This window comes from Amycolatopsis bullii (assembly GCF_014654205.1).
GTDB lineage: Bacteria > Actinomycetota > Actinomycetes > Mycobacteriales > Pseudonocardiaceae > Amycolatopsis > Amycolatopsis plumensis.
In genome coordinates this window covers 1-56,616 of the sequence record NZ_BNAW01000022.1, presented here as the reverse complement: position 1 = coordinate 56,616, position 56,616 = coordinate 1, and the positions used below count along the sequence as shown (strand labels likewise).

Here is a 56,616-nt window from a genome sequence, read left to right as displayed (position 1 = left end):
CGGCCCGGCCACCGGGTAGGCGGTGTGCACGTGCCCGTCGTCCTCGACCAAGACGATCAAGTGGACGTTGAACCGTTCGCCGGCACAGCGCCACCGGCCGTTGCGCTGCTGCCGCCGAGCCTCGCTGGGGTCGTTGGCGACGTCCTTGACCACGGAGATGATCTGCTCGTCGGTCCAGCCGGCCGGGAACTCGCTGGTCGCCCTGCGCCCGACGCCCGGTGCGTGCCCGCCGCCCACTCGCTGCTCCCTTCGTCGCAACGAGAGTAGGTCAAACGGCAGCGGCGAGCAGAACGATGCCGACGACCTGGAGGTCGAGACCGCGGAAGAGCTGGCGGACGAGGTTGGCGGGCATCGGGCCCATCGGGGTGTCGGTGAACCCGGGATTCGCGTAGTCAACGGCGGTGCGGGTGACCGTGCGCAGGATCGAGAGCACCGACAGCGGCACGGCGAGCCACGCGCCCACGGCGAACGACGTCCCACCCGCGAGGGTGACCACGAGGAGCGCTGTCGCCCAAAGAAAACCCACTCCGGCGAGCACCAGGCCGTGGGCCAGGACGAGCGTGCGGTCCCCCGAGCCGAGCCACCGGCGACGGCCCGGGTTGCGCCAGAGCTCGCCGAGGCCGCCGGCGAACGGCGTCAGCGCGACGTACGCGCCGACGCCGACCAGGACCGCGCCCGGCACCGTGGGTACGGCGATGTGGGCGACGACGACCGCGAGACCGACCAGCAGCGCCGCGCCCGCGTACCGCGACCGGCCGAGCGTGCCCGCCCAGGCCAGCCGCAACGGCGTCGGGCGGCGCAGCGAAATCCCGCCGACCGGCGTGGACGGCGGGAGCAGCATCATCGGGTCGAGGAAGGTGACGGCGACCGATCGCAGCACCCGGCCGTCCCACCCGGCGAGCAGCGCCGCCCGGCCCGCGCGCGACACCGGTTCGCCGCCGAAGGCCAGCGGGAGCGCCGCGACCAGCACGCCGGCCGCCATGAACTGGACGGTGGCGGGCCCGAGGCCGAGCGCGGCGAACCCCAGGCCGAGGACCGCGAGCACCAGCGGGCCCAGCGCGTCGAACCGCAGTGACGTGCGCCGAGCCGAAGCGAAGGCCGCCGCCCCGGTCGCGACGACGATCGCGACCGCCGCGCGCCACTGCTCCAGCCCGGCGCCGCCGACGGCGAGCAGCAGCGCGGCGAGGTAGCCGGTCACCGCGACCACGCCCGTCCACGCGCCGAGCAGCCGCAGCGTGACGACGCGGCCGCGGTCCACCGGGGCGAAGTCGAGCCAGGTCAGCTCCGCCGGCTCGACCCAGGCGAAGCCGCGGCGCAGCAGCCCGCGCCAGCCGACCGCGCAGCAGAGCGTCAGCAGCCCGAGCACGGCCGGGAAGGCCGGAGTGGACGAGCCGTAGAGCGCGGGCCGCCAGCCGTCGACGTGGAAGAAGGCGGTGAACAGGAACCCGAAGCCGAACAGGAGCACGAAGGTCGCGGTGTCGCCGCTGAAGATCCCGCCGAACCGCTTGCGGCCCGGGATCCGCATCCGCCTCGGCGTCCGTGTCGTCAAAGCGGTCACCACAGTTCGAGCACGCTGTCGGCGGCTTCCAGCAGCGGCGGGTGGTGGGTGGCCACCACGACCGCCGCGCCGGCCGCCGTCGACCGGGCGATCAGCTCGACCAGCCACTCCTTGCCCGCGGTGTCCAGCGCGCGTTCCGGCTCGTCGAGCAGGAGCACCCGGTGCGGGCGCGCGGTGACGCCGAGCAGCAGCAGGCGTCGGCGCTGGCCGGCGGAGAAGTGCCCGGACGTCACGCGCATGCGTTCGCCGAGACCCGCGTCGCGCAGCAGTTCCTCGTGGTCGCCCAGGTCGGCGCCGAACGAACCGGCGAGGAGTTCCAGGTGCTGCACCGGGGTCAACTCGGCGAAGAAGTCGGAGTCGTCGAAGAGCACCGACACCTTGCGCCGGAACTCGACGTCCCGCTCGTCCGGCGCCGTGCCGTCGACCAGCACGCGGCCCCGCTGCGGCTTCTGCATGCCGTAGAAGCAGCGCAGCAGGGTCGACTTGCCGACTCCGTTGGGCCCGACGATCGCGGCGCACTCGCCGGGGTCGACGGAGAAGTCCAGGTCGTCGAACAGCCACAGCTCGCCGGCCCGGACGCCGAGCGCCTTCGCGTCGATCACCGGAGGTGCTCGAGGACCGGGGCGAACTCGTCGAGGAACGGCTCCAGGATCGTGAAGTAGCTGAACCCGAACCGCTCGCGGTGGCCCCGCAGCTGGTCGGCCACCTGCGCGGCCGTGCCGACGAGGGCGACCGGGAGCTCGCCGATCTCCGCGGCGCTCAGTCGGCCGCCCACGAGCTGCTCCAGCTCGGCCAGGCCGGCCGCGCGGTCGTTCGTGATCTTCACGAACTGGCAGAGCAGGTTGAACTCGACCGAAGACGCGCGGTCGCCGAGCTTGGCCCGCACGAACGCCACGCGCTCGTCGACCTCTTCGGGGGCCGCCGCGGCCAGGGGCGCACCGTCGGGGGTCTTGGTGGTCCCGGTGAAGCCGATGATGTCGGCGTGCTCGGCGGCCAGCGTCAGTACCCGGTCGCCGCGGCCGCCGAGCAGCAGCGGCGGCCCTTCGGGACGTGTGGGCGCGGGCTTGTGCTCCGGATCGGCGTACAGCCGCTTGAGCTCGGTGATCGTCCGCTCGAGGTGGTCGACGCGCTCGCGGGCGGACGGGAACGGCATCCCGGCGGCCTCGAACTCCTCCTTGACGTAGCCGGCGCCGAGGCCCAGCTCCAGCCGCCCGCCGGTGAACTGGTCGGTGCCCGTGACGTCCCGGGCGAGCAGCACCGGGTTGTAGAAGGGCGTGTTGAGCACGAAGGTGTTCAGCTGGACGCGCGAGGTGACCTCGCCGGCCAGCACGAGCGCCGGGAAGGGCGGCGCCATGCCCAGGTGGTCGGCCGCGGACAGGACGTCGTAGCCGAGTTCCTCGGCCCGGCGGCACTTTTCGGTCCAGGCGGCGCGGCTGTCCGGCACGACCATGTTGATCCCGAAGCGAAAATCCCCAGTCATGCCGACCAAGGTACTCACCGGAGCTTTTCGATCACCGGGGCGAGCCTGGTCAGGTCGTCTTCGAGCACCGTGAAGTAGCTCGCGCCGAGGGTTTCGCGGGTGCGCAGCAGTTGCTCGGCCACGGCTTCCGCCGAGCCGGCGAGGACCGTGGCCAGCGCGCCGAGTTCCTCGACGCCGAGGTGCGGCACGAGTTCGTGGGCCTCCTCCAGGGCCGCCCGGCGGTCGTCGGTGATCCGGACGAAGTGGACCATCAGGTTCACCTCGGCGTCCCGGCCGTCGAGCACCTGCTTCACGAAACCGGCGCGGTCGGCCAGCGCGGCGGAACCGGCCAGGGCCAGCCGCCCCTCGGCCGCGCCGGGCGCGGTGCCGGTGAGGGCGATGGTGTCGGCGTGCGCGGCGGCGAAGGTCAGCATCCGGTCACCGCGGCCGCCGAGCAGCAGCGGCGGCCGCGGCCGGCCGGTGAACGCGCGCTCGACCTCGGTGACCACGTCGACGAGCCGCTGGAACCGGCGGCCGGGCGTGCCCCAGTCGATCCCGGCGGCGTCGAACTCCGCCTGGACGTACCCGGCGCCGATGCCGATCTCCACGCGGCCGCCGGTGAACTCGTCGAGCGCGGCGAGGTCGCGGGCCAGGAGCACCGGGTTGTGGAAGCTCGCGTTGAGGACGTAGGTGTTGAGCCGAATCCGCTCGGTGGCCTCGGCGGCGAGCAGCAGCGCGGGGATCGGCGCGACCCGGCCGAGGTGGTCGACCACGCCGACGACGTCGTAGCCGAGGTCCTCGGCCTGGCGGCACTTCGCCATCCACTCGGCCCGTGAGCCGGGCACGTACATGGCGACGCCGAACCGGAACGGTCTCATGCCCGCGAAGCTACCGGGAAAAGAGTCGTGAGTGAGAAACAGCGTCAGAACACTGTTTCTCACCCACGACCAGGTGCGGCAGACCGCTCAGGCGAGGCGCTGGGCCAGCGCGTCGAGCTCGTCACGCAGCGACGTGGGGACCTTGTCGCCGATCTTCTCGAACCACTCCTCGATCAGCGGCAGCTCTTCGCGCCACTCCTCGGGCTTGACGTCCAGGGCGGCCTGGATGTCCTCGAGCGGCTCGGTCAGGCCCTCGGTGTCGAGGTCCTCGGCGCGCGGCACGAAGCCGACCGGCGTCTCGACGGCGTTGCCCTTGCCCTCGACGCGCTCGATGACCCACTTCAGGATCCGCGAGTTCTCGCCGAAGCCCGGCCACAGGAAGCGGCCGTCGTCGCCACGGCGGAACCAGTTGACGTAGAAGATCTTCGGCAGCTTGTTCGCGTCGGCGTTCTTGCCCAGGTTCAGCCAGTGCTTGAAGTAGTCACCGGCGTGGTAGCCGAGGAACGGCAGCATCGCCATCGGGTCGCGGCGGACGTTGCCGACCGCGCCGGCCGCCGCGGCGGTGGTCTCCGAGGACATGGTGGCGCCCATGAACACGCCGTGCTGCCAGTCGCGGGCCTCGTTGACCAGCGGGACCGTCGTCTTGCGGCGGCCACCGAACAGGATCGCCGAGATCGGCACGCCCTTCGGGTCGTCCCACTCCGGCGCGAGGATCGGGCACTGCGACATTGGCGTGCAGTAGCGCGAGTTCGGGTGGGCGGCCTTCTCGTCCGAGTCCGGCGTCCAGTCCTGGTGCTTCCACGAAGTGGCGTGCTCGGGCTGGTTCTCCATGCCCTCCCACCAGATGTCGCCGTCGTCGGTCAGGGCGACGTTCGTGAAGACCGTGTTGCCCTTCTCGATCGTGCGCATGGCGTTCGGGTTGGTGTGCCAGTCCGTGCCCGGCGCGACGCCGAAGAATCCGAACTCGGGGTTCACCGCGTACAGGCGGCCGTCCTCGCCGAAGCGCATCCAGGCGATGTCGTCGCCCAGGGTCTCGGCGCGCCAGCCCGGGATGGTCGGCTGCAGCATGGCGAGGTTGGTCTTGCCGCAGGCGCTCGGGAACGCGGCCGCGACGTAGTGGACCTTGTCCTCGGGCGAGATCAGCTTGAGGATCAGCATGTGCTCGGCGAGCCAGCCCTCGTCACGCGCCATCACCGAGGCGATGCGCAGCGAGTAGCACTTCTTGCCCAGCAAGGAGTTGCCGCCGTACCCCGAGCCGTAGCTCCAGATCGCGCGCTCCTCGGGGAAGTGCGAAATGTACTTCGTTTCGTTGCAGGGCCAGGAAACGTCCTGCTCGCCCGGTTCGAGCGGCTTGCCCACCGAGTGCAGCGCGGGCACGAATTCGCGCTCGCTGCCGTCCGGGGCAATGAACTTCTCGAGCGCGGCCTTGCCGGCGCGGGTCATCACGCGCATCGAAGCGACGACGTAGGCGAAATCCGTGATTTCGATACCCAGCTTGGGATTGTCGTCGCCGAGCGGGCCCATGCAGAACGGGATGACGTACATCGTGCGGCCGCGCATCGAGCCGCGGAACAGCTCGGTCATGGTGGCCTTCATCTCGGCCGGGTCCTTCCAGTTGTTGGTCGGACCGGCGTCCTCCGGACGCTCCGAGCAGATGAAGGTCCGGTCTTCGACGCGGGCGACGTCGTTCGGGTCGGAAGTGGCCCAGAAGGAGTTCGGCTTGGACTTGAGCTGCACGAACGTGCCGGCCTCGACCAGTTCCTGGTTGATCCGGGCGGCTTCTTCGTCTGACCCGTCGACCCACACCACGCGGTCCGGGGTGGTCAGTTCGGCGACCTCCCGGACGAAGGACAGCACGCCGGTGTGCGTCGTCGGCGCGGTGTCCAGTCCGGGGATGGCGACTGCGGTCATCTCTACTCCTGACTTCCGACGACAAATGCGCCCGCACCGGAACGACGTTGTCCCGGTGCGGGCGTCATTGCCGGCGACCGAATGGCTTCGCGCACCGGCTGGCGAACCGGTGTGCGCGATTTGGGATTCCTTGAGAGTAGCCGCATGACCGGCGAGTAACCGAGAGCTGACGTGTAGGTTCTCTCACAAGAACGATAAGGGAATCGATTCAGATGTCACTTGATCGGTGCATTCGCGGAAAATCTTCCGGTGGTGCGCGACACAGCCGTGACCTGGTCGTTTTCATTGAAGACATGAAGAAAGCCCGAGGCCGGAGCCTCGGGCTTTCAAACTATGACCTGGGTCACTTTCAGTTCGGCGAAATCCACTGCCCGGTGCCGGAGTCGATGCGCGCGACGCCTTCCAGCGTCTGCGTGCCGGCCTCGCCCCAAGCGGCGTCGGCGGCCGGATCGCCTTCGGCTCCCGAGTCCATCAGTCCACTGGAGACTTCGGTCCACTGGCCGGGGCCGGAGTGCTCGAACGTCGTGGTCGTGCCGTCGGACTCGGTCTGCACCGCGATGTCCGCTTCGCCGTCGCCGTCCTTGTCGGTGAAGGCGATGGTGCCGCCGCTCTTCGTCTCGACGATGACGGTGTCGTTGTGGCCGTCGTGGTCGGTGTCGATGGTCGCGACCCCCGCGTCGACCTCGCCCTCCGGCAGGTCGGCGTGGATGTGCCCGCCCGAGCTGTCGTCACGGCCGGTGCCGGAGTCGTCGTGGCCGCCGGAGCCGCCATCGTGGACCCACTGGCCGCTGGCCTCGTCGTAGACCGCCTGCTCGACGACCTTCCCGTTCTCGTCCAGCACGGCGTAGTGGTCGGCCTCGCCGTCGTGGTTCGTGTCGATGAAGGCCTGGGCCGAGCCGTCTTCGTGCTCGATGATCGCGGTGTCGTTCACCCCGTCTTCGTTCACGTCGTAGTTGACCTCGGCCTGGTACTCCTGGCCGTCGACGTGGACGGTCATCGCGTCCGGGCTGCTCGCGTCGGTGTCGCTGCCGCCGCTCTCGTCGACCCACATGGGACTTCCCCCTTCGAACCGGGTAACACGCTCCGACCTGCTGTCTGAGGGTATGACTCACCGTAGGCCCGTTCGGTTCCGCTTCACAACCGGACCGGTGCTCAGGCGGTTTTGTCCCGCAACGCCCGGATCCGCGTCAGGAAGGCTTCGGCCCGCTCACGGCCGTCGCTGACCTCCTTGAGCCGCTTCGACACGATCGCGATCTTCTTGGCCCGCTCCTGCGCGCCCATCTTGATCGTCTTGTCGACTTCCTTGAGTTCCGCCTCGATCGCGTCGATGCGCCGGCCCAGTGCCTCGTCCAGGGCCATCGACAGCTGCTGCTCCGCCTCGATGAGCTGCTCGGCGACGAGCTGGTCGAGCGTCGAGCGCGCGTCCGCGATGGCCTCGACCAGCCACTGCTTCATGTGCTGCTTGTCGGCCGCGTGCTTGCGCGTGCGGGCCATCCACCAGCCGGCGCCCAGGCCGATGATGATCGTCGCGGGCAGCACGACCGGGTTGAGGATCGCCACGCCGGCCAGCGGCAGCGCAGCCACCTTGCCGGCCCCGACACCGCCGGAAATGCCCATGAAGACCAGCAGCTTGTCCTCGGCCGTCGGCGGCTTCTTGTCCGGCGGGCGCAGCACCACCGGCGGGCCGCCCGCCCGGGCGAACTGCGCGCGGATGACGTCCAGCTCTTCCGGCGAGAACAGCTCCGAGAGCGAGACGTTGGTGACCTGGTTCAGGCGCTGCGCGAGCAGCATCGAGATCCGCTGCGACGTCGTCTGCAGCGCGATGTCGACCTGCTGGGGCAGCGCGGCCAGCTCGTCGCGCTTGGCCGCGTCGATCAGCTGGCGGAAGTGGGTCTGCGCGTCCCGCATCTGCCGGCTGCTCTCGTGGCCGACCTCGACGCGAGTGCGCTGGACCTCGCCGCGCAGCTTCAGCTGCCAGCCGCGGGTCGAGCTCCGGCGTTCGGCCTGCAGCTTGTCGCGGCGGTCCCGCAGCTGCTCGGCCTCGGCCTCGCCCGCGGACAGCGCCCGGCTCTCGGCCTGCAGCTTCGCCTTGAGCTCGCCCAGCGCACTGGACAGCGCGCGCAGCGTGTTCGCCTCGCCGAGCATCGCCGAGCGGCCGACGAGCAGCTCCTGCAACGCCGTCTGGATCGCCGCGACCCCGGACTTCTCCCGCAGCATCGCGGCCATCTGCTCGTTGGGCGCTTTCGCCGCGGTCTCGAACAGCCGCGCCGACACCGGGTGGAACACCGCGTCGGCGAAGCGGGGCGCGTGCTCGCGCAGCAGCTGCTTGTCGGCCTCCATGACCTCGCGCCAGCCGCGGAACATGTCCACCTTGGTCAGCGCGAAGACGACGGTCTCGACGCGCTCGCCGACATCACGCAGGAACTGCAGCTCGGTCGAGGTGAACGGCGCCGAGGCGTCGACCACGAACAGCAGCGCGGTGGCCCCCGCGGCGGCTTCCTTGGCGAGCTCGCCGTGCATCGAGTCGAGGCCGCCGACGCCCGGCGTGTCGACCAGGGAAAGCCGTTCGAGCAGCGGGACCGGTCCGGCGACCTCGACGTACCGCGGCGGGATCTGCCCGGGCGGCAGCTCGTGCGCGGCGGAGACCCAGTGGATCAGCTGGCCGAGGTCGATCGGCACCGGGGCGAGCTGACCGGGGTAGCAGGCGTGCGCGCCCCAGGTGTCCGCGTGGTCGAACACCAGGTAGGTCGCGGTGGCCACGTCGGCGTCCACAGGCGACAGTCCCGGCATCGCGAGCAGCGCGTTGACCAGCGAGCTCTTCCCCCGGTTCGTCTCGCCGACGACCACGACGGCCGGCTTCTTCGGCCGGGCCTTCCGGATGTCCTCGACCCACTTGGCGGCGGCCGGATCGGCTTCGCGGACGACGGTCAGCAGCTGGTCTCGGGTCGCGGCGACCTGCGTGGGCAGGCTCGGCGCGGTCGGTGCGCTCACGGGTTCTTCTTCGCGTAGACGGTGACGATCGGGGCGCGCAGCAGGCGGTCGTGGTCGGCGAAGCCGGTGACCTCGGTTTCCGCGACGATGCCGTCGAGCGCCGGGTCTTCGGTCGGGACCGCGCCGCCCGCTTCGTGCCGGGCCGGGTCGAAGCGCTCGCCGTCGGGCCGCAGGGCCTGGACGCCGATCGCGGCGAGGCCTTCCTCGAGGCGTTCGACGACGCCGCCGCTGCGGGCGCGGTCCAGCGCGTACAGGCACATCTGGATCAGCGCCTGGCGATCCGCGAGTGCCCGCTCAAGATCGGTGACCTGCTGCTGCAAGGGGTGCACATCGGTGTCCGACGCGGGCGAGCCGCCGTCGGTTCCCTCCTTGCGAAACCACGCCATGCCGACAGTTTGGCGGACTCAGCCGCCCGACGGGGGTGAAACCGGGCGAAGGAACCGGATCAGGATCGTCCGGAGGATCGCCTGTTCCGCGGGCAGATCGAGGCCGGGGTCGAGGCTGGCCCGGGAGATCATCGCGTCGATCAGCCCGGCGACCCAGCCCGCGGCCGCGCGCGGTTCCACCCCCGGGTCGATCAGTCCGGCGTCGACGGCCCGCCCGAGCAGAACCGCCAGGCCGTCGCGCAGTGCGCTGTCGTTGCGGTGGACGAGCTGGGCGAACTCGTCGTCGCGGGCGGCCTGGGCGGCGGCTTCCAGCACGATCCGGACGACCCCCGGCTGGGCGATCTGCCCGGCCAGCTCCGCGACGACGTCGAGCAGGGCGGCGAGCGGGTCGTCGGCCTTCGCGGCGGCTTCGAGGCGTTCGGCCGTCTCGGCGGCGTCGTCGGTGAAGATCGCCGTGAAGACCGCGCGCTTGCTGGGGAAGTAGTGGAAGAGGCTGCCGGAGCTGATGCCCGCGGCGCGGCAGATGTCCGCCGTCGTCGTCCGCTCGAAGCCCTTCTCGGCGAAGCACCCGGCGGCGGCGTCGACGATCGCGCGGCGCTTGGCCGCGTGCTTGGCCGGGTCGACGGTCCTCATCGTTCGACCGGCGGTTCGTCGTGCCAGGGGTAGCCGTGCTCGGCGAAGGCCGGCGCCAGTTCGTGGTTGCGCAGGTCCGTCTTCTCCCGGGCGATCTCCCGGCCGTCGGTGGTGCGCAGGACGAGGTCCTTGCCGTCGAGGTAGACGGCTTCGAGGTCGGCCTCGATGCGGCGGGTCTTGTCGCCGCGGACCAGGGTGACCCGGGTCGGCGAGACCGTGACGACCAGCCGCTCGTGGGCCCAGATCGCGGCGAACACCAGGCCGAGCACGAGCCCGCCGGCGACCGCGGCCAGCGTCGCCCACGGCTGCGGCAGCTTCGTGAGCACCTTGAACACGCCCTGGAACGGGAAGGCGGGCAGGTCGCTCACCCAGGCGGCGACGGCCCAGACCCCCACGCCGAGCGCGCCCCCGATGAGCGGGCAGCCGACCCAGGACCCGGTGCGCAGCCACGACGGCTCGTCGACGGTCGTCTCCATGCGGCCCATTATTAGACCGCGTGCTCGGTTTATGAAATCCGGGGGGTCAGACGAGCTCGTCGATGACCTCGCGGAGGACCGCTTCCAGGCCCGGCCCGTTTTCGGCGAGGCGGGAGGAGACGAGCAGCTGGTCTTCGGCCGTGCGCAGCCAGATCGAACCGGCGACCGAGATCTCGATGACGTTCAGGCGGAAGGGGTAGGCGCGGCGGCCGTGCCGGACCTCGGCCTCGCGCACCAGCTGGCCGAGCCGCTCGCCGGCCACGATCTGGCGGCGGTAGAAGCCGGGTGCCCAGGGGGTGTTGCCTGCCGGCTCGCCGCCCCCGCGCAGGGCGGGGCCGCGGGCGTTGGCGAAGTGGCGGGCCGCGGCCGGGCCGAAGAACTCGAGCGCCTGCCGCATCGCCGATCCCTGCGCGAACGCGGGCCTGCCGTAGCGGGAGCGCGGGTTGCGCGGGTCCGGGTCCTCGCGGTTGCGGAGGAAGGCCAGCAGGTCGACCCACCAGTCGGCCCACTGCGCCTGGACGGCGGCCCGGTCGAGGCCGGCCGGGACGTGCACCGGGACCTGCGGCTCCACTGGCGGCAGCACCTGTCCTTCGGAAACGGACAGTGCCAGGGCGTCACGGATGTACAGCGCGACGTCGACCTCGGTCTCGCTGCTCCAGCCGGCTCGCCAGGATGTCGTGTTTTCTAGGCGCACGACTCAACAGTACGCGGGGAACCGGTCCTACCAGGGAAAGTTGGCAAGCAGAGACAAACTCACGCTTCCCTGAGCTGTTGCCAGATCAAGAAGTACGCCCGGTGCACCACGTGGGCGACGCGGCTCTGCGCCGGCGTCGCGCCGAAGGACGCGAAGGACCGCCACCAGCCCGCGCGCTCGAGGGCGTGCGCGGCCAGTTCCGGCCGCGGGGCGCCGGGCTTGCCGAGCTGGGCGCCGATGTCGGCGTTGCTGCCCACCCGCAGCACCTCTTCGGACAGGTCCTCCGGCATGTCGACCGCGCCGGAGGCGACCAGCGTCAGCGCTTCCAGCAGCCGCAGCTGGTGGGCTTCGGGCTTGGCGAGCAGCACCTCGATGGCGTCGTGGACGCGCTGGCGCTCGGCCGGGTCGGCCGACGCGTGCGCGAGCGCCGTCACCGAGGCCAGTGCCGCGGCCGCCTTGATGCCGTCGGCACGGGCCGCGAAGACCACCGCCAGCCGCTGCCGGACCGCTTCCAGGCCGGACGCGTCGAGCAGGGACCGCCGCAACGCGCCCGCCGTGATCTCCGGCTCCTTGCGGATGGCCTCGACGGCGTGCGAAACGCCGAACAGGTCGAGCTTCTCCAGCAGCCGCAGCCGGGTGCCCGCCGGGACGTCGCAGTCCCAGCTCGTGAAGATGTCGGCCGAGATCAGCATGGTCTGCAGGACATCGTCGTCGAGCTCGGCGAGCTGCCGCAGGGCCTCGGCGTCGGCGGAGGTGAACCCGCCGGACTCGGCGGATTCGGCGATCAGGCCGATCACCGGCAGCACGTCGGCGACCCGCGGCTTCAACGTCGACGCCTGCTTCTCCGCGAGCAGCGTGGCGGCCCGCCAGATGTCGCCGCCGGAACCTTCGACGGACTCGGGCGCGATCGTGTCGGCCTTGTTGAGCACGGCGATCGCGTTGACCGGGCCCGCCTCGCGGCTCGCGGTGGCCGCGGTGAAGGCGGCGAGGGCCTGCTGGTCGTCCGCGCGGACGCCCTGGGTGACGACGTACAGGACGGCCTCGGCGCCGGCGACGGCGTTGCGCGAGGTGTCGTCGAGTTCGTCCGAGCCCTCCGTGTCCTCTCCCTCGGGGTCCTCCTTGCGGTGCTTCGCCGCGCCCAGCAGCTGCTCGGTGCGGGACACCGAAGCGGCGTCGAGCGAGCCGAGGCCCGGGGTGTCGATCACCGTCATGCCCTGGAGGACGGCGTTGGTCAGGTACGCCTCGATGTGCGACACCTGCTCGATGTCGACGCCCAGCTCGGCGGGGATCATGCCGTCGGAGGCGAACGGGAGCACCTGCTTGCGGCCGTCGGTGAAGACGATCTCGACGCGGTCGACCGTGCCGTACTGGAACCGGGTCACCAGCCGCGTGCACTCACCGATGTCGGTCGGCGCGACCCGGCGCCCGATCAGCGCGTTGACCAGCGTCGACTTGCCCGACTTGATCCGGCCGGCCACGGCCACCTGCAGGGGCGCGCCGAGCCGGCGCAGCACCTCGGCGAACCCCGCGGCGGTGCGCGCGGAGACCTGCGGCTGCAGGCGGTGGCACAGGTTGGCCACCGACATCGACAGCGGACCCGCGAGCCGGCCCTGCTCCGGTGACGTCACGGCCCCCAGCCCTCCCCGTCGTAGGCGACCACCCGGTGAATCGTGCCATGCGGGTCATCCCCAGGTCGCACCGAAGGTGGTACCGGCGGCCGACGCGCGGTTCCCGCGGCGCCACCTAGTGTTGCCTGGTGCGACGGCTGAGCCTGTGGATGCGTGCCCACCCCATGGCGGGCGACTCGGTGCTCGCCGTCCTGCTCGGCCTGTTCGACCTGCTGCTGTTCGCCGCCGACGGGCTCGCCGAGCTCCCGGACGTGCCGCCCTGGTACGTCGCCGTGCCGGTGAACATCGCGATGGTGACGCCGCTGGTGTTCCGGCGAAAGTCGCCGCTGTGGTCGGCGTACGTCGTGCTGGTGGTGAGCGTCGTGCACGCGTCGCTCATGCTCGGCATCGGCAGCGTCGCCGGGCTGGCCATGAGCATCTACTCGGTCGTCGTCTACGCCGGGCGGCGGCAGGGGCTGGTGTACGTCGGCGCGGTCGTGGCCGCGTCGGTCCTGCAGGCCGTGCTGGACCGGCCGGACGAGCTCGTCATCTCCGCGTTGTTCCTCGCGTTCGGGATCGCCCTGTGCTGGACCCTCGGCGAGTTCGTCGGGGCCCGGCGCGCCTACGACGTCGAAGTGGAGGCCCGGTTGCACCTGCTCGAGACCGAACGCGACCAGGCCACCCGGATCGCGGTGGCCGAAGAGCGCGGGCGGATCGCGCGTGAGCTGCACGACGTCGTCGCGCACGCGGTGAGCGTCATGGTCGTGCAGGCCGACGGCGCGTCGTACGCGATCCAGAGCAACCCCGAGCTCGCTCACCGGGCCCTGCAAACGATTTCCGAGACCGGCCGCGGCGCGCTCGGCGAACTGCGGCGCCTGCTGGACGTGCTCCGCAGCGACGACGCGGACGGCGAGCCCCGGGTGCCGCAGCCGGACGCGCACGCCCTCGCCGACCTGGCCGACCGGATGCGCACCGCCGGGGTGCCGGTGGACCTGGAGCTCGGCGAGCTCGGCGACCTGCCGGCCGGCGTCTCGCTCGGCATCTACCGGATCGTGCAGGAGTCGCTGACCAACACGCTCAAGCACGCCGGGCGCGGCGCGACCGCTTCGGTGCGGGTGCACCGCACCGGCGACCTGGTCGAGGTGCTGGTGTCCGACGACGGCGCCGGCCGCGTCCCGCAGCTGGTGCCGGCCGGGCGGCGCGATCCCCGGCTGCCGGGCGGGAACGGCTTGATCGGCATGCGCGAGCGCGCGCACGTGTACGGCGGGAAGTTGGACGTGGGCCCGGCTCCGGGCGGTGGATGGCAGGTCCGGGCGACCCTGCCGGTTAGGTTGGACAAGTGATCCGGGTGGTGGTCGTCGACGACCAGGAACTGATGCGCGTCGGGTTCCGGATGGTGCTGGGTGCCCAAGCCGACATCGACGTCGTCGGCGAGGCGGGCGACGGCGCGCAGGCGATCGAGCTGGCTTCGCGGCTGCGGCCCGACGTCGTGCTGATGGACGTCCGGATGCCGGTGCTCGACGGCGTCGAGGCGACGAAGCGGATCGTCGCCGACGGCACCGCGCGGGTGCTGGTGATGACGACGTTCGACCTCGACGAGTACGTCTACGCGGCACTCCAGGGCGGGGCGAGCGGGTTCCTGCTCAAGGACACCCAGCCCGACCACCTGGTGTCGGCGCTGCGCGCGGTCGCTTCGGGTGACGCGGTGGTTTCGCCGTCGGTGACCCGCCGGCTCCTGGACCGCTTCGTCGGCACCGGCGGCCCGCCGATGCGGGACACCGCCGAGCTGGACGTCCTCACCGACCGCGAGCGCGAGGTGCTCGTGCTGATCGCCAAGGGCATGTCGAACCTGGAGATCGCCGAGACGCTGTTCCTGTCCGAGGCGACGGTGAAGACGCACGTCGGCCGGATCCTGGCGAAGCTGGAGCTGCGGGACCGGGTGCAGGCGGTGGTGCTGGCCTACGAAACCGGCCTCGCCCGCCCCGGCCTCGGCTGAATCCTCAGCGCAACTTTCATAGGGAAAGTGCCGCGCGAACGCTCGCGACCACGCGCTTCGGCTCGCCGTACAACTCCACCTTGGTGACGATCAGGAAGCGCCAGCCCTCGGCCTCGATCGCGGTGCGGCGCTGCGCGTCGAGCTGCGGCTGGATGCCTTCGAGATGCCACTCGCCGTCGTATTCGATCGCCAGCTTCTGCGCGGGGAACCCCAAGTCGAGACGGCCGAGGAAGTGACCTCTTCTGCTCACGACGTCGACCTGAACCTCCGGCTTGAGGCCGGCGACGGTGAGCCACACTCGCAGCTCCGACTCGGGAACACTCTCCGAACGCGCGTCCGCCAGCTCGACCGCCTTCCTGGCCCGCACCATTCCGTTGTCGCGGCGTGATCCGAGGTAGTTGTGCAGCTCGGCCAGGTTCACCAAGCCGCTGCGGAGGAGAACGTCGAGGTAGCCGACGACCCGGGGAAGCGAACGGTGGAGCTTGGTGTTCGTGAGGGTGTCCAAGGCGAGCCGCAGGGGTGTGGCGAGCCGGACGCCTTCCCACGGCTCACTGTCGATGTCTCTCCGGCAGGTTCGCCGGATGTGCAGCCCCGCCTGTCGCGCGAACCCCACGTTTTCCGGCACGACGAATTCGACCGGGTCGTGCGAACCGACCAGTTCCAAGCCCTTGACGGCCGCAGCCGAACACCCCGACAGGACGGCGTCACCCGGTGCGAGCAAAGCAGCGGCCCGGCATCGCATCGCATGCGTCACTTCGGTCGTCGAGGCGACGTAGACGTTCCGGAACAACCGGGTGAACAGAGGCGATCGCAAGGCACACGACGTCAACGCACCTTCGGCCACGGCGTGGGTCCCGATGAAGGGCTCGGCGAAGTCGATCAGGTCACTGTTGCGGAGGCTGAACATCTGCCCAGGCTGCGGCGGACCACCGACAGCCAGGCCGCCTCAAGATCAACTGGGCCACAGTTGTCCCCATCCCCCGAATTCCCTCCCCAACCCGTCACTTTCCCTATGAAAGTTGCACCTACGGACGTCCGGCGCGGCACTTTCATAGGGAAAGTGACGCTCAGCGGAAGTCGTCCGGTGGGGTGGTCGCCGGGTCCTTGCCCGCGTGGCGGACTTCGGTGAGCCAGCGGCCGAAGTCCGGGCGGTCGCCGTCGATGTCCGTGTAGCCGTACTCCTTCATCAGGGTCCAGGACGCCAGGGTCTGGCCGGCGAAGCGGGCGACCTCCGGGTCCTGCGCCAGGGCCGCAACGCCGCGGGCCAGGAGGTACGGCGTCTCGGAGATCTTGAAGTCGACCGGCGCGAGCTTGCCGACCGCGTCGCGCCAGTTGTCCTCGGTGACCTCGAAGTGGTCGAGCATCGACTCGGAACGGAGGAAGCCCGGCGTCACCGCGAGGCCGACGCAGTCGTACTTCTTCAGCTCCACACCGAGAGCCCGGCCGAGCGCGCGGATGCCGCACTTGGCCAGGTAGTAGGGGAAGCCCGCGCCGACGTAGTCGTCGTTGTCGCCGTCGGTCACCTCGAGGACCAGGCCGCGGCGGGCGACCACCAGCGGCAGGAGCTTGTGCAACGCGATGAGGTGCGTGTCGAGCGCGTTGTGCGTCAGGGTCAGTGCGTCCTCCAGCGGTGTCTCCCAGTAGGGCGCGTCGAAGTGGAAGTACATGTCGCCGCCCCAGACGTCGTCGACCAGGATGTCGATTCCGTCCACTTCGGACTCAATGCGGGCCTTCAGCGCGTCCACATCGGACACCGAGGTGAAGTCGCAGCGGACCACCACCGCCTTGCCGCCCGCCGCTTCGACCAGCTCGCCCGTCTCTTCGATCGTCTCCGGTCGCTTCATCGGTGACGTCGTTTCGCGCGTCGTGCGGCCGGTGACGTACACCGTCGCGCCCGCGCGGCCCAGCTCCACCGCGATCGCCCGGCCACAGCCCCGGGTCGCCCCGGTGACCACGGCAACCTTGCCTTCCAAGCTCATGAATCCTCCCGTCCCCGCCACGCGGTCAGCACCGCGTCGACGTCCTCCGCCAGCCGGTCGGCCAGCCGCCCGTGCGGCCGGATCGACCAGTCGAGCGACACCCCGTTGATCACGTCCAGCACGACCCGGGCCGCCCGCGGCACGCTCGGCGCGCGCGGCAGCGAAGGAGCCGCCGCCCGCACGAGCCGCCGCAGTTCTTCTTCGACCGCCGTGAAGTGCTCGCCCAGCAACGACCGCAGCACCGGGTCGCCGATGTCCACACCGAGCTGGCCCAGGTGGTTCGCCGCCTCTTCGGCGTCCCCGAGCACCGCGTAGACCGACACCGCCGCGGCGCGCAGGCCGCCGACCGGGTCGTCCGCCCGCTCGGCGCACTCCCGCATCTGCTCGACCGCCCGCCGCGTGGCCCGCCGGCTCATCGCCTGCAGCAGGCCGCTCTTCGAGCCGAACCGCTGCGCGACCGTGCCGACCGAAACCCCGGCCTCCGCCGCCACCTGCGCGAGCGTGAAACCGGGGCCGCAGCGGCCGATCACGGTCTCCGCCGCGGCCAGCAGCCGCTCGTCGGTGATGCTCCTCGGCCGGGCCACGCAGTTATTGAACCACAGTTCATTAATGACGTCGAATCAGGGTCGACTCAGGGTCATCACGGATCGCGCATCGGCCGAAGAGCCAGCAAGGTACTACTCAGGTAGGGGGAGCGGTTCGGCCTTCAGGGTGACGCGCAACCGTCCCCGACCCGCGACGATGAACGCGTCGTAAGCGAGGGGCGGAAGAGGAGCAGCCATGATCGAGGCAACGAGCCTCACCAAACGGTACGGAAAGACGCTGGCGGTGAACAACCTGTCGTTCTCCGTGTCCGCGGGACAGGTCACCGGCTTCCTCGGTCCGAACGGAGCCGGCAAGTCCACCACCATGCGGATGATCCTGGGCCTGGACAACCCGACGGGCGGCCAGGTCACCATCGGGGGCAAGAAGTACCACGACCTCAAGGAGCCGCTGCGCACCGTCGGCGCGCTGCTCGACGCGAAGTGGGTGCACCCGAACCGTTCGGCGCGCGCCCACCTGCTCTGGATGGCGAAGTCCAACCGCATCCCGGCGAGCCGCGTCGACGAAGTCCTCGAGACGGTCGGCCTGACCAGCGTCGCGAACAAGCGCGCCGGCGGGTTCTCGCTCGGCATGTCGCAGCGTCTCGGCATCGCGGCCGCCCTGCTCGGCGACCCCGAGGTGCTGCTGTTCGACGAGCCGGTGAACGGCCTCGACCCCGAGGGCATCCTCTGGATCCGGAAGTTCATGCACCGGCTGGCCGACGAAGGCCGCACGGTTTTCGTGTCGAGCCACCTGCTTTCGGAGATGGCGCTGACCGCGAGCAACCTCGTGGTGATCGGCCGGGGGCAGCTGATTTCGCAGTCGTCCACCCAAGACTTCGTCTCCCGCGCGGCCGAGAACACGGTGAAGGTGCGCTCTCCGCAGCTGGCCGAGCTCCAGGACGCTCTGCAGCGCGCCAGCGCCGGGGTCGCCGCCGAGGCCGGCGCGCTCGTGGTGTCCGGGATGGACAGCGACAAGATCGGCGAGATCGCCGCCGCCAACCGGATCGTGCTGCACGAGCTGAGCCCGCAGACCGGCTCGCTCGAGCAGGCCTTCATGCAGATCACCGGCGACTCCGTCGAGTACCACACCGGCCTCGACGCCGAGGCGCAGCACGTGCTCGAGTCCGCCAAGTAACCGGGGAAACCAAGATCATGAACCTGCTCGCGGTCGAACGCATCAAACTGTTCAGCACCCGCTCGCCCTGGTGGTGCGCGCTCATCACCCTGGCACTGGCCATCGGGTTCGCCGCCATCTTCTCCGGCGCGTCGCCCGCCGACGAGCCGGTCACCGTGGCCGCCACCCAGTTCGGCGGTTCCCAGTTCGGCATCGCCGTCGTCATGGTGCTCGCCGCGCTCGCGGTGACCACCGAATACCGCTTCAACACCATCCGGACGACCTTCCAGGCGGTGCCGCACCGCTCGCCGGCGCTGGTCGCCAAGGCGATCGTCGTCGCGCTGATGGCGCTGGTCATCGGGGAGATCGCCGCGTTCGGCGCCCTCGGCCTCAGCATGCTGATGCGGCCGAACGACGGCATCGGCCTGCACACCACGCAGGACTGGATGAACGTCGCCGGGCTCGGGCCGGTGTTCGCGGTCGCCGCCGTGCTGGCCGTCGCGCTCGGGATCCTCATCCGGCACAGCGCCGGCGCCATCGCCCTGCTGCTCATCTACTACTTGGCCGTCGAAGAGCTGGTGCAGCTCATCCCGAAGATCGGGCACCACATCCACGAGTGGCTGCCGTTCAACGTGGCGAACAAGTTCCTGCGCGGCTCCGCCGCCGGGGGCGACGGCCCGCCGCCGTCGGACTCGCCGCTGAGCCCGGGCTGGGCGCTGGCGTACTTCGCCGGCATCGCCATCGTGTTCCTGCTCATCGCGCTCGGGGTCGCGAAGAAGCGGGACGCCTAGGGGGTAACAGGGGAAAGGGGAAACACCGGATCCGGGTCGCGCTGTCGGGGGGCGACCCGGATCCGGTGTTTCGCAGTAGGCTCGCCTGGACGGACGGGGAGCTCATGATCGAAGCGACAGCACTGACCAAGCGGTACGGCGCCACCACCGCGGTCAGCGAACTGACGTTCACCGCCCGGTCGGGGCGCGTCACCGGTTTCCTCGGCCCCAACGGCGCCGGCAAGTCCACGACGATGCGGCTGATCCTCGGCCTCGACCGCCCCGACGCGGGCCGGGTGCTCGTCGACGGCGTCCCGTACCGCGAGCTGAAAGATCCACTGAGGACGGTCGGGGCGATGCTGGACGCCACCTGGCGCCACCCCGGCCGCAGCGGGCGCGACCACCTGCGCTGGCTGGCCGCGACCAACGGCATCCCGGACAAGCGCGTCGAAGAGGTGCTCGCCCTGGTCGGGCTGACCAGCGTCGGCAAGACGCGTGTCCTGCAGTACTCGCTCGGCATGCAGCAGCGCCTCGGGATCGCCGCCGCCCTGCTCGGCGACCCGCGCGTGCTGCTGTTCGACGAGCCGGTGAACGGCCTCGACCCCGAGGGCATGGCGTGGATCCGGCAGCTGCTGCACGCGCTGGCCGCCGAAGGCCGGACCGTGTTCGTGTCCAGCCACCTGCTGCCGGAAATGGCGCAAACCGCGCAGGACCTCGTGGTGATCGGCCGCGGCCGGCTGATCTACCAGGGCACCATGGACGACTTCATCGCACAGACGAGTGAACACGGCGTCCGCGTCCGCACCCCGCACGCCGAGCAGCTGCGCGCGGCACTGACCGGGCAGGCCGAGTTCACCGAAGCCGACGGCGCCTTCGTGGTGTCCGGATTGGACAGTGACCGGATCGGGCAGCTCGCCTTCGACGCCGGCGCGACGCTGCACGAGCTGAGCCCGATCACCGGCTCGCTCGAGCAGGCCTATCTCGACCTCACCCGCGACGCCGTCGAGTTCGCGGTGCCGTCTGTGTCGTCTGTGCCGTCTGTGCCGTCTTCGGAGGCCGCCCGATGATCACCAACCTCCTGCGCGCCGAGCGCATCAAGCTCTTCAGCACCCGCGCGCCGGTGTGGTGCCTGACCATCGCGATCGTCGCGCCGATCGCGCTGACCGCGCTGTTCTTCGCGCTGGCCGGCCCGGAACTCCCGCCGACCGTCGGCAACAGCCAGCTCGTGAGCGGCAACGGCCGGACCGTGCTGCTCGTCCTGGCGGTGCTCGCGACGGCGTCGGAGTTCAATTGGGGCACCATGCGGCTGACCTTCCAGGCGGTGCCGAGCCGGGTGCCCGCGCTGCTGGCCAAGGTCGTGGTCGTCGGCGCGGTGGGCGCGGTGCTCGGGCTGGTCATCGGCTTCGGTTCGTGGGCGATGGCCGCATTGGTGCAGCCGGACGCCGACTTCGCGCTGCACACCGCCGCGGACTGGCGCGCGGTGCTCGGCCAGAGCCTGGTCTTCCTGTTCACCGCGGTGGCGGGGGTCGGCGTGGCGCTCCTGCTGCGCAGCGTCGCCTTCGCGCTGACGGTGGTCATCGTGTGGACCCAGGTGCTCGAAGGGCTCTTGGTCTTCATTCCGGGCATCGGCAAGCACGTCTACCAGTGGATGCCGTTCCACGCCGCCGACGAGTTCGTCGGGGCGGGCGGGTTCGCCGCGGGACCGCTGGGGCTGGCGCCCGCGCCGCTCGGCCCGTGGGGGTACTTGGGTTACTTCGCGGCGATCACCGTCGCCCTGGTGGCGGCCGGGGTACTCGTGACGGCCCGACGCGACGCCTGAGCGTGACCGCCGTCTCAATACCGCACAAAACCTTGTTAACAAAAGGTGAAACAGCTGTGGCTTCTCTCACAGGCACCGGACATACTGCTACGACCAGGCAAAATTCATAAGTGAGAGCACCGGACCCGTCTGAACTCCCCCTGGAGGTGAATCTTGACGGTGGACACCGGGCAAGAATTGGGTGGCACGATTCCCCGAGCCCGCGTCGAAGGCGACGCTCCCCGGCTCGAACCCATGCTGGACCTCGAATGGTCGCGGGCGATCGAACTCCCGCAAGCCGCCATGACGGCCGCGACGCCGTCCGAACTCCGCCGGGCGTGGGTGCACCGCGCGCCCGAAGACAGCGTCCTGGCCCTGTTCCGCGCTTCGGCCGGGATGGCCGGGCCGATCCCCGCGCCGTGGTGGCTGCGCGCGATGGCCGACGGCAAGCTCGATTCCCGGGAACAGGGTTTCCGCGTCGAGGACCGGATCGCGCAACTGCTCGGCAGGCGCCCGGGGTGGGAATTCGTCCCGTGGGCCGCGGACGGCGAATCCGGCTACTGGGAGTTCATGCCGTCCGAACGCGGGAAATCGGGACACGCGATTCCCACCACGGTGATGAACACCGACCGGCACGAGGGCTGGATCGACGTCCTGCCGGCGCACACCGGGCCGACGCCGGACCCGATCCCGATCGCCGGGCTCGCCGGACTGCGGTCGCGTCTCGGGGTGATCGAAGCCGTTCGTTAACCTCGGCGGGTGCAAAACGAGGAAGGCGGACGTCGGCTGCGCAGCGTGGTCAGTTACGTCAAGCGCGGTGGCCGGATGACCGTCGGGCAGCAGCGGGCGTGGGACGACCACTGGCCGCGGCTGGGCCGCACGGTGAGCGAGCTGCCCGAAGGGCCGCTGGACTTCACCGCGTGGTTCGGCCGCGAGGCGCCGGTGATGCTGGAGATCGGCTCCGGCATGGGCGAGACGACGTCGCAGCTGGCCGCCGCGGCGCCGGAGCTGAACTACGTCGCGGCCGAGGTCTACGACCCGGGCCTCGGCCAGCTGATGCTGCGCGCCGAAAAGCTGGGCGTCGAGAACCTGCGGCTGCTGCACGGTGACGCCGTCGTCCTGCTGACCGAGCACGTCGAGCCGGACACGCTGCACGGCGTGCGGCTGTTCTTCCCGGACCCGTGGCCGAAGAAGAAGCACCACAAACGGCGGATCGTGTCGCCGTCGTTCGCCGCTCTCGTGGCGTCGCGGCTCGCGCCGGGCGGCACCTTCCACATGGCGACCGACTGGGAAAACTACGCCGAGCAGATGCTCGAGGTCTGCTCCGCGGAACCGGCCCTGCGGAACCGGTACGACGGCTGGGCGCCCCGGCCCGAGTGGCGGCCGGTGACCAAGTTCGAGCAGCGCGCCGACGTCGAAGGCCGCGTCTCGCACGACCTCATCTTCGAGAAGCGCTGAGAATCGCTGAAGGGGACCTCCTCCGGATCCCCTGCGGAGAAAGTCCCCTTCAGCTCACTACCCCCGGTGTTCGCCCCTCCCCCGACAGAGGGGCGAACACACCTATTCGTCGGCCAGCGGCTCGGCCTGGACCCGCTTGAGCGCGGGCGTGCAGACCGACGCGCCGAGCAGGGCCACCCCGACCCCGAGCACGACCGGCGCCAGCAGCCACGGGCTGAGCACGATGCCCCGCGCGTCGACCATGCTGTAGAGCCCAACGCCGACCAGTACGCCGACGATTCCCGCGCCGATGGTCGCGACCAGGGCCGGCAGCGCGGCTTCCATCCGCAACGCCCTCGCCAGCACCCGCACCGGCGTGCCCGCGGCCATCAGCGCCCCGAAGGTGCGCCGCCGGTCCATCACCGAGCCCGCGGTCGCGACCGCGGCACTGCACCCGGCCAGGATCCCCGCCGCGATCAGCCCGATCACGGTTACCCGGCGCAGGTCGCCGAGCTCGGTCTGCTGGTTGTACAGGTACTGGTCGCGGCTGCCGACCTCCGCGCCGGCCGCCGGTCCGGCCAGTGCCGTCCGGACGATCTCGCGGTTCGCGTCGGTGGTCGGCGCGACGACGGTGTAGTCCGTCGGCGTGAGGCCGTCCGGCAGCGCGGCCGGATCGACGATCAGCGTTTCCGACAGGTCCGCGTCACGGGGATGGACGGCTTCCACCCGCGTCCCCGACTTCGCGGCCACCGCCTGTCCCTCCCAGCTCGCGGCGAACTTGTACTCGGCCAGGTCGACCGCCGAGTCACCGAAAACGGCCGGGCCACCCGCGCAGTTCTCCGGGGTCAGCCCGTAGCGGGTCAGCTTGACGGCGTCGGCGCAGGTCATCACCAGCGCGCGGTGGCCGTACCGGTTGGGGGCCTGGCCCTTGACGAGGTAGACCTCGCCGACCGCGACCGCCTTCTCGTTCTGGCCGTACTTCTGCAGGGCGGCGTTGGCCTGGTCGACGATCGTGCCCGCGTGCCGGCCGTCGCTGTCGACGTAGAGCACGGAGTCGACGTAGGACCGCCCGCCGCCGGCCATCGATTCGAACGTCGGCAGCAGCGTCAGCGCCATCGACCCGGCGAACACCGCCAGCACGATCCCGGCGGACGCGCGGTAGGCGCCCTTCGGGTCGTCACGCAGGCGGCGGCCGGCGAGCAGCGCGGACGGGCGCCGCCAGATCCGGACGAACGTGCCGCCGACCGCCGACGTCACCCACGGCCCGACGATCGCGGCCGAGCCGACCAGCAGGAACAGCCCCGCCATGACGAGCCCGATGCCCCCTGTCTCCTTCACCGTCGTCACGGCGATGAGGAAGAACGCCCCGGCCGCGGGCAGCGCCAGCAGCCGCCACCAGTGCAGCGGTTTCTTCGTGTGACCACCGGTGGCGAACAGCGGGTTCTTCAGCACGCGGCGCAGGCCGAGGACACCGGCCAGGACCACGAGCACCGGGATGGCCACGACGATGGACACCGTCAGGCCGATCGGCAGCGCGAAGTCGGACGCCAGCCAGGTGCCGCCGGCCCACGGCACGAACGACGCGAGGCCGTGCAGCGCCGGGCTGATCAGCAGCCCGAGCACCGCGCCGATGCCCGCGGACAACGTCGTCTCGGCGGCCACCATGTTCGTGACCTGCCCCGGCGTCGCCCCGGCCAGCCGGATCGCGGCGAGCCGCCGTTCCCGCCGGGCCGCGGTCAGCCGCGCCGACGACGCGACCAGCACCAGGCTGGGCACCAGCAGCACGATGATCCCGACCCAGGACAGCAGCATGAGCAGCGCGTCCGGGCTCGCCTTGCCGCCGGGGAAATCCGCCAGCGGGTAGGCGTTCTCCGGCATCGCGTCCGGCGTGTGCCCGACGAGCGCGACGAGCTGTTCCGGGAAGCGGAGGGCGCCCTCGCCGAGCGCGCCGACGGGCTTGCCGAACCGGTCGCCGAGCTGCGCGGCCGGATGGGCCTGCAGGAGCCGGCCGAGCGCGGGCGACACGACGGTCTCGCCCGGCCCCGGCAGTTGCGGCACGCCCGGCGGCAGGGCGATTGACCCGGCACCGGCGACCGGCGCGATGTCGACGCGGACGATCTGCTGCCCGTCGAAATAGTCCGTGGCGGAGTTGAACAGCAGCTTCTGCGGGCCGTCGAGCTGGTAGCCGACGTGGTGTTCGCCTTGCCAGAGGGCACGCTGTTCGCGGTTCTGGGTGGCGAACGGCAGCGTCGCCAGCAGGAGCACCAGCCCGGTCGCGACGGCCACCCCGATCGCGGTGAGGATCGCCGACGTCCGGGTCCGCCGGTCGACCTTCAGCACCCGCAGGGCGATCTGGAGGGAGTTCACGCCGCCAGCCTCGTCGCGATCAGGCCGTCGCGGATGGCGACGGTCTTGGGCATCGACTCGGCCAGTTCGCGGTCGTGCGTCACGACGATCACCGCGGCGCCGGTCTCGTGCGCGGCGCCGAGCAGGGCGTCCATCGTCTCGCGGCCGGTGCGCGTATCGAGCGCGCCGGTCGGCTCGTCGGCGAAGATGACCTTCGGCCGGTGGGTCAGCGCCCGCGCGATCGCGACGCGCTGGGCCTCGCCGCCGGACAGCTCACCGGGGCGGCGCTTTTCCTTGCCGGCCAGGCCGAGGCGGGACAGCCAGCCGCGGCCGGCGTCGATGGCTTCCTTGCGCCCGAGCCCGGCCAGCAGCGACGGCAGGGCGACGTTCTCTTCGGCCGACAGTTCGGCCACCAGCATCCCCGACTGGAAGACGAACCCGAACTCGGTGCGGCGCAGTTCGCTGCGCTTCTTCTCGCCGAGGTGGTCGATCCGCTGCCCGCCCAGGAAGATCTGCCCGTCGTCGGCCCGGAGGATGCCGGCCAGCACGTGCAGCAGCGACGTCTTGCCCGAGCCGGACGGCCCGACGATGGCGACGGCGTCCCGCGGCTGGATGTCGATGTCGATGCCGGCCAGGGCGTACTGGGTGCCGTAGCGCTTCACCAGCCCGCGGCCGGAGAGCACCGGACCGTTCGTCGCGTGTGGCGTGTTCGGGTGCACGAGGTTCTCCCTGTCGGTTCGGATCTTGATGCCGACGAGCCTCGCCGAAACCACGGGGTGTCCACTTCGGGCAGACGGCCACTGCCGCCCCGGTCCACCTCGGCCGATCGGCCGAGGGCAGGCGGGCCACTCGGCCAAGGTGCGGGTACCGGGGAATCACGTAACGTCACGTTGTGCCCGCCGCGCCCCTGCCGAAAACGCTCTACACCCGCGCCGCCGCCCTAGTGCGGCGCATCGGCGTGCCCTCCGCCGTGGTGTTCGCCGCGCTGCTGTTCGACGTCCTCTACACGACGCGGGCGGCGCTCGACGACGCCGGTCCACGTTTCGTCGACTTCGGCCTGCTGCCCGGCATCTGCGCGATGGCCGCCTGCGGGCTCTGGGCCCAGAAGCGGGCCGCGGTCGCCGGGGTGACCGGCGGCGGGGTACTGATCTTCTCCACGCTCTTCATCCACTCGTTCCACCTCCCGCCGTACTCCAGCGTGCTGCCGAAGGTGACGATCACCGAGGTCGTGGCCGGGGTGCTGATGGTCTACTACGTGGCCCGCCGGGCGCGGGCGGGCGTGGCGTTCTGCGTGGTCGGCTTCCTGGTCGTCGCCGGTCTCGTCGCCGTCTTCGGCCGGTACGCCGGGGTCGGTGACATCGACAGCGGCACCGGCTCGCAGGCGCTGCTGTTCGGCCTGCTGCTGCTCGTCGGTTCGCTGGTGCCGGCCATCGCCGCGCGGGACCGCGGGCCGCGGGCCGATCCGCGGCGCGGGCTGAACCGGGTGAACGAGCTGGCGATGGGGCAGTGGCCGCTGATGGGGCTGCTGGCGTTCGCGCTGCTGTTCGAGTTCGGCTACACGTATTCGAGCAACGCCCGCGGGTTCCCGATCCTGTTCTGTTCGCTGGTCGCGGCCGTCGTCGCGGTGCTCTCCCCGCGGCGGCCCGCCGACGCGCTGCTCGGCCTCGCCGGGATCATGCTCGTCTCCGCGGTCGTCACGCCGTTCCTGAGCCTGCGGTCCTACGACTACCAGATGCCGGGCGGGGTGCCGGCCGTGCAGGTGATCGCCGGCCTGGGGGTGGTGGTGAACCTGACCCGCGCCCAGGGGCTGAGCCGCTCCTGGCCGCGGATCGCCGTGCTGTCGAGCGTGGTGGCGCTCGCCGCGATCCTCAACTCCTACCGGTCGCGTGGCCTGCAGACCGACCCCGAAACCCTGTCGGTGCTCGCCTTCGCCGCGACGCTGATGCTGGGCATCGCGATCGCCGTCGGCCTGATGCTGCGCTCGCGGGACGCCCAGCGCACCCAGGCCGTGCAGACGGCGGTGAGCGACGCGCAGACCGCCGAGCGGATGGCGCTGGCCCGGGAGCTGCACGACGTCGTCGCCCACCACGTCACCGGGATCGTGGTGCAGGCCCAGGCCGCGCGGATGATGGCCGAGAAGAAGCCCGAGATCGCGGTCGAGGCGATGGCCCGGATCGAGAACGCCGGCGTCGAGGCGCTCGCGGCGATGCGGCGGCTGGTCCGCTCGATGCGCGGCGACGCCCCGGCCGGGATGAGCGAATTCAGCGAGCAGGCCACCACCGACCTCGGCGCCGACCTGCGAAAACTGGTCGAAAGCGCGAACCACGGCGTACCGACGTCGATGCACCTGGACCTGCCGTCGGACCTGCCGCACGAGGTCGGCCGCTCGGCGCTGCGGCTGGTGCAGGAGTCGCTGACGAACGTCGGCAAGCACGCCTCGGGCGCGACCGAGGCCTTCGTCGTCGCCGAAGTGCAGGGGGAGCAGCTGCACCTCCGGGTGACGGACAACGGGCGCGAGACGGCGCACCGGCCGGCCGGCGGGTCGGGCGGCTACGGTCTGGTCGGCATGCGCGAACGCGTCGCGCTGCTCAAGGGCCGGTTGTCGGCCGGGCGGGACCCGGACGGCGGCTGGCGCGTCGAAGCTTGGCTGCCGCTGGCGGCCGGAGAAGACACGGAAGGGGACGAGTGATCCGGGTACTGATCGCCGACGACCAGGAGATGGTGCGGATGGGTTTCCGCATGATCCTGGACGCGCAGGACGACATCGAAGTCGTCGCCGACGTCGCGGACGGCGTCTCGGCGGTCTCGAAGGCCCGCGAGCTGCGCCCGGACGTCTGCCTGCTCGACATCCGCATGCCCGGCCTCGACGGCCTGGAGGTCACCCGGCAGCTGGCCGGGCCGGACGTGGCCGACCCGCTGAAGGTGGTCGTGGTCACGACGTTCGACCTCGACGAGTACGTGCACACGGCGCTGCGCAACGGCGCGTCCGGCTTCCTGCTGAAGGACGCGGGCCCGGCGCTGCTGATCGAGGCGGTCCGCGCGGCCGACCGCGGCGACGCGCTGGTCTCGCCGCAGATCACCGTGCGGCTGCTCAAGCACTTCAACGGCGGTGCGGTGAAGCCGCAGGCCGCGTCGCCGTCCGAGCCGCTGACCCCGCGCGAGCTGGACGTGCTGAAGGCGGTCGCGCGCGGGCTGACGAACACCGAGATCGGCGCGGAGCTGTTCATGTCGTTGTCGACGGTGAAGACGCACCTGGCTTCGGTGCAGAGCAAGATCGGTGCGCGGAACCGGGTGGAGAGCGCGGCGTGGGCGTGGCGGAGCGGAGTGGTGTCGTAGTTTTGGGTGCGTAGTATCCAGAGATGCAACGCCGTTTCCACGCCCCTGTCGTTCTCCCCGCCGACCCTTCCTGTTCGCTCCTCCGTGACGCGGTCGTCGATGTCGACGCCGACGGGCGCATTTCGTACTGCGGACCGGCGGCCACCGCCCCCGAGTCCGCCGCACCGGTCACCACCCTGACCGGCATCCTGCTGCCCGGCCTGGTCAACACGCACGCGCACAGCCCGATGACGCTGCTGCGCGGCATGGGCGGCGACCTGCCGCTGCTGCCGTGGCTCAACGAGATCATCTGGCCGGCCGAGGCCAAGCTGCGCCCGGAGGACGTCCGCACGGGCATGCTGCTCGGCTCGGTCGAGATGCTCCGCCACGGCGTCACGACCAGCGCCGAGATGTACTTCGAAGGCGAGCAGCTGGTCGACGCGGTCCTCACGACGGGCGGCCGCGTGCTGGTCGCGCCCCCGGTGATGGAGCTGCCGGGCCTGGACTGGAAGGCGCAGCTGGCATCGATCGACCGCTGGATCGACACGGACGGCCTCCGCTTCGGCCACGGCGACCGCATCGAGCTGGGCTACGGCCCGCACTCGGCGTACATGCTGTCCGAGGAAGGGTTGCGCGCGACGGCGGAATCGGCTTCGTCGCGGGGCGCGCTGGTGCAGATCCACGTGGCGGAGGCGGCCACGGAGGACACGGCGGTGCGTGAGGCGCACGGTTCGGTGCCGGCTCTGTTGAAGGAGCTGGGCATGCTGGACGGCCGGGTGCTGGCGGCGCATTCGATCCACTTGTCGGATGCCGACATCGCGCTGTACGCGGCGCACGGGGTGGGGATGGCGCACTGCCCGGGCTCGAACGCGAAGCTGGCTTCGGGGATCGCGCGGATCGCCGACCTGCGGGCCGCGGGGGTTGCGGTGGGTCTGGGCACCGACGGCCCGGCGTCCAACGACGACATCGACCTGTGGGAAGAACTCCAGCTCGCGGCGATGTTCGCCCGGTTGGCCACGGGCGATTCGACGGTGATCACGGCAGCGGACGTGTTCCTGCTGGCGACCCGGGGTGGGGCTTCGGCTTTGGGGCGGTCCGACATCGGGGCGCTGGAGCCGGGTCGGTGGGCTGATCTGGTGCACATCGATCTGGACGATCCGGCGTTCGCTTGTGGGCTGGAGGTGCCGGACGTGCAGTTGCTGTCGAACCTGGTGTGGGCGGCGGGGTCGCGGCGGGTGCGGGATGTGTGGGTCGCGGGGGAGCAGGTGGTGGCGGATGGGGAGTCGGTGAAGGTGGAGCGGGCGAAGGTGCAGGCCGGCGTGGCCGAGACGGCGGCCCGGCTGCGGGCTTGAGCTCCGAAAGCGGCACTTTCACGTGAAAGTGCCGCTTTGGCGGGTCAGCGCGGACGAAGGATCACTTCCGTCGGGTGGGCATCCGGGGTGGCGGACACCGCCGTCACCACCGCGGTGGCCACCGAGTCCGCCTTCAGCAAGTGCGCTGTGTCGTACTCGCGGCCCTCGCCGGCGAAGATCTCCTGCTGCATCTCCGTGTCCGTGCGGCCCGGGTACACCGACGTCACGCGGATGTCGCGTTCCTCCTCGCGGAGCGCGTCGGCGAAGGCGCGGACCGCGAACTTGCTCGCCGCGTACGGGGACCAGCCCGGGCGGGCGTTCAGGCCTGCCCCCGAGTTGATCACCACCACGTGTCCTCGGGCGGCGCGCAACGCCGGGAGCAACAGGCGGGTCAGCTCGACCACCGCCAGCGTGTTGACCTCGAAGTTGTCACGCCATGCGTCCGCGGAAAGATCCTCGATGCGGCCCAGGCGCGCGACGCCCGCCGAGTGGACCAGCACGTCCAGGGCGGTGATGTCCGCGACCGCCGAGGACAGCGATGCCGGGTTCGTCAGCTCGACCGGCCACGGCTTCGCGCCCGGGAGTTCCTTCGCCAGTGCCGCCAGTGCGTCGGCGTCGCGGCCGCCCAGCAGGAGCCGGTGCGTGGGGGCCAGCTGGTGGGCGATCGCGGCGCCGATGCCGCGGGAGGCGCCGGTCACCAGGGCGAGGGGAAGATCCGTCATGGCCCCACCGTAGCGGCGAACCCGGCGTCCACCGTGCGGTCTTCGCGCTTGCCCGGACCCAAGGTGCGCGGGTCCGCGCAGCCGGACACCGGGTCCACGTCGGAGTCGCGGGTGTCGTCGCCGGCGTCCCTGGCCGCCGGGTGGTGGCCGTCCGCGGTGAAGCACACCTGGTACGTGCCGTCCTCCAGGCCGCCGAAGGTGTACGAGCCGTCGGGGCCGGTGACGACGCTCGCCACCTGCTTGCCGTTCGCGTCCTTCAAGACCGCCTTGACACCGGCGAGGCCCGGTTCGCCCGCGTCCTGCTGTCCGTTGCCGTCCTTGTCCGCCCAGACGAAGTCGCCGATGCGGTTCGTCGGGGACACCAGCCCGAGGTCCGCCGTGAAGTCCTCGTGGGACGGGGCGCCCACGGTGCGCGGTGCGGTGCAGCCGTCCGGGCCGGCGTCCGAATCGCGGTCTTCGCTGCCCGCGTCGCGGCGCGTCACCGTGAAGTCCGCCGGGATGGCGAAGCAGACCTGGTACGTGCCGTCCTTCAGCTTGTCGAACCCGTACTTGCCCTTGTCGTCGGTCGTCGCGGTGCCGACCGTGCCGCCCGCGCCATCCTTCAGCGTCACCGTGACGCCCGCGACGCCGGGCTCGTCCGGGTCCTGGAGGCCGTCGCGGTTGCGGTCCGCCCAGACGAAGTCGCCGATCTTCGCGATGGCCGGCGGCGGCAGCACGGTGATCGTCGCCGAGGCCGTCTTGTCGCCGAGCGTGCCGCCCGGGTGGTGCACGCCGGTCACCTTCACCGTGTTGACGTGCCCGCTGTCAGCCACCGTGAGGTCCGGGTGGTCGCAGGTCAGCTGCCGGTTCGCGCCCGCGGCCAGCGCGAACGGCTCGAACGAGCCGGGGCACCACGGGTCCTGCACGGTGATCCCGGTGAGGTCCTCGGTGCCGTCGTTGGTCACGGTGACGCGGTAGTGCGCGGTCTCGCCCGCGGTGACCGTCGCGAACGACGCCCACGCGCCGGTCGCCGGGTTCTGCACTTCCTTCTTCACCGAGTACGCCGCGAGCCGGAGGTCGACGCAGTCCCAGTGCAGCCGGTCGAGGGTGGTCGTGGCGAAGAACTTCACCGCGGCCGCCTTGGCCGGGGCCGTCGCCGCCGGGAAGTCCTGCCGGGCGAGGGTGCCGTCGCCCGCGTAGTGGTCCGCGACGAGCTTGGTCTCCTGGATCTGGGTGCCGGTGGCGTCGTAGAACCGCAGGCCGGTGGCCGGTTCGTAGCGCGGCGCGCGGGAAGCGGTCCAGACGCGGAGGGTGTAGACGCCGCCGGGGACGAACCGCTCGGCCTGGTAGGCCGTGCTGGTCTTGCCGTCCGGCGTCTGGATGACCGCCGCCCGCTGACCGTCGACGGCGTACTCCTGCTCGGTCGCCAGTCTCGGCGTCTTCGCGGCCGGGGTCCCGGGCGGGACCGGGGCGGCCGGGGCGAAGATGTACCCGTCCGGGGCGCCGTTGCGGGCCGCGAGCTCGACGCTCGGGTTCGCCGCGAGCCCGCCGCAGACCGGCGGCGCGTCCTCGGCGACGGACGCGGACGCGGGCACGACCGCCGCCGCGATCGCCACCACCGCCACCGCCACCGTGCGCCCGGAGAAGATCACCCCTCGACTATGGCGCGCGGTACGGGCCCGCACCGGCCAAGAACCGCCCACGTAAGAGTGAACTTCGGCCGGTGCGGGCCCGGTGCGTCAGCGTTCGCCGATGCGGCCGGGCAGCCCGAAGCGGCCCTTCTTCCACACCGACACGATGGCCGGCCGCGGCTGCGCAGTGCCGCCGTCGGGCCAGTGCGACGTCGGGTTCGCCGAGCTGGCCGCGTTCTCACCGGGGTGCTGGACCGCGACGAGCACCAGGTTGTCGGTGACGACCGGGCCGCACGTCTCGGCGCCGACCGGCACCGACAGGAACTGCTTGACGTGGCCGCGCTCCGGCCCGGTGACCGGCACCGAGAACAGGCCGTCGTTCGCGCCGAGGGCGTTGCCGTCGGTGGCGATCCACAGGTTGCCGTGCCGGTCGAACGCGACGTTGTCCGGGCAGGAGACCGGGCTGACCTGCTCCTTCGGGAAGCCGCCGAAGTAGGTGTCGGCCGCCTTGGGGTCGCCGCAGACCAGCAGCAGCCGCCAGGAGAACCGGGTCGAGGCCGCGTCGCCGCGGTCCTCCTCCCACTCCAGGACGTGGCCGTTCTTGTTGCCGTTGCGCGGGTTGACCTCGTCGACGCCGGCCTTGCCCGCCGCGCCGCGGTCGGTGTTGTTGGTCAGCGCCGCGTAGATCCGGCCGTTGACCGGGTTCGGCTCGATGTCCTCTGGGCGGTCCATCTTGGTGGCGGCCACCTTGTCCGCGGCCTGGCGCGTGAAGACGTAGACCTCTTCGGCGGTGAACCCGTCCACAAAGGACTTGTCGCCGCTCGCCAGCGGGATCCACTCGCCGGTGCCGTCGAACTCGCCGTCGGCCGGGAGCTTGCCCGTCCCGTCGATCTCCGGGGCCGGGCTGTCGCCGGTGAACCGGGCGACGTACAGCGTGCCTTCGTCGAGCAGCGCCATGTTGTGCCGCCGCGCGTGCGCGCTGTTCCCGGGCTTGTACTTGCCCTTCGAGACGAACTTGTAGATGTACTCGAAGCGGCTGTCGTCCCCGGAATAGACGGCGACCCGGCCGTCGGCGGTGATCTTGACGTTCGCGGCCTCGTGCTTGAAGCGGCCGAGCGCGGTGTGCTTGACCGGCGTCGAGTTCGGGTCGTTCGGGTCGATCTCGACGACCCAGCCGAACCGGTTCGGCTCGTTGGGCTCCTGCGCGACGTCCCAGCGCTTGTCGAACCGCTCCCACTTGCGGGTGCTCGTGCCGGCGCCGACGGAGTAACGCTTGAGCCGCGCCGCCGCGACCGGGTCGGTGACCTTGTCGGAGTTGGCGAAGTACTGGTCGAAGTTCTCCTCGCCGGAGAGCACCGTGCCCCACGGCGTCACGCCGCCGGAGCAGTTGTTCTGCGTGCCGCGGACCTTGCGCCCGCTCGGGTCGGCCGAGGTCTTCAGGTACTTCGAGCCGGCGGCCGGGCCGCGGACCTCGAAGATCGTGTCGAGGGTGATCCGGCGGCCGTACCGGCTCGGGACGACTTCGAGGCCGCCGTGGATCGGGTCGCGGCGGGCCTGCAGCACCGAAAGGCCGTGCGCGGCCCAGGCGATCTTGACCTGCTCCTCGGTCGGGTTGGCCGGGTCGTACTGGTCGGCCGGGAACATGTGGACCTCGGTCGTGTACTCGTGGTTGACCACGAGCAGGTTCGACAGGCCCAGCGGGTCCTGCGGGATCAGGCCGACGAAGTCGTTGTTGTAGCCGAACTGCTTGGCCTGCGCGGCCGCGGTTTGCTTGGCGAAGTCGAACTTCGGCGCGCCCGGGACGACCGGGTCGCCCCAGCGGACGACGACGCGCTGGGCGTAGCCGTCGGGGATGCTGACGGCGTCGAGCTTGTTCGGCGGAACCGGCGTGAAGTCGGTGCCGGGCACCGGACGCGGCTTCGGTTTCCGCAGCGGCTCGGCCACCGCGACGCCCGGGGAAAGCGCGGCGAACCCGCCCGCGGCGGCGGCCATCACGGCACCCGCCTTGAACACCCGGCGGCGGGAGATGTCCTTGACGACGTCACCGAAGTACTCGTTGCCGGAGTCGTTCGCCTCGGGGTGGGCGCACGCGTTGCCGCACCGGTACTCGCAGGTCACCGGGGAGCGGCCGCCCGGGTGGGCGGCGAAGAGCGGGAGCAGACGGTCGGGCACGAGGCCTCCATGGTGGGGGTTCGGGAACGCCCCGACCGTAAGCTCCCAAAACCAGCCTTTCCGGACATTCAGGTGAACGTTCGGTGTACTGGCGCTGGTCAGAATTCTTCGCCGACGAGCACCGCTTCCTGCGGCAGGGTGTGCGGGTCGGCCTTCTTCTCCCGCAGCGAGAGCAGCGCGCCGGCGATGACGCACAGCACGGCCGAGGCGAGGAACGGCGCCTGCGGCGACCCGAACCACTCGGCGACGTGCCCGACGAGCGTCGCGGCGACCGCGCCACCGAGCCAGCGGCAGAAGTTGTAGCCCGCGCTGGCGACCGGGCGCGGCGCGTCGCTGATCGCCATCGCGGTGCCGGTGAACAGCGTGTTCAGCAGGCCGGACACCAGCCCGGAGACGATGATCCCGGCGACCAGCACCGGCTTGCTCGGCACGGCGAGGACCAGCATCAGCACGGCATACCCGAAGACGGCGGCCGCGGCGGCGTGCCGCTCGCCGAGCCGGGCGGCCAGCCGCGGCGCGAGGGCGACCCCGGCGACGGCGACGCACAGACCCCAGCCGCAGAACACCAGGCCGACGGCGATCGCGCTCCAGCCGAGGACGAACGGCGACCAGGCGAGCACCGCGAAGAACGCGGCGGTGTACAGCGCCGAGGCGACGGAGGTGCGCAGCAAGCCCCTGTGCTTCAGCGCGCGCAGCGGGTCGAGCAGCTTGACCGGCGCTCGGCGTTCGTGCTTGTCGCTGTCGAGGAAGACCGCGCACAGCACCAGTGCGCCGGCCATCAGGATCGCGGTGCCGAGGAACGGGCCGCGCCACGAGATGCTGCCGAGCAGCGCGCCCAGCAGCGGGCCGACCGACAGGCCGACGCCGAGGGCGGCCTCGTAGAGCAGGATCGCGCCGGACTGGCCGCCGGTCGCGGCGCCGACGATCACCGAAAGCGCCGTCGCGATGAAGAACGCGTTGCCCAGGCCCCAGACCGCACGCAGCCCGACCAGCTGCTCGATCGACCCGGCGGCCGCGCAGAGGGCGGTGGCGGCGACGATCAGCGTCAGCCCCACCAGCACGGTGCGCTTCGCGCCGAAGCGGGCGCTCGCCGCGCCGGTGAGCAGCATCGCGACGACCTGGACGCCGAGGTAGGACGAGAAGAGCAGGGTGACCTGGGACGGCGTCGCGTCCAGGCCCTTGGCGATGGACAGCAGGATCGGGTCGACCAGGCCGATCCCCATGAAGGCGATGACCGCGGCGAACGCGGTGATCCACACCTGCTTGGGCTGGCCCTTGACCGCGTCCAGCAGGCTCGAGTGGTGTTCAGCGCTCATCGCTGATCAGTTCCTCCTTCTTGGTGTCGACGAGCAATTTGGCGAGAGCGGGCAGGGCGGCCTCGATCGCAGCGCGGTCGGCGTCGTCCATCGCGATGAGCCGCTCGCGGAGGAACTCCTCGCGAGCCGTCACCAGTTCGGCGTAAAACCGGAGGCCCTCGTCGGTGACTTCGACCAGCACGGCCCGGCCGTCGGCGGGGTCCGGGCGGCGGGTCGCGAGACCGAGCCGTTCGAGCCTGCCGACGACGTCGGTCATCGACGGCAGCTTCACCCGTTCGAACTCGGCCAGCGCGGACATCCGCCGCGGACCGCCGTTGACCAGCTCACTCAGCACCGAACCCTGGGTGAGGGTCAGCGTCAGCTGCGGGGTCTGGCGGCGCACCTGGTGGTAGAGCCGGAAGACCAGCGGCCGCAGCCGGTGGGCGAGATCGGTGATCGCGGAAGTCACTTAGCCAGGCTAACAAAAATTAGTAAGGGTAGCTAAGTAAGTCCGCTCACAGGCTAGGCTCGGGTCATGGACGCGGTGATCTTCGACCTCGACGGCGTACTGGTCGACTCCGAGCGGATCTGGGACGAAGTGCGGCGCGCGGTCGTCGCCGAGCACGGCGGCACCTGGCGCGAGGAGGCCACGCGCGCCTTGCAGGGGATGAGCACCCCGGAGTGGGCCCGCTACCTGGTGGAGGAACTGGGCGCGCGGTCTACGCCGGCCGAGATCGCGACCCTGGTGGTCAAGCGGATGGCCGCCCGGTACGCCGCCGAGCCGCCGTTGATCCCGGGCGCGGTCGAGGTCGTGCGGCAGGTGTCGAACCGGTGGCCGGTGGCGATCGCGAGTTCGTCGCCGGTGATCCTGATCAAGGGCTTCCTCGACGTCACCGGCCTGCCGGTGGGCGCGGCGGTGTCGTCGGAGCAGGTCGGCGCGGGGAAGCCGGCGCCGGACGTGTACCTGCGGGCGGCCGAGCTGCTGGGCGTGGCGCCCGGGCAGTGCGCGGCCGTGGAGGACACGACGAACGGGCTGCGGTCCGCGCTGGCTGCCGGGATGGCGGTGTACGCGGTGCCGAACCCGCACTTCCCGCCGGACCCCGAGGTGCTGAAGCAGGCGACCGCGGTGGTGGAGAAGATCACCGACTTGCCGGGTGCACTTCCTGGACGGGGTTGACCTCGAAGCGGACCGGCGGTGACCCGGGCTTGACGTCGGCGAGGAACACCTGGCCCCCGCCCACCGCGGCGACCGCTCGGGCCTGGCTGAGGTCACCCGCGGCGTCGTAGAGGCGCAGCACGTGCACCGTCCAGTCGGCGAGGAAGACCGCCTTGCCCTCGGGCAGCGGCCCCCCGTTCTTGCCGACGTACCCGGCGCTCACCGGAGATCCCGACACGGGAACGCACGACGGCGACTCGATGCCGAAGTTCGAGTCCGTCCCGCCGTGGGTGGTTCCCTGAGGCAGCGCCTCGATGCAGAACACGGGCCGTCCCCCGGTGTCGAGGCCTTGGTAGGCGTACGAGGTCCAGGTGTGCGTTTGCCCCGCGAAGTCGGTGAGCGCCTTCGGCTCGCCCGGGGAGCTCAAGGTCGGCGCGATCAGGGGCTTCGCGAGCACCAGCTCCTGTCCCGGCTGCGCCGCGGGCCGCGACGGCGGGGGCTGAGCCGTGTTCAGCTCGGTGGCCAGGAGCACGCTGGTCAGCACCACCAGCACCGCGGCCAGCGGCGCGGCCCACACCGCGGTCCGCCTGCGCCGCGGCGGCCGCTGCTGCCGGCGCTGCTGTTCGGCCCAGGCCGCGTCGAGGTTGGGCGTGACCTCCCCGGCCTGCTCCCGCAGCGTCTCGGCCAGCTTGCGTTCGAGGTCGGTCATCGCTCACCTCCCAGGTCGTCCCCCAGGTGCTTGCGCAGATTCTCCATCGCGTGGTGCGTCGTCGCCTTGACCGTGCCCGCGGAGATGCCCAGGGTCTCCGCGATGGCCGCCGTACTGAGGTCCAGCCAGTACCGCAGCACCAGCACCTCGCGCTGGCGCCGGGACAGCCGCCCCAGCACCGCGCGCAGCCGCTGGTGCTCCCAGTTCGCCACCGCCCTGACCTCGGCCGACACCTCGTCGGGCGGCCGCTCCGGCGGGGTCCGCCGGACGACGCGCAGGTGCCGGGTCCGCGACCGCGACATGTTCACCACGGTCGTCCGCAGGTAGCCGGCCACGCGCGTGTGGTCGGTCAGGGAGTCCCAGCGCTGGTGGAGCTTGACGAAGGCCTCCTGGGCGATGTTCTCCGCGTCGTCCGCGCCGAGCAGGTGGGCCAGCCGGGTCATCTGGCCGAAGTACTCGCGGAACAGGTCGTGGAAGGTCGGCGCGCCCAGGTCCCCCGGCGCGCTTTCGCCCACGCTCGCACTCACACCCCGCCAACGCCCACCCCGCCCCACCGGTTTAGTGCACCACGCGAAGAAGGCCGCCACCAGCGGTGACGGCCTTCTCCTCAGCGGAGGATCAGCGCTCGACCTCGCCGCGGATGAACTTCTCGACGGCGTCGCGGGCGGTCGCGTCGTCGTACTGCTCCGGCGGCGACTTCATGAAGTAGGAGGACGCCGACAGGATCGGGCCGCCGATGCCGCGGTCGAGCGCGATCTTCGCGGCGCGCACGGCGTCGATGATGATGCCCGCCGAGTTCGGCGAGTCCCACACCTCGAGCTTGTACTCCAGGTTCAGCGGCACGTCGCCGAACGCGCGGCCCTCGAGCCGGACGTAGGCCCACTTGCGGTCGTCGAGCCACTGCACGTAGTCCGACGGTCCGATGTGGACGTTGCCCTTGCCGAGGTCGCGGTCGACCTGCGACGTCACGGACTGGGTCTTCGAGATCTTCTTCGACTCGAGCCGCTCCAGCTCCTTCATGTTCAGGAAGTCCATGTTCCCGCCCACGTTGAGCTGCATCGTCCGGTCGAGCTGGACGCCGCGGTCCTCGAACAGCTTGGCCAGCACGCGGTGCGTGATGGTGGCGCCGACCTGCGACTTGATGTCGTCGCCGACGATCGGGACGCCGGCGTCGGTGAACTTCTGCGCCCACTCGGGGTCGGAGGCGATGAACACCGGCAGCGCGTTGACGAACGCCACGCCGGCGTCGATCGCGGCCTGGGCGTAGAACTTGTCGGCCACCTCGGAGCCCACCGGCAGGTACGACACGAGCACGTCGGCCTGTGCCTCGCGCAGCGCGGCGACGACGTCGACCGGGGTCTCGTCGGACTCCTCGATCGTCTCGCGGTAGAAGCGGCCGAGGCCGTCGTGGGTGTGACCGCGCTGGACGGTGACGCCGAGCGGCGGCACGTCGGCGATCTTGATCGTGTTGTTCTCGGAGGCGAAGATCGCCTCGGACAGGTCGCGGCTGACCTTCTTGGCGTCCACGTCGAACGCGGCGACGAACTCGATGTCGCGGACGTGGTAGCCGCCGAAGTCGACGTGCATCAGACCGGGGACGCGGGTGGCCGGGTCCGCGTCGCGGTAGTACTGGACACCCTGGACCAGCGACGCCGCGCAGTTGCCGACGCCCACGATGGCCACCCGTACGCGGCGGTTCTCGCCCATGGGGGTTTCTCCTTCAATCCGTCTGTTCAGTAGGTCTGGTGCCGCGACGCTGCGGCCCGTCCGGCCGGCTCGGGTCTGGCTGACCCTGCCGCTCGGCTTGTTCGTGCGCGATCAGCTCGTTGAGCCAGCGCACCTCCCGCTCGCTGGTCTCCAGCCCCAGCCGGTGCAGCTCGCGGGTGTAGCGATCGATCTTCTCCTCGGCCCTGGCCAGCGCCGCCCGCATGCCCTCGCGGCGTTCTTCGACGCGGCGGCGGCGGCCCTCGAGGATCCGCATCCGCACGTCGGCCGGGGTCCGCGAGAAGAAGGCCAGGTGGACGCCGAAACCTTCGTCGTCCCAGGTCTGCGGCCCGGCGTCGCCGAGCAGCTCACCGAAGCGCTCCTTGCCCTCCGCGGTGAGCTTGTAGACCCGCCGTCCGCGCCGCGACCACGCCCGGTCGTCGGCCTCGTCCAGCTCCTCGACCAGGTACCCGGCCCGCAGCAGCTTCCGCAGGGTCGGGTACAGCGAGCCGTACGAGAACGTCCGGAACGTGCCGAGCGTCTCGTGCAGCCGCTTGCGCAGCACGTACCCGTGCATGGGCGCTTCGTGCAGAAGACCGAGGATCGCGAACTCCAGCACACCGCACCCCCTTCCGGGAACAAACCGAGACCACCCGCGTTGCTCCGAACGAGCGCCTCGATCCAACCTACTCAGCCACTATATCGCCCCGATACATCGAAGTGGCGAAGCTAACCTCCACCTCCTCCGCGGTGCGGGCGAAATTCACCGGAGAGTTATCGAACGTCCGGCGTGTCCGCCCCGGTCCCGGGCCTGGTGGCGCTAGGGGGCGTGGACGTCACAGGAAGAGCCCGTACTCTGTCCTCGTGATTAACCAGCGGCAGGTCGTGGACTTCGCGCTGCAGCGCCGTGCGCTGCTGGCCGAAGTCCGCTCCGGGCGCGTCGGCAGCTACGAAGCCTGTGACGCGAGCCCGTACCTGTTGCGGGCGGCGAAGTTCCACGGCCGGGACGGTGATCAGCCCTGCCCGATCTGCCGCCAGGAGCCGCTGACCCTGGTGTCCTGGGTCTACGGCGACGAACTCAAGCACGTCGCGGGCTCGGCCAGGACACCCGAAGAGCTGGCCAGGATGGCCGGCTCGTTCGCCGAGTTCACCGTGTACGACGTCGAAGTGTGCCGGGCGTGCCACTGGAACCACTTGGTGCGGTCATACGTCCTGGGCACAGGGGAACCGGCGGGTCCGCGAAGGACCGCGGGCCGGTGAGCCACCGTACGACCATCGCAACACGCAGGTCAGTGCCCCTGCGGGTACTGATCCGGGAGGCCCTTCCGTGACCGACGACAACCGTTCCTGGCCGAACCAGGAGCCAGACGCACCCCGCCGTGCCCAGTGGCCGGGTGAAGACGCGGGCCCCGCGTGGCCCGGTGAGTCGCCGCGGCGCGCCACCCCGCCTCGCGGCAACGCCGGGCCGTCGTGGCCCGCGGGCGACGAAGGCGGCCAGCAGTGGCCCGGTGAGCAGCCACGACGACCGCAGGCCCCCCGCGGTCAGGGCGGCGCGGCCGGACGGCGTCAGCCGCCCCCACCCGGCGGCCGCCGTCCCGGTGGTCCCCCCGGCTCGCCGCCGCAGGGCTTCCGGCAGCCGCCCCCCGGCGGGCGCCGTCCGGAGCCGGAACCGGAACGTGAGCCGGATCTCATCACCCACCACGCGCACAACGGGACCGAAGACAGCTACGACCCGTACGACGACGACCGGCGGTTCGACGAGTTCGCCGACGACGTCGAACCCCAGCAGGAGCTCGACGAGAAGGGCCGCCCGGTCCTCTCCCCGGAGCAGCGGAAGAAGCGCCGCTGGAAGATCATCCGGCGGGTCGCCTACGCGTGCGTCGGCGTCTTCTTCGTCGTCCCGGCGATCGCGTTCGTGATCACCTACTTCATGGTCGACGTGCCCACGGCGGAGAGCGTCGCGGCCCTGCAGAGCCAGCCGATCACCTACTACTACGCCGACGGCAAGACGGAGATGGGGAAGGAAGTACCCAAGAGCGGCAACCGCCAGCTGCTCAAGCCGGGTGAGATCCCCGACGTCGTCAAGCACGCCGTGTACTCGGCCGAAGACGCGACGTTCGAGACCAACTCCGGCTTCGACGTCATCGGCATCCTCCGCGCGGTGTTCAACCAGGCCACCGGCGGGCAGGGCGGTGGGTCGACCATCTCCCAGCAGTACATCAAGAAGGCCACCGAGAACGACGCCCCGACGCTGACCCGCAAGTGGACCGAGCTGGCCAAGTCGTTCAAGATGAACAACCAGCAGTCCAAAGAAGAGATCATCACCGGCTACCTGAACATCGTCTACTTCGGCCGCGGCGCGAACGGCATCCAGGCCGCCGCGAAGTCCTTCTTCAACAAGGACGCCAAGGACCTCAACGCGTCGGAAGCCGCGCTGCTGGCGGGCCTGATCCAGGGACCGAGCAAATCGGAGAACCAGGATTACGCCCAGCGGCGGTGGACGTACGTGATGGACCAGATGGTGGCCAACAAGTGGCTGCGCGCCGACGAACGCGCGGCCGCGCAGTTCCCGACGCCGATCCCGAAGAACTCCAACAAGGAGCAGAACTCGGGCAAGATGACCTACCAGCTCCAGCAGCGGATCAAGGAAGAGCTGGGCGCGAAGGGCTACGACGAGACCAAGCTGTTCGCCACCGGAGCCAAGATCTACACCACGATCGATCCGGCCGCGCAGGACGCCGCGGACCAGGCCGTCCAGCAGGGCATGAAGGGCCAGACGGACGACAAGCTGCTGGCCGCGCTCGTCGCCGTGGACCCGAAGACCGGCGGGATCCTCGCCTACAACTACGGCCCGGAAACCGTGAAGGACAAGAACGGGCAGGACCAGATCGGCCAGGACCGGGCGAACCAGGCCCGCAACCCGGGCTCGTCGATGAAGCCGTTCGACCTGACCGGGTTCCTCAAGATGGGCGGCGGCCTCGGCGACACCTTCGACGGCTCGGACAACCGCAAGTTCCCCGGGGTCGCCAAGCCGGTCCGCAACGCGGGCGAGAACGAAAGCTGCGGTCCGCAGTGCACGGTCGCGCGGGCGATGGAGATTTCGGCGAACACCGTGTTCTACGACATGGTGTTCAACAAGGTGAAGCCGAAGGGGGTCGTGACGGCGGCGAAGCAGGCCGGTGTCCGGACGACCGACGAAGGTGGCACCGCCACCCTGTTCGACGGAGACAACAACATCTCGCTCGGCGGTGGTAGGACCCAGGTGGCCCCCAGGGACATGGCTGCGGCGTACGCGTCGTTCGCCAGCGGCGGCGTCTACCACGAGCAGCACTTCGTCTCGAAGCTGACGAACGCCCAGGACGAGGTGGAGTTCGACGAGAACAACATCAAGTCCAACCCGGCGTTCGACGACGACGCGGCGAAGAGCCAGCAGATCGCCGGCAACGTCACCGAAGCGCTGAAGCCGGTCATCGAGCACTCGAACCTGAAGTGCCCGCCCGGCCACGAGTGCGCCGGCAAGACCGGTACGCAGCAGTACGCGCCCAAGGAGGGCGACCCCGCCTCGTACAACAACCTCAACGCCCAGACCTGGATGGTGGGCTACACCCCGTCGGTGTCCGCGGCGGTGTGGGTCGGCGGCGACGGCAACCTGCCGCTGCACGACTCGAAGAACAAGCCGATCTTCGGTTCCACGATCGCCGGTCCGACCTGGCAGAACTTCCTCAACCTCTACCTCAAGGGCAAGCCGGCGGAGAAGTTCGACAAGGTCGCGCCGATGGGCAAGGACGTCAACGAAGTGACCACGACGCCGTCGAAGCCCTCGGAGACGCCGACGCCGACGGAGACGCCGACCTCGACGCCGACCGAGACGCCCACGGAGACGCCGACCGAGACCGAAAGCTCGTCGTCCCGCTCACGCGTCCCCCGGCCGCCGGGCGGGACCACCCCGTCGCTGCCCGGCGGCGGTGACGCGCTCGGCAGACCACCCGGCCAGGAAAACGAATGACCGCCAGGCCCCGCACTGTTCGCAGTGCGGGGCCTCGCTTTTTCCGAACCACAGGCTTTCCTGAACCACAGCCGTCCGTGGTCCGTGTGGAGTGTCGAGGGGCCTGCGCCCGCAGCCCACCGGCGTACCGAGGACGGCCCGTGTACACCGACCGAAATCGCTCGAGGTCCGGCCGCCGGCCGGTTCCGCGTGGTCGCTACCAGCCACGCCGGCCTCTCCCGCGGCCGGCCGAACCGGACGACACCGCCACCGAAGTCACCCCGAACCCCGTGGCGGACCGGCGCAGACACCGCTGGAAGACGGTGCGCCGGGTGCTGTACGTCCTGTCCGGCCTGTTCTTCCTCGTGCCCGCGGTCGCCTTCGTGATCACGTACTTCGCCGTCGACGTGCCTTCGCCGGACACGGTCGCGCAGTCGCAGGGCCAGGCGGTCACCTACCTCTACGCCGACGGCACCGAGATGGGCAAGGACGTCCCCACCGGCGGGAACCGGCAGATCCTGAGCCCGGCCCAGATCCCCGACGTCGTCAAGAAGGCCGTGATCGCCACCGAGGACGCGTCCTTCGAGACCAACTCCGGCTTCGACCTGTCCGGCATCGCGCGGGCCGCCTACAACCAGGTCACCGGCGGGTCCGGCGGCGGCTCGACGATTTCGCAGCAGTACATCAAGAACGCCTCCGGTGACGACGCACCGACGTTGACGCGCAAGTGGGTCGAGCTCGCGAAGTCGTTCAAGATGAACCAGACCTACGAGAAGGCGGACATCATCACCGCCTACCTCAACATCATCTACTTCGGCCGCGGCGCGTACGGCATCCAAGCCGCCGCGCAGGCGTACTTCGGCAAGGACGCCGCCCAGCTGGACTACTCCGAGGCCGCGCTGCTCGCCGGGCTGATCCAGCAGCCGGGCCGGTCGGAGAACGCGACGGTCGCCCGCGACCGGTGGGGCACGGCCCTGGACCGCATGCAGCGCAACGGGTACCTCACCGCGGCCGACCGGAAGGCGGCGAAGTTCCCGACGCCGGTGCCGCTCGTCGAATCGCGGCAGGGCACCAAGCTCAACCCGTTCGTCAAGAAGCAGGTCAAGGCCGAGCTGGCCGCGGCGGGGATCCCCGAGGACAGGTACTACTCGGGCGGGTTCCAGGTGTTCACGACGATCGACTCGAAGGCGCAGGAAGCCGCCGAGAAGGCGGTGGCCGAGGGCATGTCCGGGCAGACCGACGACCGCATCCTCGACGCGCTGGTCGCCGTCGACCCGAAGACCGGCGGCGTGCTCGCCTACTACGGCGGCGCGCCGATCGTGAAGGGGCCGAACGGCGAGGACCAGGCCGGGCGGGACTGGGCGGACGAAGCGCACAACCCCGGGTCGTCGATGAAGCCGTTCGACCTCACGGCGTTCCTCAAGGGCGGCCGCGGGCTGAACGCGGTCTTCGACGGCCGCTCGCCGCGGACGTTCCCCGACGTGCCGCTGCCGGTGCGCAACGCCGGCACCAGCAGCAGCTGCTCCGAGCAGTGCACGGTGGCCGAGGCGATGCAGCGGTCCACCAACACCGTCTTCTACGACATGGTGCTGAACGTGACCAAGCCGGGCGGGGTGGCCGAAGCCGCGCAGGAGGCGGGCATCCGCACGAAGGACACCGGCGGCCGCAGCGTGCTGTTCACCGGGGACAACAACATCTCCATCGGCGGCGGGCAGACCGCGGTCACGCCGGCGGACATGGCCGCGGCGTACGCGACCTTCGCCGCCGGCGGCGTCCAGCACGGCCGCCACTTCGTGCAGAAGGTGACGAACTCCCAGGGCGAAACCGCCTACGAGGCCGACACGCGCGCGACGGACGCGTTCGCGGACAACGACCGCGGCAAGAGCAGGCAGATCGCCGGGAACGTGACCGCCGCGCTCGCCCCGGTGATCCCGTTCTCGCGGCTGACCTGCCCACCCGGCCACGAGTGCGCCGGCAAGACCGGCACCCAGCAGCACACGCCCGGCGACGACGAACCCGCGTCCGCGGCGAACACGAACTCCCAGACCTGGATGGTGGGCTACACGCCCTCGGTGTCCGCCGCGGTCTGGGTGGGCGGCGACGGCGACAAGGACCTGCGCGGCCCGAGCGGCCAGCCGCTGACGCCGTCGCTCATGGCGGGCCCGGTGTGGCAGCGGTTCATGCAGCTCTACCTGGCCGGGAAACCGGCCGAGCGCTTCGACCGGGTCCAGGCGATCACCTCGCCGCAGGACGACCAGCTGCAGTTCCAGCTCCAGCAGCAGCAACAACAGCAGCAGTTCCAGCAACAACAGCAACAGCAGCAGGAACAGCGCTTCACGATCGGCCGCGGTGGCAACCAGGACCAGCAGCAGCAACAGCAGCAGAACCGCGTGCGGCGCGACGGCCGGGGTCCCGGCCGCGGCAACGGGAACGACACCGGCCAGGCGAACTTCGGCCCGTGACCGGCGCGGGCCGAGCGGGGGAGGTGGCCGTGACCTCGGAGCTGGGGGTCACCGAGGTCACGGCCGGTCAGGGGGTCAGAAGGCGACCACGGTGCCTTCGACGCCGGAGCGGTGGGCCGCCTCGATGACGCGCAGGGCCTCGACCGAGGACGCCGGGTCCACCGGGAACTCGCCTTCGCCACGCAGGGCGTCGCGCACCTCGGCGTAGAACTGCTCGTAGCGGCCGACCTCGGTGGGCACGGTCTCGATCTCCGGGCCGACGCCGAGCTTCCCGGCGTCGGACGCCGGCTCGGTGCCCCAGCCGGCGTCGCCGGGCCGCAGGCCCGCCTTGATCTGCGGTTCCTGCACGTCGAGGCCGTACTTGGTGAACGTCGCCCGGTCGCCGAGCACCCGGAACCGCGGGTTCTGCGTGCCCGCCAGCGCGGTGGCCCACAGGTGCGAGCGGACGCCGTTCGCGTGGTGCAGCGCGACGAAGACGTCGTCGTCGACCTGGACGCCGGCCCGGCGGCGGTCGGTCTCCGCGTAGACCCGGGTGACCGGGCCGAACAGCTGCAGCGCCTGGTCGACGATGTGCGCGCCGAGGTCGTAGAGCAGACCGCCGGCCTCGGCCGGGTCGCCGAACTCGCGCCAGTTGTCCTTGGGCTTCGGCACCCAGCGGTCGTAGCGGGACTCGAAGCGGAACACCTCGCCGAGGCGCCCGGACTCGAGGACCTTCCGCACGGTGAGGAAGTCGGAGTCGAGCCGCCGGTTCTGGAAGACCGTCAGGCCGACACCCGCCGCCTTCGCCGCGTCGAGGACCCGCTGGGCCTCGGCGGCGGTCGGCGCGAACGGCTTGTCGACGACCACCGGCAGGCCGGCTTCGATCGCCCGGAGCGCGAGCGGCACGTGCGTGCGGTTCGGCGTGCTGACCACGACGAGGTCGAGGTCGCCCGCCCGCTCGAACAACGCGTCGGCGTCCGGCACGACCTCCGCGCCCGGGTGGTCGATGCGCGCTTGCGCGGCGCTGCCCGACGTCGTGATCACCGCCGGGGTGAGCCCGGGCGTCGCCGCCACCAGGGGCGCGTGGAAGACGCGGCCCCCGATGCCGTACCCGAGGATGCCCACGCGCAAGTCGTCCGCCATGCCGCTATTAAACCCCGTCGCTTTTTAAAAACACAACAGCGTTGCCTAACTGACCGGACGTGCGAAGATCTCGTCCATGGCGGAGACCGGGGTGAACCTGCGCGACGTGCGCGAGCACAACCGTGTCCTGCTGCTCTCGCACATCCTGCGCGCCGACGGCCTCAGCCGGGTGGAGCTCGCCGAACGCACCGGGCTGACCCAGCAGGCCGTCTCCAAGATCGTGCCGGAACTCCTCGACACCGGCCTGCTGGACGAGCAGCGCCTGCCCTCCGCCGGCGTGGGCAAACCCCGCACGGCACTGCGCATCCGGGCGGGCGCCAGGCACGCGCTCGGCGCGCGCCTCGACCGCGACGAGTACCGCGTGCTGCGCACCAACCTCGTCGGCGAGGTCGAGGAGTCGGCCGGTGGCCCGCTGCCGCGCGGCTTCACGCCCGCGCAGGCCGTCGAGGCGATCGGGGCCACCGCGCTCCAGCTCGCCGACGGCTTCGACGTCGTCGGCCTCGGCCTCGGCGCGGTCGGCCCGCTGGACCACCACGCCGGCCTGGTCCGCGACGCGACGAACATGCCCGGCTGGCACGACGTGCCCCTGCGCGACCTGCTCGAACAGCGCACCGGGCTGCCGGTGACGCTCGACAAGAACACCAACGCCGCCGCGTTCGCCCGGCTCTGGCCGCACGGCGAGCCGACCGCGACCGCGGTGGTGCTCGTGGGCACCGGCATCGGCGTCGGCCTGCTCATCGACGGGCGGCTCTACCGCGGCCCCCGGACCAACGCGGGTGAGTTCGGGCACACCACGATCGCCTTCGACGGGCCGCGCTGCGCCTGCGGGCGGCGCGGCTGCGTCGAGATCATGGCCAAGCGGGCAACGGGCACCCGGGAGGCCGCCGGCTTCCTCGGCATCGGGCTGGCCGACCTCGTGCAGGTGCTCGACCTGGAGCGGATCGTGCTGGCCGGGCGGGCGGTCCGCGACGAGCCGGACGTCCACCGCGAAGCCGTCTCGGAACGGCTCGAGGAGCTGCTGCCGCTGCCGCACTGGCAGCGCATCGAGGTCGTCGAAGACGGCTCCGGCGAGGAAATCGTCACCCGCGGCGCGGCCGCGGAAGTCCTGGCCTCGTACTACGCGAATCCGGCATGATCACCGGCTTCACCACCGCGCACCCCGATCACCGATACGATCCGCCTCGTGCCAGAGGAGACCACGCGGGAGCCGGAACCCGGCCCGGTGACGCTGACCAGGGCGGAACGGGTCGTCCCCAGCTGGAACGAGCCACTGGCCGCGGCGGTCACCAGGCCACTCGGCGGCCCGCTCGGTGAGCACGCGGCGGTCGGCAGGCACTGGTTCTGGTCGCCCCAGCGCGTCGGGCTGCTGCTGGCCACGCTGGCGCTGATGCTGTGCTGGTTCGGCAAGGGCTCGTGCATCCAGCAGTACCAGGACGCCAACGGGAACACCCAGCTGGACTGGCGCGCGGGCCGCCCGTTCGTCGCGATGTGCTACTCCGACATCGTCCCGCTCTACGGCTCCGAGCGGCTCGACCGGCCGGGCACCTTCCCGTACTACACGTCGTGGAAGGAGAGCTCGCAGACCGCCGAGGACAACACCCGGTACATGGAGTACCCGGTGCTCACCGGCCTCTTCCAGTGGGCCAACGCGAAGCTCGCGGCGGGCTGGCTGAACGTCGCCGAGTCCGGCTGGCTCCCCGGCGCCCTGCCGGTGGCGGTCTACTTCGACCTCACGGCGTTCTTCCTGGCGGTCGCGTGGCTGGTCACCGTGTGGGCGACCGGCCGGACGGTGAGACGCCGTCCGTGGGACATGGTCCTGGTGGCGATCTCACCGCTGGTGCTGGTGCACGCCTTCACCAACTTCGACGCGCTCGCGACCGCGTTCACCGCGACCGGGCTGCTCGCCTGGGCACGCAAGCGCCCGCTGCTCGCCGGCGTCCTGCTCGGGCTGGGCGCGACGGCGAAGCTCTACCCGCTCTTCCTGCTCGGCGTGCTGTTCTTCCTCTGCCTGCGCGCCGGGAAGCTGACGCCGTTCTGGAAGACCGCGGCCGCCACCGTCGTGACGTGGCTGGCGGTGAACGCGCCGTTTATCCTCACCGCGCCCCGCGGCTGGTGGGAGTTCTTCCGGATGAGCACCCTGCGGCCGATGGACCCGGACTCGCTGTACAACGTCTTCTCGTACACCACCGGCTGGGCCGGGTTCGACGGCGTGCTGCAGAAGAACCAGACGCCGACGTACCTGAACATCACGGTGGCCGTGCTGTTCCTGACCTGCTGCGCCGGGATCGCCTACCTCGCGCTCGCCGCGCCCCGGCGTCCGCGCGTCGGCCAGCTCGCGTTCCTCGTGGTGGCCGCGTTCCTGCTGACGAACAAGGTGTGGAGCCCGCAGTACTCGCTGTGGCTCGTCCCGCTGGCGGTGCTGGCCATCCCGCGCTGGCGGCTGCTGCTCGGCTGGATGCTGATCGACGCCGTCGTCTGGGTGCCGCGGATGTTCTACTACCTCGGCGTCGACCACAAGGGCCTGCCCGAGGGCTGGTTCCTCGGCACGGTCGTGGTCCGCGACCTCGCCGTCATCGGGCTGTGCGTGCTGGTGGTCCGGGAGATCTACCGCCCGGCCACCGACCTGGTGCGGATGGACGGCGAAGACGACCCCGCCGGCGGCTTCCTCGACGGCGCCCGGGACGTGATCATCCCGAACGCCACCCGGCGCCGCCGGAAGGCCGTCGCCGCCGACCCCGTCGGCTAACCCAGCTGTTCCCGCAGGTAGGCGATGTCGGCGGCCTGGCCGTCGGCCGGCGTCTCGACGACGACCGGGGCACCGGCCTCGCGGGCGACGGCGACCAGCAGCTCGGGATCGATCGTCCCGTCGCCCTGCACGACGTTGGCGTGCCGGTCACGGGTGGAGCCGAACTCGTCGCGGGAGTTGTTGAGGTGCACCAGGTCGATCCGGCCGGTGATGGCCTTGACCTTCTCCACCGCGGTGGCCAGGTCCCAGCCCGCGGCGAACGCGTGGCAGGTGTCCAGGCAGAACCCGGCGCCGAACTCGCCGACCTTGTCCCACAACCGGGCGATGACGTCGAGGTCGCGGGTCATCGCGTTCTCGCCGCCGGCGGTGTTCTCGATCAGGATCGGGACCTTGAAGCCGCCCTTCTCCTGCTCGCGCTCGAACAGCTTGCGCCAGTTGTCCAGGCCGGCCTCGGCGTCGTCGTTCGCGCCGACGTGCCCGCCGTGCACGATCAGGCCCTTCGCGCTGATCGCGGCGGCGCCGTCCGCGTGCTGCGTGACGTTCTTCCGCGACGGGATCCGGATCCGGTTGTTCAGCGAAGCCACGTTGATCAGGTACGGCGAGTGGATGAACACCTCGACCGGGTCGGCCGCGATGGCCTCGCCGTGCGGGTGCGGCTTCGGGGCCTTCCAGCCCTGCGGGTCGGAAAGGAAGAACTGGACGACGTCGGCTTTGCGCTCGGCGACCGCGGTCAACGGGTCGTCGTCACGGACATGGGCGCCAATCAGCATGCCGAGAACGGTACTCCGGGGCCCTTTTCCGGCCGGTGAGCCCGGTTGGTGACGCTCGTGGAGTACCGTGAGCGCGTTCCGTGATCCAGATTGGTCCGATTGCCGGAGGGCATGATGGGGAAGCACGTCGCCCGGATCACCGCCGTGGGGTTCACGCTCGCCGCGTCGGCCGCCTTCGCGGCGCCCGCGGTCGCGGAAACCAACCCCACCCTCGGCGGGAGCTGCCCGGCCACGCTGCAGCAGGGGAGCTCGTCCGGTCTGACGCTCGACGCCGGCGCCCCGCTCAACGCCCCGAACCAGCTCACCGTGGGCCTCGACTCGAGCTCGCTGAACACGAACGGCACGGCCCCGCTGCTCAGGCTGCCGCTCGGCGACACGGTCAAGGCGCTCGGCATCGGCAAGGTGCCGCTGATCGGCGACGCCGCGGCGAAGGGCGTCTGCCCGGCCGCGCAGGCCACGGTCAACACGGTCGGCGGCCTGACGCAGGGCGTGGCCGACGACCTGCCGCCGCTGCCCCTGCCGCCGACGCCGGGCCCGAAGCCGCCGCAGCCCGTCCCGCCCGCCCCGCCCGCCCCGCCTGCCCCGCCCGGCCCGACACCGCCGAACCCGGGGCCGAACCCGCCGGGCAGCACCACCGGCCCGATCGTGACCACCTCGGGGAACGCGGGCCTGCCGGGCGACGCGATCTCGGGCATCGTCACCAACTCCGCGCTGCTGCCGGGCACCCTGGCCCAGGCGCCGGTGATCGCGCAGATCATCCCGGGCGAGCAGGTCCCGCCGCCGACCGTCGACGCCCAGAAGTCCGGCACGGCGGAGGCGCTGCCGGGGGTCACGCCGCCGGCGAAGCTGCCGATGCTGCTCGCGGTGCTGGCGCTGGCGGTCGTCGCGGCCGCGCTGGTCCGGGCCTGGATCCGCCGCAGCCCCGCCTGACGCACGGTGACACCGGCTTCCACCCGAATGCCGCACATTTCTGAACGAGCGGGCGTCACCCGGCTGCCTTAGCGTCGTTGTACTGGGAAGTAGGCGACGACACCAGGGGCGGCGAGCATGCAGGATCGGACACGGAGGGCTACGGCGGTCGGTGCGGCGGCGGTCGTTCTCGCGGGTTCCGCCGTGCTGGGCCTGCCGGGTACCGCCTCGGCGGACACGATCACGGCCAAGTGCGGCGACACGATCAGCGCCAAGCCCGGTGACACGGTCAAGGCCACCACTCCGCTGCTCGGCCTCCCGCTCAACCTCGGCGTCGTCACCGAAGGCACCAAGGTGCTGACCGGGACCATCAACGCCATCCTCGGCACGCTCTGCCAGGTCACCGTGAACGTGGTCAACACCGTCGTCTCGCCGGTGCCGGTCGTCGGCGCACCCGCGGCGAGCGCGATCAACCAGGGCGTCCAGGGCGTGACCAGCGGCACCCAGCAGGGCCTCCGCTCGCTCAGCGGTGGCGGCCAGCCCGCGCCGCAGCAGCCGGGCGGCACGGGTGGCAACCCGCAGCAGCCGCCGGCCCAGGGTGGCACCGGGGGCGCGCCGCAGCAGGGCGGCACCCCGGCGGGCACCACGCCGATCCCCGAAGCGAACAGCCCGCTGCTGCCCGGTTTCGCGAACGCCCCGATGTTCGGCGGCTTCCCGTTCACCCTCGGCACGGGTTATGCCCCGATGCGCGACTACAGCGGCATCCCGTTCGCGACGGCCGGGCTGTTCAGCCCGTCGCCGGCCATCCGGTACGGCAGCCAAATCCCGGGTTACGCCCCGCAGTATGGCCTCACCGGTCCGGATGGCGCCTCGGACGGCAATTCCGGCGTCCAGACCGCGGGCCAAGCCGAAGCGCTACCCTCTGCATCAGATGGGTTCACGAACGGGTCGAATCTGCCGCTGCTGATTGCGGTTCTCGCACTCTCCGGAGCCAGCGCGGGGCTGGTCCGAACCTGGGTGCTCCGCCGAATGGCCGCTGCGAATTGAGCCAACTGCCGAGTATCTTTCACGTATCTCGGTCGTTCATCCTGATGTTGCGTCGAACGACGCCCCCGTGATTGCTGGAGGACTGTGCTCGTGCGGAAGCTCATGACCGTCACCGCCATTGCCGCGTTCATGGCCGGGGGCGCGTTCCTCTCCGCGGGCACCGCCTCCGCCGCGACGACCCTCGTGAGCACCAGCTGCACGGGCTCGGTCACCGGGCAGATGGGCGACCTGGTCGCGATCGACGGGGCCTCGGTCAAGGCCTTGGTCACGGACGGCGCCAACAACGCCGGCACCCTGGCCATCGGCAGCTGGGCGGGCGATTCGATCGCCAAGAACCACTCGATCCCGGTGGGCCAGGTGCCCAACGCCGCGGGTGGCGAGGCGACCGGCGCCGCGATCGGCAAGGCGGTGCGCACAGCGCTGGCCAACTCCGGCACGTGGGGCCTCGGCCTCGACTGGAACAAGACGCTGAACAGCGTCGAGAGCACGGTCGCCAAGGGCTGCGGCCTCACGCTGCTCGCCGGCAACTACGTGGCGCCGAGCACCCCGGCCCAGCCGGGCGCGGGCGGCACCGGCACCCAGCAGGGCGGCACCGGCACCAGCCCCGGCGGCGCGTCGGGCAACCTCTCGAACCTGAACCCGGGCACCGCGGGCGGCACCGGCGGCAGCGCCCCGATGCGCGACTACAGCGGCATCCCGACGGCGACCGCCGGCACGGCCGTCGCCCCCGGCGTGCGCTACCCGGCGAACGGCACCCTGCCCGGTGACGCCTCCACCCCGCAGGCCGGCGTGGGTGACCAGAGCGGCCAGGGCGCGGACATCCGCGACGCGGGCAACGCGCAGTCGCTGGCCTCGAACAGCGCGCCGAACGACGTGCAGCTGCCCATGCTGATCGCGGTGATCGTGCTCGCCGGCGTGACCGCCGGGCTCGTCCGCACCTGGGTCCTGCGCCGGGCCGGCTGACCCCCGAGAAGAGACCCACTGTCCGGCCTCCTCGATGCCCCCAGGTAGCCTTACCTGGACAAACCCTCCTGCCACGGACAGTCCGTGGCCGCGAGCCCATAGGAGGTGAGTGGTTGTGTCACGCCATTACGAGGTAATGGTCATCCTGGACCCCACGCTCGACGAGCGCACGGTCGCCCCCACGCTGGACAACTTCCTCAACGTGATCCGCACTTCGGGCGGTTCCGTGGAGAAGGTCGACGTCTGGGGCCGTCGTCGCCTCTCGTACGAGATCAAGAAGCACGCCGAGGGCATCTACGCCCTGCTCGACCTGAACTCGTCCTCGGACGCGGTGAAGGAGCTGGATCGCCAGCTGTCGCTGCAGGAGACCGTGCTCCGCACCAAGGTCATGCGTCGCGAGGTCAAGCGCGCCGCGGCCAAGCCCGCCGCCAAGGCCTGAGCCGAAGGGGAATCCCGATGGCTGGAGACACCGTCATCACGGTGGTCGGCAACCTGACGTCCGACCCGGAGCTGCGCTTCACCCCGTCCGGTGCGGCGGTCGCGAACTTCACCGTCGCGTCCACGCCGCGCACCCTCGACCGGCAGTCCGGCGAGTGGAAGGACGGCGAGGCGCTGTTCCTGCGCTGCAACATCTGGCGGCAGGCGGCGGAGAACGTCGCCGAGTCCCTGACCCGCGGCGCCCGCGTCGTCGTGCAGGGCCGCCTCAAGCAGCGGTCGTTCGAGACGAAGGAAGGCGAGAAGCGCACCGTCGTCGAGCTCGAGGTCGACGAGATCGGGCCCTCGCTGCGGTACGCCACGGCCAAGGTCAACAAGGTCAGCCGCGGTGGCGGCGGTGACTTCGGCGGCGGCGGTGGCGGCGGGAACCGCGGCGGCGGTGGCGGCATGCCGGCCGACGACCCGTGGGGCTCCGCCCCGGCCGCGAGCGGCGGCGGTGGCGGCGGCTTCTCGGACGAGCCCCCCTTCTGATCTCGTACACATCCACACAGATTTGACTTTCCAGGAGTAACCAGTGGCCAAGCCACCCATTCGCAAGCCCAAGAAGAAGGTCTGCGTGTTCTGCAAGGCCGAGAAGAAGGGCCGCCCGGAACTGATCGACTACAAGGACACCAACCTGCTGCGGAAGTACATCTCCGACCGCGGCAAGATCCGGGCCCGTCGCGTCACCGGCAACTGCAGCCAGCACCAGCGTGACATCGCCATCGCGGTCAAGAACTCCCGCGAAATGGCGCTGCTGCCCTACACCTCGACCGCGCGCTAAGGGAGGGCACGGAAATGGCGAAGATCATCCTCACCACGGACGTGGCCAACCTGGGCGGCCCCGGCGACATCGTCGAGGTCAAGGACGGCTACGCGCGCAACTACCTGCTCCCGCGGGGCTACGCGATCGTGGCCTCCAAGGGCGCGGAGAAGAACGTGCGCACCATCCAGCGCGCGCAGGAGAGCCGTCGCATCCGCGACCTCGACCACGCCAAGGAGATCAAGGCGACGCTGGAGGGCCTCGGCGCCATCCAGCTCACCGGCAAGGCGGCCGAGGGCTCGAAGAAGCTCTTCGGTTCGATCACCGCCGGCGAGATCGTCGACGCGATCAAGGCGGCCGGTGGCCCGCTGCTCGACAAGCGCGTCATCGAGCTGCGCGACCACATCAAGACCGTGGGCAAGCACTCGGTCGGCGCCCGGCTGCACCCGGACGTCAAGGTCGACGTGCGGCTCGAGGTCAAAGCCGTCGCCCAGTAGGGGTCGGCACAGCAAGGCAGTACGTCGTGAGAAGGCGGGTCACCCCTGGCGGGTGGCCCGCCTTCACGCTTTCCGGGGAACCTCGGACACCGCGGCGGCGTCGGAGGAGAATGGGCGAGGACGCGAAGGGGATGGGATCGCATGGCTAACGAGGTCAACATGTCCGCGCCGGCCGGCGGTGGCGGCGGTTTCACGTTCGACGCCGACAAGATCGACGGCGTCATCAAGAAGTGGCAGGACCTGCTGGCCGACCTGAAGCGCGACTTCGACGACGCCCACCTGATGGCGAACGTGAAGGCGCCCGGCAAGGAGTTCGCGAGCGGCGACTGGGAGAAGCTCGCGAACCCGTCCGGCAAGGCGTTCCTCGAGCAGAACCAGAAGATGCAGGACTACGTCAAGAACTACATCGAGGCGCTCACCGCCGCGAAGCAGAAGATCACCACCAAGGAGTCGGACACCTACTCCGACCTTTCGAAGACGGGGAACCAGGCCACGTGAACCGACGACTCATCGCCGTTCCCGCACTGGCCTTCGCCGTGCTCGCGCTCACCGGCTGCGCCGGCAAGACGCGGGGCACCGCCAACCCGGCGCCCTCCACCGCCGAATCGGGCAGCGAGACCACCCGGTCCACCGCCGACACCGCGCCGAGGGTGCCGAGCCCGTTGAACACCGCGTCGATCACCTCGGACGCCTGCACGACGCTGACCGCGTCGGCGCGCTCCGACCTGGGGCTCGGCGAAGGGCAGCCGCGCACCACGGGCAACGGCCCGAGCTGCACGTTCCAGGAAGCCGCCGACCCGGGCAACCAGATCGACGTAACCACGGTGACGGCGAACAAGAACGGGCTGCAGGACGTCTACGACACCAGGGCGAACGACGCCTACTTCGGCGAGACCCAGGCCTACGGCTACCCGGGCGTCTACGCCGGCCCGGTGGACGCCCGCAAGAACGGCAAGTGCGGCCTGTTCGTCGCGGTGACCGACCAGCTCACCGTCAACATCCTGGTCCAGTACGACCACGGCGCCGGCGTATCGGACCCGTGCTCGGTGGCGATGAAGTTCGGCGAGTCGATGATCCGCTCCCTGGGAGGCTGAGATGCTGGAACTGGTGCTGCTGGGTGGCTTCGCCGCCTACAACCTGGCGACCACGCATTCCGACGACCACACGTCGGTGCAGGGCGATCGCAAGATCGACTGCTACGACATCTGGGAGAAGATCACCACCGGTCCCGGAGCCGGTTCCATCGAAAGCGGGCAGTCGGCGGCGAACCGGCTGAGGGGCGCCTACGCCGAACGCCTCGGCACCATCGACGCCCTGGCCAAGGAGATGGACGCGGCCTGGACCGGCGGCGGCGCCGAAGCGGCGCAGAACGCCGGCGCCCACCCCCTGCGGGTGTGGATGGAGGACTCCGGCACCAAGCTCACCGACTCCGACAAGTACCTCGGCGAACAGCACAACGCCTTCACCACGGTGCACGCGCAGGTGCAGCAGGTGCCGAAGGACCCGCCGAAGAACAACCTGCTCAACGCGGTGACGCCGTGGACGACCGACACCGACCGGGCGATCCGCGACTACAACGCCAAGGGCCAGGCCAACGTCGACGCCTTCAACACCTACTACAAGGCGAGCAACGACAACGGCCAGAAGATGCCGACGTACGCGGCGCTGCAGGGCCAGCAGGAGAACGTCAACGTCGACGGCGGCAAGGACGGCAAGAAGAAGCCGGGCGACAAGAACGGCAACGGGACCGGCGACGGCAACGGAACCGGCAACGGAACCGGGAACGGCACCGGCTCGGTGCCCGGGGTGAACATGCCGGGCCCGGGCAGCGTCCCGTCCTTCCCCGGCCAGCCGAACACCCCCGGGGGCAGCTTCGACCCGGGCAAGGTGCCGGGCTTCGACCCCTCGAAGCCGCCGTCCTTCGACCCCTCGAAGATTCCGGGCGGCACCTACGACCCGTCCAGGATCCCCGGCGTGGGCAGCTACACCCCGCCGAACTTCGGCGACGGCACCCACTCCTCGGGGTTCACCCCGCCGAAGATCCCCGGAGCCGGCGGCTTCGGGCCCGGCGGCTCGGGTGGCGCGGGCGACTTCTCCATGCCGGGCGGTGGTTTCGGGCCCGGCGGCTCGGGCGGGATCGGCGACCCGGCGGCCGGCTTCGGCCCGGGCGGCGTGGGCTTCGGGCCCGGCGGCTCGACCGGGGCGGCCATGCCCGGCGGCGGGGAC

General features: G+C 71.0%; 56 protein-coding genes (1 of these 56 only partly in view). 27 read left to right on the top strand and 29 right to left on the bottom strand.

The features are described from left to right. From IE317_RS23730 to IE317_RS23670, 13 genes are all read right to left on the bottom strand, one after another. Positions 1–237, bottom strand: partial view of an EndoU domain-containing protein gene (locus IE317_RS23730; RefSeq protein WP_191313537.1) — the start only. Its footprint begins 342 nt before the window's first position; 237 of the gene's 579 nt are visible here — the first part of the coding sequence; the start codon lies at positions 235–237; its stop codon lies beyond the left edge, outside the window. Positions 238–268: 31 nt separating this feature from the next. After that, positions 269–1,549, bottom strand: a complete 1,281-nt coding sequence (locus tag IE317_RS23725; protein ID WP_191313536.1) for a hypothetical protein — start codon at positions 1,547–1,549, stop codon at positions 269–271. Positions 1,550–1,554: 5 nt separating this feature from the next. Then, positions 1,555–2,160 carry an ABC transporter ATP-binding protein gene (locus IE317_RS23720; RefSeq protein WP_191313535.1) on the bottom strand — a complete coding sequence of 202 codons (606 nt, stop codon included), beginning with the start codon at positions 2,158–2,160 and terminating at the stop codon, positions 1,555–1,557. Continuing rightward, positions 2,157–3,038, bottom strand: coding sequence for an LLM class F420-dependent oxidoreductase (locus tag IE317_RS23715; protein WP_191313534.1), 882 nt, complete (start codon positions 3,036–3,038; stop codon positions 2,157–2,159). The genes IE317_RS23720 and IE317_RS23715 overlap by 4 nt, the downstream gene beginning before the upstream one ends. A 14-nt stretch (positions 3,039–3,052) precedes the next feature. Then, positions 3,053–3,895, bottom strand: a complete 843-nt coding sequence (locus IE317_RS23710; protein WP_191313533.1) for a TIGR03621 family F420-dependent LLM class oxidoreductase — start codon at positions 3,893–3,895, stop codon at positions 3,053–3,055. 87 nt (positions 3,896–3,982) lie between these two features. Next, entirely contained in the window at positions 3,983–5,806 is a 1,824-nt protein-coding gene (locus IE317_RS23705) for a phosphoenolpyruvate carboxykinase (GTP) (RefSeq protein WP_191313532.1), read from the bottom strand. Positions 5,807–6,155: 349 nt separating this feature from the next. Further along, positions 6,156–6,857, bottom strand: coding sequence for a hypothetical protein (locus IE317_RS23700; protein WP_191313531.1), 702 nt, complete (start codon positions 6,855–6,857; stop codon positions 6,156–6,158). A gap of 101 nt (positions 6,858–6,958) precedes the next feature. Then, positions 6,959–8,797 (bottom strand): dynamin family protein, encoded by a 1,839-nt coding sequence (locus tag IE317_RS23695; protein ID WP_191313530.1) that lies wholly within the window; start codon positions 8,795–8,797, stop codon positions 6,959–6,961. Then, positions 8,794–9,183 carry a nucleotide exchange factor GrpE gene (locus IE317_RS23690; protein ID WP_191313529.1) on the bottom strand — a complete coding sequence of 130 codons (390 nt, stop codon included), beginning with the start codon at positions 9,181–9,183 and terminating at the stop codon, positions 8,794–8,796. Before IE317_RS23690 ends, IE317_RS23695 begins: the two co-directional genes overlap by 4 nt. 18 nt (positions 9,184–9,201) lie before the next feature. Next, a complete protein-coding gene (locus IE317_RS23685; protein WP_191313528.1) occupies positions 9,202–9,816 on the bottom strand; it encodes a TetR/AcrR family transcriptional regulator in 615 nt (204 codons plus the stop codon). Further along, complete coding sequence (locus IE317_RS23680) at positions 9,813–10,292, bottom strand: YqeB family protein (protein ID WP_191313527.1); 480 nt, start codon at positions 10,290–10,292, stop codon at positions 9,813–9,815. Before IE317_RS23680 ends, IE317_RS23685 begins: the two co-directional genes overlap by 4 nt. A gap of 46 nt (positions 10,293–10,338) precedes the next feature. Continuing rightward, positions 10,339–10,986, bottom strand: a complete 648-nt coding sequence (locus IE317_RS23675) for a hypothetical protein (protein WP_191313526.1) — start codon at positions 10,984–10,986, stop codon at positions 10,339–10,341. Positions 10,987–11,045: 59 nt separating this feature from the next. After that, entirely contained in the window at positions 11,046–12,572 is a 1,527-nt protein-coding gene (locus tag IE317_RS23670) for a dynamin family protein (protein ID WP_191313605.1), read from the bottom strand. A gap of 191 nt (positions 12,573–12,763) precedes the next feature. On the opposite strand from IE317_RS23670, the gene IE317_RS23665 reads away from it, so the two are divergent. Together IE317_RS23665 and IE317_RS23660 are read left to right on the top strand one after the other, a co-directional pair. Beyond that, a complete protein-coding gene (locus tag IE317_RS23665; RefSeq protein ID WP_444859545.1) occupies positions 12,764–13,936 on the top strand; it encodes a sensor histidine kinase in 1,173 nt (390 codons plus the stop codon). After that, complete coding sequence (locus IE317_RS23660; protein WP_191313525.1) at positions 13,933–14,589, top strand: response regulator; 657 nt, start codon at positions 13,933–13,935, stop codon at positions 14,587–14,589. Before IE317_RS23665 ends, IE317_RS23660 begins: the two co-directional genes overlap by 4 nt. A gap of 16 nt (positions 14,590–14,605) precedes the next feature. Here the strand turns inward: IE317_RS23660 and IE317_RS23655 are convergent, their stop codons facing one another. The 3 genes from IE317_RS23655 to IE317_RS23645 form a co-directional block, all read right to left on the bottom strand. Beyond that, positions 14,606–15,496, bottom strand: a complete 891-nt coding sequence (locus tag IE317_RS23655) for an endonuclease domain-containing protein (protein ID WP_191313524.1) — start codon at positions 15,494–15,496, stop codon at positions 14,606–14,608. 160 nt (positions 15,497–15,656) lie between these two features. Continuing rightward, positions 15,657–16,568 carry an SDR family NAD(P)-dependent oxidoreductase gene (locus IE317_RS23650; RefSeq protein WP_191313523.1) on the bottom strand — a complete coding sequence of 304 codons (912 nt, stop codon included), beginning with the start codon at positions 16,566–16,568 and terminating at the stop codon, positions 15,657–15,659. Further along, a complete protein-coding gene (locus IE317_RS23645) occupies positions 16,565–17,152 on the bottom strand; it encodes a TetR/AcrR family transcriptional regulator (RefSeq protein ID WP_191313522.1) in 588 nt (195 codons plus the stop codon). Before IE317_RS23645 ends, IE317_RS23650 begins: the two co-directional genes overlap by 4 nt. Positions 17,153–17,348: 196 nt before the next feature. Between IE317_RS23645 and IE317_RS23640 the strand changes: the two genes are divergently transcribed. The 6 genes from IE317_RS23640 to trmB all read left to right on the top strand — a co-directional run bounded on the left by IE317_RS23640 (position 17,349) and on the right by trmB (position 22,292). Beyond that, positions 17,349–18,287 carry an ABC transporter ATP-binding protein gene (locus IE317_RS23640; protein WP_191313521.1) on the top strand — a complete coding sequence of 313 codons (939 nt, stop codon included), beginning with the start codon at positions 17,349–17,351 and terminating at the stop codon, positions 18,285–18,287. A gap of 17 nt (positions 18,288–18,304) precedes the next feature. Then, the gene (locus IE317_RS23635; protein ID WP_191313520.1) at positions 18,305–19,057 is read left to right on the top strand and encodes an ABC transporter permease; all 753 of its coding nucleotides are present in this window, start codon (positions 18,305–18,307) and stop codon (positions 19,055–19,057) included. Between the two features lie 104 nt (positions 19,058–19,161). Continuing rightward, the gene (locus IE317_RS23630) at positions 19,162–20,103 is read left to right on the top strand and encodes an ABC transporter ATP-binding protein (protein ID WP_191313519.1); all 942 of its coding nucleotides are present in this window, start codon (positions 19,162–19,164) and stop codon (positions 20,101–20,103) included. Continuing rightward, positions 20,100–20,855, top strand: a complete 756-nt coding sequence (locus tag IE317_RS23625) for a hypothetical protein (protein WP_191313518.1) — start codon at positions 20,100–20,102, stop codon at positions 20,853–20,855. Before IE317_RS23630 ends, IE317_RS23625 begins: the two co-directional genes overlap by 4 nt. A 159-nt stretch (positions 20,856–21,014) precedes the next feature. Continuing rightward, positions 21,015–21,584, top strand: coding sequence for a hypothetical protein (locus IE317_RS23620; protein WP_229902884.1), 570 nt, complete (start codon positions 21,015–21,017; stop codon positions 21,582–21,584). A 75-nt stretch (positions 21,585–21,659) separates the two neighbouring features. After that, complete coding sequence (trmB, locus tag IE317_RS23615) at positions 21,660–22,292, top strand: tRNA (guanosine(46)-N7)-methyltransferase TrmB (protein WP_229902891.1); 633 nt, start codon at positions 21,660–21,662, stop codon at positions 22,290–22,292. 102 nt (positions 22,293–22,394) lie between these two features. Here the strand turns inward: trmB and IE317_RS23610 are convergent, their stop codons facing one another. Together IE317_RS23610 and IE317_RS23605 are read right to left on the bottom strand one after the other, a co-directional pair. Further along, entirely contained in the window at positions 22,395–24,638 is a 2,244-nt protein-coding gene (locus tag IE317_RS23610; RefSeq protein WP_191313516.1) for an ABC transporter permease, read from the bottom strand. Next, positions 24,635–25,336, bottom strand: coding sequence for an ABC transporter ATP-binding protein (locus tag IE317_RS23605; RefSeq protein WP_191313602.1), 702 nt, complete (start codon positions 25,334–25,336; stop codon positions 24,635–24,637). Before IE317_RS23605 ends, IE317_RS23610 begins: the two co-directional genes overlap by 4 nt. A gap of 173 nt (positions 25,337–25,509) precedes the next feature. Here IE317_RS23605 and IE317_RS23600 point away from each other — a divergent pair, with 173 nt between their 5' ends. The 3 genes from IE317_RS23600 to IE317_RS23590 are packed head-to-tail and all read left to right on the top strand — an operon-like array spanning position 25,510 to position 29,284. Beyond that, entirely contained in the window at positions 25,510–27,306 is a 1,797-nt protein-coding gene (locus IE317_RS23600) for a sensor histidine kinase (protein ID WP_191313515.1), read from the top strand. Beyond that, the gene (locus tag IE317_RS23595) at positions 27,303–27,953 is read left to right on the top strand and encodes a response regulator (protein ID WP_191313514.1); all 651 of its coding nucleotides are present in this window, start codon (positions 27,303–27,305) and stop codon (positions 27,951–27,953) included. The genes IE317_RS23600 and IE317_RS23595 overlap by 4 nt, the downstream gene beginning before the upstream one ends. A 23-nt stretch (positions 27,954–27,976) precedes the next feature. Next, a complete protein-coding gene (locus tag IE317_RS23590) occupies positions 27,977–29,284 on the top strand; it encodes an amidohydrolase family protein (RefSeq protein WP_191313513.1) in 1,308 nt (435 codons plus the stop codon). Positions 29,285–29,328: 44 nt separating this feature from the next. Here IE317_RS23590 and IE317_RS23585 read toward each other — a convergent pair whose 3' ends face one another. The 5 genes from IE317_RS23585 to IE317_RS23565 all read right to left on the bottom strand — a co-directional run bounded on the left by IE317_RS23585 (position 29,329) and on the right by IE317_RS23565 (position 35,552). Further along, a complete protein-coding gene (locus IE317_RS23585; RefSeq protein WP_191313512.1) occupies positions 29,329–30,006 on the bottom strand; it encodes an SDR family oxidoreductase in 678 nt (225 codons plus the stop codon). Then, a complete protein-coding gene (locus tag IE317_RS23580) occupies positions 30,003–31,637 on the bottom strand; it encodes a DUF7850 domain-containing protein (protein ID WP_191313511.1) in 1,635 nt (544 codons plus the stop codon). Before IE317_RS23580 ends, IE317_RS23585 begins: the two co-directional genes overlap by 4 nt. Before the next feature lie 87 nt (positions 31,638–31,724). Further along, positions 31,725–33,788: a PhoX family protein gene (locus IE317_RS23575; RefSeq protein ID WP_191313510.1), complete on the bottom strand. Its 2,064-nt coding sequence runs from the start codon at positions 33,786–33,788 to the stop codon at positions 31,725–31,727. 98 nt (positions 33,789–33,886) lie between these two features. Next, on the bottom strand, positions 33,887–35,104 hold the full coding sequence (locus IE317_RS23570) for an MFS transporter (protein WP_191313509.1): 1,218 nt from the start codon (positions 35,102–35,104) through the stop codon (positions 33,887–33,889). After that, the gene (locus IE317_RS23565) at positions 35,094–35,552 is read right to left on the bottom strand and encodes a MarR family winged helix-turn-helix transcriptional regulator (RefSeq protein ID WP_191313508.1); all 459 of its coding nucleotides are present in this window, start codon (positions 35,550–35,552) and stop codon (positions 35,094–35,096) included. The genes IE317_RS23570 and IE317_RS23565 overlap by 11 nt, the downstream gene beginning before the upstream one ends. A gap of 66 nt (positions 35,553–35,618) precedes the next feature. On the opposite strand from IE317_RS23565, the gene IE317_RS23560 reads away from it, so the two are divergent. Next, positions 35,619–36,260 carry an HAD family hydrolase gene (locus IE317_RS23560; protein ID WP_191313507.1) on the top strand — a complete coding sequence of 214 codons (642 nt, stop codon included), beginning with the start codon at positions 35,619–35,621 and terminating at the stop codon, positions 36,258–36,260. Here the strand turns inward: IE317_RS23560 and IE317_RS23555 are convergent. The 4 genes from IE317_RS23555 to IE317_RS23540 form a co-directional block, all read right to left on the bottom strand. Next, positions 36,223–36,948 carry a hypothetical protein gene (locus tag IE317_RS23555; RefSeq protein WP_191313506.1) on the bottom strand — a complete coding sequence of 242 codons (726 nt, stop codon included), beginning with the start codon at positions 36,946–36,948 and terminating at the stop codon, positions 36,223–36,225. The genes IE317_RS23560 and IE317_RS23555 overlap by 38 nt on opposite strands. Beyond that, a complete protein-coding gene (locus IE317_RS23550) occupies positions 36,945–37,463 on the bottom strand; it encodes an RNA polymerase sigma factor (protein ID WP_191313505.1) in 519 nt (172 codons plus the stop codon). Before IE317_RS23550 ends, IE317_RS23555 begins: the two co-directional genes overlap by 4 nt. Positions 37,464–37,566: 103 nt before the next feature. Continuing rightward, entirely contained in the window at positions 37,567–38,655 is a 1,089-nt protein-coding gene (locus IE317_RS23545) for an inositol-3-phosphate synthase (protein ID WP_176173909.1), read from the bottom strand. A 13-nt stretch (positions 38,656–38,668) separates the two neighbouring features. Beyond that, a complete protein-coding gene (locus tag IE317_RS23540; protein ID WP_191313504.1) occupies positions 38,669–39,271 on the bottom strand; it encodes a PadR family transcriptional regulator in 603 nt (200 codons plus the stop codon). A 245-nt stretch (positions 39,272–39,516) separates the two neighbouring features. Here IE317_RS23540 and IE317_RS23535 point away from each other — a divergent pair, with 245 nt between their 5' ends. From IE317_RS23535 to IE317_RS23525, 3 genes are all read left to right on the top strand, one after another. Then, entirely contained in the window at positions 39,517–39,912 is a 396-nt protein-coding gene (locus IE317_RS23535) for a DUF5318 domain-containing protein (RefSeq protein ID WP_191313503.1), read from the top strand. Positions 39,913–39,979: 67 nt separating this feature from the next. Further along, a complete protein-coding gene (locus IE317_RS23530; protein WP_191313502.1) occupies positions 39,980–42,658 on the top strand; it encodes a transglycosylase domain-containing protein in 2,679 nt (892 codons plus the stop codon). Positions 42,659–42,927: 269 nt separating this feature from the next. After that, on the top strand, positions 42,928–45,099 hold the full coding sequence (locus IE317_RS23525; protein WP_373309101.1) for a transglycosylase domain-containing protein: 2,172 nt from the start codon (positions 42,928–42,930) through the stop codon (positions 45,097–45,099). 75 nt (positions 45,100–45,174) lie between these two features. Here IE317_RS23525 and IE317_RS23520 read toward each other — a convergent pair whose 3' ends face one another. After that, a complete protein-coding gene (locus IE317_RS23520) occupies positions 45,175–46,221 on the bottom strand; it encodes a Gfo/Idh/MocA family oxidoreductase (protein WP_191313500.1) in 1,047 nt (348 codons plus the stop codon). A gap of 76 nt (positions 46,222–46,297) precedes the next feature. On the opposite strand from IE317_RS23520, the gene IE317_RS23515 reads away from it, so the two are divergent. Together IE317_RS23515 and IE317_RS23510 are read left to right on the top strand one after the other, a co-directional pair. Then, complete coding sequence (locus IE317_RS23515; RefSeq protein ID WP_191313499.1) at positions 46,298–47,356, top strand: ROK family transcriptional regulator; 1,059 nt, start codon at positions 46,298–46,300, stop codon at positions 47,354–47,356. Positions 47,357–47,404: 48 nt separating this feature from the next. Beyond that, a complete protein-coding gene (locus IE317_RS23510; RefSeq protein ID WP_191313498.1) occupies positions 47,405–48,967 on the top strand; it encodes a glycosyltransferase family 87 protein in 1,563 nt (520 codons plus the stop codon). Here IE317_RS23510 and IE317_RS23505 read toward each other — a convergent pair. Next, the gene (locus tag IE317_RS23505) at positions 48,964–49,737 is read right to left on the bottom strand and encodes a deoxyribonuclease IV (RefSeq protein ID WP_191313497.1); all 774 of its coding nucleotides are present in this window, start codon (positions 49,735–49,737) and stop codon (positions 48,964–48,966) included. The two genes, IE317_RS23510 and IE317_RS23505, sit on opposite strands and share 4 nt — an antisense overlap. 111 nt (positions 49,738–49,848) lie before the next feature. Between IE317_RS23505 and IE317_RS23500 the strand changes: the two genes are divergently transcribed. The 10 genes from IE317_RS23500 to IE317_RS23455 form a co-directional block, all read left to right on the top strand. Then, positions 49,849–50,667 (top strand): hypothetical protein, encoded by an 819-nt coding sequence (locus IE317_RS23500; RefSeq protein WP_415306548.1) that lies wholly within the window; start codon positions 49,849–49,851, stop codon positions 50,665–50,667. Between the two features lie 117 nt (positions 50,668–50,784). Next, positions 50,785–51,693, top strand: coding sequence for a hypothetical protein (locus tag IE317_RS23495; protein ID WP_191313495.1), 909 nt, complete (start codon positions 50,785–50,787; stop codon positions 51,691–51,693). Positions 51,694–51,795: 102 nt separating this feature from the next. Next, the gene (locus IE317_RS23490) at positions 51,796–52,656 is read left to right on the top strand and encodes a hypothetical protein (RefSeq protein WP_191313601.1); all 861 of its coding nucleotides are present in this window, start codon (positions 51,796–51,798) and stop codon (positions 52,654–52,656) included. A gap of 115 nt (positions 52,657–52,771) precedes the next feature. Further along, the gene (gene rpsF, locus IE317_RS23485) at positions 52,772–53,095 is read left to right on the top strand and encodes a 30S ribosomal protein S6 (protein ID WP_191313494.1); all 324 of its coding nucleotides are present in this window, start codon (positions 52,772–52,774) and stop codon (positions 53,093–53,095) included. A gap of 17 nt (positions 53,096–53,112) precedes the next feature. Continuing rightward, positions 53,113–53,622, top strand: coding sequence for a single-stranded DNA-binding protein (locus IE317_RS23480; protein WP_191313493.1), 510 nt, complete (start codon positions 53,113–53,115; stop codon positions 53,620–53,622). Positions 53,623–53,665: 43 nt separating this feature from the next. After that, positions 53,666–53,914, top strand: a complete 249-nt coding sequence (rpsR, locus tag IE317_RS23475; RefSeq protein WP_003098744.1) for a 30S ribosomal protein S18 — start codon at positions 53,666–53,668, stop codon at positions 53,912–53,914. 14 nt (positions 53,915–53,928) lie between these two features. Further along, a complete protein-coding gene (gene rplI / locus IE317_RS23470; protein WP_003098743.1) occupies positions 53,929–54,390 on the top strand; it encodes a 50S ribosomal protein L9 in 462 nt (153 codons plus the stop codon). Positions 54,391–54,531: 141 nt separating this feature from the next. Beyond that, complete coding sequence (locus IE317_RS23465) at positions 54,532–54,888, top strand: hypothetical protein (protein ID WP_191313492.1); 357 nt, start codon at positions 54,532–54,534, stop codon at positions 54,886–54,888. After that, the gene (locus tag IE317_RS23460) at positions 54,885–55,484 is read left to right on the top strand and encodes a DUF3558 domain-containing protein (RefSeq protein WP_191313491.1); all 600 of its coding nucleotides are present in this window, start codon (positions 54,885–54,887) and stop codon (positions 55,482–55,484) included. Before IE317_RS23465 ends, IE317_RS23460 begins: the two co-directional genes overlap by 4 nt. Before the next feature lies 1 nt (position 55,485). Next, positions 55,486–56,616 (top strand): hypothetical protein (locus tag IE317_RS23455; RefSeq protein WP_191313490.1); only part of this gene is annotated, 1,131 nt, incomplete at its 3' end.

What these genes read in the sequence shown, in the direction of transcription:
- IE317_RS23715 (WP_191313534.1), bottom strand. Translation starts at nt 3,038, where the DNA reads ATGACTGGGGATTTTCGCTTCGGGATCAACATGGTCGTGCCGGACAGC.
- IE317_RS23710 (WP_191313533.1), bottom strand. Translation starts at nt 3,895, where the DNA reads ATGAGACCGTTCCGGTTCGGCGTCGCCATGTACGTGCCCGGCTCACGG.
- IE317_RS23705 (WP_191313532.1), bottom strand. Translation starts at nt 5,806, where the DNA reads ATGACCGCAGTCGCCATCCCCGGACTGGACACCGCGCCGACGACGCAC.
- IE317_RS23700 (WP_191313531.1), bottom strand. Translation starts at nt 6,857, where the DNA reads ATGTGGGTCGACGAGAGCGGCGGCAGCGACACCGACGCGAGCAGCCCG.
- IE317_RS23690 (WP_191313529.1), bottom strand. Translation starts at nt 9,183, where the DNA reads ATGGCGTGGTTTCGCAAGGAGGGAACCGACGGCGGCTCGCCCGCGTCG.
- IE317_RS23685 (WP_191313528.1), bottom strand. Translation starts at nt 9,816, where the DNA reads ATGAGGACCGTCGACCCGGCCAAGCACGCGGCCAAGCGCCGCGCGATC.
- IE317_RS23680 (WP_191313527.1), bottom strand. Translation starts at nt 10,292, where the DNA reads ATGGAGACGACCGTCGACGAGCCGTCGTGGCTGCGCACCGGGTCCTGG.
- IE317_RS23670 (WP_191313605.1), bottom strand. Translation starts at nt 12,572, where the DNA reads ATGTCGGTGGCCAACCTGTGCCACCGCCTGCAGCCGCAGGTCTCCGCG.
- IE317_RS23665 (WP_444859545.1), top strand. Translation starts at nt 12,764, where the DNA reads ATGCGTGCCCACCCCATGGCGGGCGACTCGGTGCTCGCCGTCCTGCTC.
- IE317_RS23655 (WP_191313524.1), bottom strand. Translation starts at nt 15,496, where the DNA reads ATGTTCAGCCTCCGCAACAGTGACCTGATCGACTTCGCCGAGCCCTTC.
- IE317_RS23650 (WP_191313523.1), bottom strand. Translation starts at nt 16,568, where the DNA reads ATGAGCTTGGAAGGCAAGGTTGCCGTGGTCACCGGGGCGACCCGGGGC.
- IE317_RS23640 (WP_191313521.1), top strand. Translation starts at nt 17,349, where the DNA reads ATGATCGAGGCAACGAGCCTCACCAAACGGTACGGAAAGACGCTGGCG.
- IE317_RS23635 (WP_191313520.1), top strand. Translation starts at nt 18,305, where the DNA reads ATGAACCTGCTCGCGGTCGAACGCATCAAACTGTTCAGCACCCGCTCG.
- IE317_RS23630 (WP_191313519.1), top strand. Translation starts at nt 19,162, where the DNA reads ATGATCGAAGCGACAGCACTGACCAAGCGGTACGGCGCCACCACCGCG.
- IE317_RS23625 (WP_191313518.1), top strand. Translation starts at nt 20,100, where the DNA reads ATGATCACCAACCTCCTGCGCGCCGAGCGCATCAAGCTCTTCAGCACC.
- trmB (WP_229902891.1), top strand. Translation starts at nt 21,660, where the DNA reads ATGACCGTCGGGCAGCAGCGGGCGTGGGACGACCACTGGCCGCGGCTG.
- IE317_RS23590 (WP_191313513.1), top strand. Translation starts at nt 27,977, where the DNA reads ATGCAACGCCGTTTCCACGCCCCTGTCGTTCTCCCCGCCGACCCTTCC.
- IE317_RS23585 (WP_191313512.1), bottom strand. Translation starts at nt 30,006, where the DNA reads ATGACGGATCTTCCCCTCGCCCTGGTGACCGGCGCCTCCCGCGGCATC.
- IE317_RS23570 (WP_191313509.1), bottom strand. Translation starts at nt 35,104, where the DNA reads ATGAGCGCTGAACACCACTCGAGCCTGCTGGACGCGGTCAAGGGCCAG.
- IE317_RS23560 (WP_191313507.1), top strand. Translation starts at nt 35,619, where the DNA reads ATGGACGCGGTGATCTTCGACCTCGACGGCGTACTGGTCGACTCCGAG.
- IE317_RS23555 (WP_191313506.1), bottom strand. Translation starts at nt 36,948, where the DNA reads ATGACCGACCTCGAACGCAAGCTGGCCGAGACGCTGCGGGAGCAGGCC.
- IE317_RS23545 (WP_176173909.1), bottom strand. Translation starts at nt 38,655, where the DNA reads ATGGGCGAGAACCGCCGCGTACGGGTGGCCATCGTGGGCGTCGGCAAC.
- IE317_RS23520 (WP_191313500.1), bottom strand. Translation starts at nt 46,221, where the DNA reads ATGGCGGACGACTTGCGCGTGGGCATCCTCGGGTACGGCATCGGGGGC.
- IE317_RS23515 (WP_191313499.1), top strand. Translation starts at nt 46,298, where the DNA reads ATGGCGGAGACCGGGGTGAACCTGCGCGACGTGCGCGAGCACAACCGT.
- IE317_RS23505 (WP_191313497.1), bottom strand. Translation starts at nt 49,737, where the DNA reads ATGCTGATTGGCGCCCATGTCCGTGACGACGACCCGTTGACCGCGGTC.
- IE317_RS23500 (WP_415306548.1), top strand. Translation starts at nt 49,849, where the DNA reads ATGATGGGGAAGCACGTCGCCCGGATCACCGCCGTGGGGTTCACGCTC.
- IE317_RS23495 (WP_191313495.1), top strand. Translation starts at nt 50,785, where the DNA reads ATGCAGGATCGGACACGGAGGGCTACGGCGGTCGGTGCGGCGGCGGTC.
- IE317_RS23490 (WP_191313601.1), top strand. Translation starts at nt 51,796, where the DNA reads ATGACCGTCACCGCCATTGCCGCGTTCATGGCCGGGGGCGCGTTCCTC.
- IE317_RS23480 (WP_191313493.1), top strand. Translation starts at nt 53,113, where the DNA reads ATGGCTGGAGACACCGTCATCACGGTGGTCGGCAACCTGACGTCCGAC.
- rplI (WP_003098743.1), top strand. Translation starts at nt 53,929, where the DNA reads ATGGCGAAGATCATCCTCACCACGGACGTGGCCAACCTGGGCGGCCCC.
- IE317_RS23465 (WP_191313492.1), top strand. Translation starts at nt 54,532, where the DNA reads ATGGCTAACGAGGTCAACATGTCCGCGCCGGCCGGCGGTGGCGGCGGT.